We start from the raw sequence: 52,003 nt of genomic DNA, 5'->3' as shown, positions 1-52,003 counted from the left end.
ACTATCAAGGGTTGTATCTTGGGAAATATAGACTCTATCCCACCAATTGGCTCCTGCCGTTGCCGTGGTACTACTATTTAATACTGTCCAAGACAGAGTTACTCTTTCATCGGCAGCTACCGATGTTACCGGATTCCCATCACCATCAGTGACTTGCGCTGCTGATACTTCTAGGTTAGGTGTAATAACATTGAAGGGAACGATTAATGTATTGTCATCATTATCAGTTTTTCCCAATAGCATTTTTTACCCCAACCTCGCTTCTCGCATAAATAGAATACAGATGACTCTAACATGAATTTAAATTAAAGCATCATCTTTACAGAATCTTTACTAACCTAGTCCTTAATCTTCACATAATCTTTAAACTGAAGTCCCCCCGTTCAGGGGTACTGCAGGGACATAAACCCCTACGATCCAAGTGTTTTAGCAATTTAGCACCGGGTAAAACCGGGGTCTTCTGTACTTAGGGTGCTAAATTGTTAGTTTGATTAGTCCGAACATTGAATAGTAAGAGCTTTAGGCATTTCTTCCCATATTTCAAGTCGTTTTAATGGAATCAGGCGCTACAGTCCTTATTTGGTAAGCGTTATAAACTCTGAAAGCTGATAGTTTAGCACACTAAGTCTGGAAGAACCCGACGCCATCGTGAGGAGAGCGAAGCGTAACGCACCATTCATAATGCATCATTGCTCAAGACATTGGTGGGTTACGGCGGATACTTTATTGAAGGGTTATTGTCTTGATTAAACCCCCGCCTAACCCACCCTACTGGCTAGACCGTTTGCTAGCACAAGTCCATCAATAGACAATCCTCAAAACCAGAGCCAGATATACTCTGCTAGGTTTGTCCGGGTCTTCCGTAGAAAGAAACAATAGTTAAAAAGCTACAGTTGCGGCTAAGGTAATCTAAGCCCTTAACGGTAGCATGGTGTGTTAATACAGCCCTTCCCCCTGTAAATGGACTATCAACCTAAGGCTGGTTAATGCTGCGGCTTCCCTCTCTTAAAAAACAGGTTGCAATACCTCCACCTGCTTCAACTCCAAGCCTTGCTCAAATATCTGATCAATCGGTAACATTTGATCCTCATCTGTCATAAACTTATGGTCTTTTGTCGCCCGAATCGTAGCACCATCCTCTAACAGATATTCAAACACCTCTTGTTCACCGCGATTATGCCATTGTGCAATGGGTTGCGTGTAAACATAACCATTCTCATCCACACTATAAACCGTACACTCAATCTGCTTTTCGACAATTTCCCCAATCGCCACAGCACCATATTCAACCGTGAGAATCTGTGTATCATAACTCAAGCAGTATTCAGCAAATAGGATCATCTGCTCGAATAACTCTTCCGCAATCCGTTTTGCTACACCATTTTTTGCCGCCCCATCGATAAAAATCTCTCGATGTTTCTCCATTTCTGCCACTTTCTTTTTACCCATACAGTTATGAGCAATAAAATCATTGGCAATCAAGTTATGGGTCTGGGAAATACTTAAGTCGAAAACCTCCTCTTGACCAACATATTCAATCGAGACAATTTCATCCCAGAATACATCGGATTCCGCAATTGCCATCAGTGCTTTATCCTGCAAAGCCGTGGCAAAATTCTGGACTCGATAAGGACTCTTTGTCGAAAGATGACCATCACCTATTAGATAAGCAGTTAGCTTAATTTGAGCATCTGATATATCACTCTCGGTAGTCAGTGGTAATATCTTAGCTAGTCCAATCCGACTACCAACCTTAAACTGATCCAGAGGCTGCCATCCTAATAGTGAATAGAAACGATGATCCGCTGTCGCTTTAATTTTACGATTGGTTTTCGTGATGATTTCCCAAACATCTCGCACGCCGTTCGGGTGAATTTCACTAATCGGTTGCTGAGTAATCTTTTGCGTTACCTGATCCAGAGACAACACCTCTCGTCCCAACCAATACTCAGGTTTGGATGCAATGTCTTTGAGAGACACTAAACGCCCCGTTTCTGCATCAATAATCTCCGTTGAACCACTCAGACATCGGCGTAGCAAATCCGCTTGACCCAGGGAATACCCCGCCAAATCCTGAGCCATTTTCATGATCTGCTCTTGATAACAAAGCGTCCCATAAGTTTCTTTTAAAATTGGCTCTAATAGCGGATGTTGATACTCAACCTTTTCTTTTCCATGTTTCCGATTAATAAACTTAGGAATCAGACCTGCATCCAAAGGTCCCGGACGATACAATGCCAAAATCGAAGAAATATCTTCGATACTCGACGGTTTCAACTCCCGCACCACCTGGCGCATCCCCGACGATTCTAATTGAAAAATTCCCTCTAACTCGCCCTTCTCTAAAACCGTATAAGTCTGTTTTATGTCATCAGGTATTTTCTTGATTTCCCCTTTTGCCACAATCTCAAACGCCTTACGTTCATCCAGGGGTAACTGATCCAGATCTAACGTTATATTTTGATGTTGGCGAATCAATTCCGCCGTTTTCTGAATCGTGGTTAAATTTTTCAGACCTAGAAAATCCATTTTCAAGAGTCCGAGGGATTCTAAGTCCTCCATAAAATACTGAGTAATCACCGCTCCCTCATTATTCACCTGCAAGGGAACAATTTCATCTAAGGGTTCGGACGAAATTACCACCCCCGCCGCGTGAACGCCAAAGGTTTTATTAGTACCCTCAATCCGGATTGCCATATCCAGCCAGCGCTGCACTTCGGGGTTATTTAAGTAAGCATCTCTAAACTCTGGTGTAGGCGTTTTCTCAGAAATCATTACCTTTAACTTAGTGGGTTTTCCCCGTGAAACCGGAATCATTTTTGCCATCCGATCTGATTCCCCATAGGGAATATTCAAAACCCTGGCGACATCTTTTAATACTGCCTTTGATGTCATCCGGTTAAATGTAATAATTTGTGCCACCCGATCTGCCCCATATTTGTGGGTGACATATTCAATGACCTCATCCCGGCGTTCAATACAGAAATCTGTATCAATATCAGGCATAGATTTTCGTTCCGGATTGAGAAAGCGCTCAAATAAAAGCCCATGATGCACCGGATCAATATTAGTAATTTTCAGAGAATAGGCAACTAAAGAACCCGCCGCCGAACCTCGTCCTGGACCGACAGGAATCTTCTGATCTCTGGCATATTTAATATAATCCCATACGACTAAAAAGTAGGTGGAAAATCCCATCTGCTGCATCATTTTCAGCTCATATTCCAGCCGTTCTTTATAGACGAGATCGATGTCACTGCGAGAACGACATCCCATGCGCTCCAATAATCCATCCCAAGTAACTTCTTCTAAGTAACTATCAGCACTGTGACCTTTGGGAACGGGATAATTGGGGATGCGTGGTTCCCCCATAATGTCGTAGCGTTTGACCTTATCCGCGACTTCTAATGTATTCGCGATCGCCTCTTGGATCACCTCATCGGGCAAATGATCCCGAAATAGCTGTGCCATCTCCTCGGCGGACTTGAGATACTCGGTTCCGGAGTAGCGCATCCGCTTCTCTTCTGAAATTAATTTCCCTATTTGAATGCAGAGTAAGGCGTCGTGGGCTTCGACATCGTAACAGGAGATAAAATGAGAATCATTGGTGGCGACGATTTTAATCTCTAACTCACGGGCAATTTTCACAATTTCTACGTTAACAATCCGGTCTTCAATTGACCCATGATCTTGAATTTCTAGATAATAATCGTCACCAAAAACCTCTTTATACCATTGGGCAAGCTCTCGTGCCTTTTGCACGTCACCCTTGAGAATCGCTTGGGGGACTTCTCCGCCCAAACAACCACTGGTGACGATTAATCCATCACGGTACTGTTGGAGGAATTCTTTATTAATACAAGGACGCTGAAAAATTCCTGTTCCTTGGATTCCTTTCAGATGAGAAATTGTCGTCAGTTTAACTAAATTTTTATAGCCTTGGGTATTTTTCGCCAAGACAACTTGATGGTATTTGCGCTGTTTCTTCTTCGTCTTATCTTGAATATCCCCATTAATCACATACATCTCATTGCCGATAATCGGCTTAATCCCTTTCCCCCGACAGACTTTAATCAACTCGATCGCGCCATACATTACCCCATGATCCGTCAGTGCGATCGCACTCATTCCTAATTCCACCGCCCGATCCACCAGTTGCGGTAGCTGGGACGCGCCATCAAGTAAGCTGTAGTCACTGTGAATATGTAGACCGACGAAGGACATAGGACAAAGAGAGATAAGGATTCCGTTAAGGGGTGCGATCGCTCACATCCATGGTAAGCTGACGGGTCTAATAGCATTCCCGATGCATCCAGATTGACCCTGGCTACCCCACATATAAGGATACATCATCCAACTACACCCTATATGTAGTCACACCCCCCGTAGGCTTGGTACGGGCTTGGTAACCAAGCCCCTACGGTTTAGGCGATCGCACTCGATAGATCTTGCCAGCGCTGATGCCACAATTGCTGCATTTTTTGCATAATCTCAGGTAAATCCTGAAACTCCTGACTTTGTTGATTGATTTCCCCGACTAATCCCTGAAGTCGGTTAAAATCTCGGCAACAGTAGAGTACCCGTTTCCAAGCCCCATACCAATCCTGTCCGGCTTGCTGATGGGTACGAATGGGTTTGAGGCGTTCTTCCTCGTTTCTCAGGGATTCAGCCTGTTGCGCCCACGCCTGACGCCAGGGTTGCACGGCTTCTGGTTGCTCATGCTGATCATACCAGTCACGTTCACGGCGGAAGATTTCCCCTAATTCATCCAACTGGGAACGAGAGGTACAGCGCCCAATCGCGGCTAATCCCGCCTCAATCCAAAGGGGCAAGTTGCGATAACTGACAAAGATAGCACGGGATTCCACTAGCTTGACCCAGATTTGGTGATGCCAGCATTCGACGCGATCGATTTGCTGGAGGGGAATGTTAAGAAATGTAGCGACTTGATGGCGTACTTCGTCCAGAGAAAATTGGCGAGGATCAATTATTCCAGCCGTGATTAAGTTCCGAGACATGGTAAATCACTCCTAATTTGGGCATGAGCGGTAGCGTTGGCTTGATTTAGGACAGTTGATGTTGGATTTCTGGCAATCTCGGCTTTTTTGCCTGGAAAAACGCCCAAATCCTCAACCCTAAATCAATTGACCCAAAATCTTAGCCACCCCGCACAAGTTGCCATAAGAAGTCGGAGTGGCTAGAGGAGTGTTACTATTTCTTCTAGCTTCCAGACTGGTCTGGTCAGTTTGGGGGTTAGCTGCTCAGAGCTGCGGTAACAGCTTTGAGTGGCGCTAAGAGTTTTCGGTTTAATTTGGATTATCTTAGCACATTGAAGGATGGATACTCCAGCGTCAAGGCTTTGTTACAAAAGCTACCTGTAGGGGCACGGCATTGCCGTGCCCCTACTATATGTATATGTGGCTCTTCAAAAAGTCTGGCGATTGCCTTCGGCAGTGCGCGAGAGCCTACAATAGGAAGAGTCGTGAGGAATTGAGCTTTAGCGCTTCTGGCACTAAAGTGCCTACTACAAACCCATCTTCCCCATCTCGTCTATCGTCCCTGTTTAGACGAGGCGATCGCAAGAATACCATACACGGCGATTCCTTGCTGGCGTAACACTTCTGTGGCAGAACGGGCGGTTGCGCCTGTGGTGTAAATATCGTCTAAAATCAGTACGGGTGAATGATGTGAACGTTTGCCAAAGCACTTACCCACAGCAAACGCTTCCGTAAGATTTTGCGATCGCTCTTTTGCAGATAAGCCAAATTGGGCTTCAGTTTCCCGAACCCGTTCTAAACCGTGGGGCTGATACTGATACCCTGTAAATTGACAAAAACTCTTGGCAAGGAGTTCAGCTTGATTAAATCCCCGTTGTTGGCGTTTGCTGGGGTGAATCGGAATCGGAATCACCGTTAACTTTTTCCTCTGCTGCGCCGCCGTCGATTTTAGCCACGCCTCCCCCAACCAGAATCCCAAAGGACGGGCTAACTGGGGATGATTCTCATATTTTAGCGCCGCGATCGCCCGTTTAAGAGTATCGCCATAATGTCCCCAGACAAAGACGGGTAAATCCCCTTGCCAAAATTGACTCGGATGCTTCAGTTGACAGCGCTGTAACTGACGCTGACAGTATTGACACAATTCAGCATCCGTGGCGCGATCGCATAATGGACAGTTTGATTTTAGGAATAAAGACAGTATGCTATTCGTTAACTGTCCGATTCCTCGTTTCATTGCGTCTTGTCTGGCGATGACCTTCAGAGTCTAATTATACTTTAATTTTCCTTCTAGCGTTCCCAAAGTCCTTAAGCGACATCTAATAAAAACATCGACAAAAACGCCAAATACAACAAAAGAGCAAGTAAAACGACAATAAAGGGGGGTGTAAAAATCACCGGAAAACTCGCTTCTTCCAAAAGGTTAGGCAAAAAACCTTGATAGCATATCGTATCTCCACAAGTTCCATAGTTGAAGAGAATTACAAACGTTTGTAATCCAATTATCTTGGGCAAAAAACTTCCTTTAATTTTTACCTTGGTTCGCCTTTTGGCTGTTCTAGCCGTCGCACTAAAAAACAAAAAGATTGTAGTTGTGGTGTAAAACAATCCGGCAAACGCAATGTAGAAGAAAATTGACATCCATCCGCCCGATGTTATAAAAAAGAGGGGGATGCTAATTAACGCATAAATCAGGTAAACACTAAAGACCAGCCAAATATTGGTTGTAATCATTGAAGTTATAACCCTTACCGATTTACAAACAGGTTTATTCCAGCATCTATAAAAATTAGAGCTGGATGCAAACAGGTAGAAGCTGAAGCCTGGTTTAATAATTATTTGTACAAGATGAAATACTTGTTTTTTTCTTCAACAGAGTGATTACAATCGTTTAACTCATTAGATCTTGCACCATTAGATCCTCGTTCGTTTGCTAGTCTTCCACTCCCAATACTTCGTCAAGTTAGGGGGCTTTATGTTTATACCTACTCATAAACGAATGATTATCCGGAATCACCAGTCGGGGTGCATGGGGGCGGAGGTGCTAAGGTGCGCGGGTGCAGCAGAGGAGATGGGAGACAAAATTTCTATTGCATAAGACACACCGAGCGTGTTACTGAGCGAAGCGTTCGACTGAACTTCGACAGGCTCAGTTGCCGCGCTCACGCCGAAGTCCTGTCGAAGGGTCGAGGTGTTGCCTATTGCCTATTGCCTATTGCCTATTGCCTATTGCCTATTGCCTATTGCCTATTCCCTGTTCCCTGTTCTCTTTAAATTGATACTTCCTCAATATCAGTCAAATTGGGTAATAAATTATCTTGGCTAACCGCACTTTCCCCAGTTCGCTGACAGCGCACCGCAAAGCTACAGTTACCGCATTTACCCGTTGATATGGGAACTTGGGGAAACGGGATATGATCATTTTGATAGCGGTGTAACCATCCGGATAGCCGAGTCAGCAACTCAGTTAAATCCGCTCTCGTTTTCTCATGTTGTACTCTATCATAGGCAAACGTAAGACATTGGGGACGGGGTTGAGATTTAACAAACCAGTACGTCATAGAAATTTGCTCAGGCAAATAATCACTGGTTTGAAGCAAAACATATCGGTATAAACGAGTTTGCCAGTCTTTGGCTAACCGATGACGATTTGTCGGTAGAGGATACGTTTTCCAGTCGAGAATTTGGGCGCTTTTTTCGTCTTCAATAAATAAGTCGTAAATAACCGTTAGTAAGTAGCCTTGCATCGTTACCGTGCGACAATGTTCAGCATCCCGAAAGGTTTGAGCATGACGGGCAAATACCTCTGGTGCTGCATCCATGAGCGCCGTAACCCAATGATTGAGTTGGGGATTATCCTTCAGCAACGAGTCTATCGGTAATCCGAGTTCTCGTTGTTGCATCAACAGGTGAAAGTAACTTCCCCATGTCAGACGTTCTTGTTGATCCGGTGAAACAGGACTTCCGAACTGATCTACATAGATATGTTGAAATTTACGCGGACAGGTTTCTAACAGATTGAGTTGTCCTTGGGATAAGCGAGTTAGGGAAACCGCTGTACTTTGAGCATTCATGGTTTGCTAAGGACAAATACACTATCTTTATTCCCTCGTCCAATCCGCAGATTTTCGTCGAGATAGGTAATCTCCAACCAGCCCCGTTGCTCTCGACTTTCAATATTAAAATCAAGCGCCTTAAATTTCTTACCCGTTTCAATTTGCTGGATAAAGTTAGTCGGAGATTTATAGTCAATTAAGCGTTTTAATCCGACAACCGACCGATCAAAATTGACATTAACGCGGCGTTGGGAAACGGGTTCAAACCGCGCTCCTACACTGATAATTCCCTCTAAGTAAGGCAAACTGGAAACCTCGGCAATGTTATAAATTTTAGCGTCGGCGGTGCGAACACATTGGTAAATTTGACCCAATTGCCACAAGGGAAACCGACCCAGGTTTAACAAATCGCTACTGGTTGTGTAGAGTAATCGCCAGTTCCCTTCCAGCAACTCCTGCGCTTCCAGTGGACGTGGCGTAGGGTTGCGGTCTTCTAATTGGGCAACGGCTGCCAAAATCGCTGTTTTTTCAGTGTCCGTTGCCAATAACCCCCGATTTTTTCCCGCGATCGCTTCTAATAACGTGGCTTTGCTAACCATCTGTAGTCCTGACAATCCACCGTTAAATATGGTATCATTTTTATCAACTTACTGAAATTTATTATGTATAATCCTTCTTTGCGTGAAGAATCTCGTGAGCAACTGGCTCCAGTCATTTCCGTTCCCCGTGAAACCTCAGTTTTAGAGTGGTTAGAATCAACGAATCGTCTGCTGGCGCGTGATCCGAGCGAGAAGGAGAGCGGTGATGATGAAGAGGAAATCACTGAATTGATGGGTGCTGATGATAATGACTATGATGACGAGGAAGATGATGATCTAGATGAAGATTAACGGACGGGCATAGAATAGGAGCAACTGGGGCGCTAGGGCGCGATCGCTTAATTCACAGCCCGCGCCCTGATCCACAAAGCCAGCACCATCAAGAAGGCTAACCCCATGACTCCCGCGATCGGGTTACTATCTACTCCGGTTATCCAAGGAGACACTTGACCCGAATACTGCACCAGTTGTCCCACATTAATTATGTAATAGCCCCAAACTAACCCCGCATGTAACCCAATGGGTAAACCCAAACGCCCTTGTCCTCGTTTTGCCCAAACTAAAGTTAATCCCAACAGCACTAATCCTGGAAATCCTGGTAACGTGCGAATAATTTCTCCGAGGGGTTTGAGAAAATGCAGTGTGGCAAAAATTAGCGCATCTGCCCAAAGAGATAGTTTATGAGAATAGTCTCGCTCCAACTCATCTAATAACCAACCCCGAAAGACTAACTCCTCAGCCAAGCCAATACCCAAAGCGCTAACCAATCCTTCTAAAATAATCCGCCCCAATTGTTCTGGAGGAGGTTGAAACGTTAGCCATCCTAATCCCCCCTCTAACGCAAACAAACTTAAGGTAAATAATAAACCAATACTTAATCCATTGAGCCAGTCTATTCCATTGCGCCGAGAGATGTATAACCCATACTGCTTTAACAGTTGAGGTTCTCCATAAACAAAGCGTCCCCAAACTTGTAGTAGCCCTAAAAATTCCCCAAACAATAACGCCATCGTTAGAATAGTGACGAGGTTTGAGTCATCAAGCAAAAGGTAGATTGGCGCAGCTAAGGGTAACCAAAATAGTCCTAGGGTAAAAACAAACAAACCCAGCCGCACAGGTGCTGGGTATTGAGCTAATTTCGGGAGGTTTTGTCTTAAAATGTTCAGGACTTACGTCTCCCTATTCATCCGGTTCAATCGTACTGGTTAAGCCGTGATTCTTCAACGTTTCACAATAGAACTCTGCATGTTCCAAAGCGCAGGTGATGACTAGAGCAATTCCTGAGTTGTGGGCTTCCATCATAATATTGACCGCTTGCGGCTGAGTCAAACTTGGCACCGTCTGTATCAAGGCTTGCACCACATATTCCATCGGGTTGAAATCATCATTGTGGAGCAAAACACGATAGCGAGGTGCGGGTTTCCGAACAGTTGATGTTGAACGCTTTTCAATTGTTTCCACAGACAAGGCTAGAATCTCCCTCTCGTTCAAGTGTTTACAAAAAAATAGTTGCCGGGGTACGGTTCCCCATTTTAGCTTTTTCTTTATATTACTCAACAATTATGATCGCCATCACCCGATTTGGCGAGTAGAGATAGCCGAATCTTGACTCAATCCCACAATCCTAATAGTCTTAATGTGTGATTAAATAACGTAAAGTGACATATAGTTTATCGTTTAAACTCAAGTTCTCCCAATGCCTCGCTCTTTTTATAAAGCTTTTTCTCTCAAAAATAGGAGTGCTTATCTAACAACTTTTGAAACAAGTTGTCGGAAGCCCAAAAAGATGTATTCTGAAGGCTTTGAACAGCAACAGGTAGATCGATCAATTTCATCGTTGCTGCTTGATCTAGAATTCCTAAGATACCCGTAATGGCAAACCCTCTTTCTGTCGCGGTACGCCTTGCTTTCATATCATCAAGTAACAGTAAATCTGCGTTGATTTCTTGGGCTAGAATAATAGCGGCTCGTTCTCCGGGATCGAGTAGATCAAGAATTGTATCCGAAGGTTGGTTGACAGGCTGGATTTTGAGCCAATCAGGTGGAGTGGCAATCCAATTTTGGACAGGTGAGGGCGCAGATGCATCAGACAATTCGCGGTAAACGGTTTTGGGAATAATGATTTGTTGAAATAATTCGGGCAAAAGATGGATGTAACCAATCAAGATGAGGTAGTTGATTGGGGAGGTATTGGAGACAATAATCATTCTTGGGATAAAACATTGCGAATCGCTTGTGAATCCTGCTCTAGGTCGTCTTCCGTGTAAGGCAAGTAGGCTTTTTCACGCTTTAGAAATTCATAAGTTTCCCACCGGGATGAGAAGTTGAGCATCTGGCGCACTTGGGCGGCTCCAATGTGTCCTTGGCGATAGTTATCAGCCACGATAAGTTCTAAAATTCGGTGGGAAATGTTGGCAGGTTGTAGTTGTAGTTGATTGGCGATGTTGTCAGGAAGTTCGATCGTGATTTGCATGATTGCTTCTCCTTAACTTACAAGAGAGTCTTTTCTATAATAGGCTGGTTATCCGGTATAATGTCTAGATGATTAAACTTGGCGGGTATATTCATCCCAGCTACCAGAAATCTCTGAATGCCGCTATGAGTTACAGCGTGGGGTAATTATTGAAATGCCAAAACGTTGACTCAATCCCACAATTATCATAGTCTTGATGTATAACTAAAGAACGTAAAATAATGCATTCCCTGGCGTTCAACTACAATTCAGAAACCATAGGTGGCTCCTTCATTTTATATGCAGACTGCTTCGACTGGTTGGCACAGATACCGGAAAATAGCATTCATGGAGTCGTAACTGATCCACCTTATGGTGTAAAAGAATATGACATTGAGCAAATTAAGAAAAGAAGCAATGGTAAAGGAGGAATTTGGAGAATTCCACCGTCTTATGATGGACATCAACGTTCACCTTTGCCACGATTTACCGCACTGACTCAGAAGGAACGAACCACATTGAAATGTTTCTTTATTGAGTGGTCAAAATTAGTCGTGCGGGTATTACGTCCTGGGAGTCATGTCTTTGTTGCCAGTAATGCTTTTCTGTCTCAATTAGTTTTTTCGGCACTCGTTGAAGGTGGGTTAGAATTTCGCGGTGAATTAATTCGTTTAGTGAGAACACTGCGCGGCGGCGATCGCCCGAAAAATGCTGAACAGGAATTTCCTCATGTATCATCTATGCCCAGAGGATGTTATGAGCCGTGGGGAATTCTGCGAAAACCTATCCCATCAGGAATGAAAGTGAGTGACTGTTTGCGAGAATTTCAAACGGGAGGCTTACGACGAACACCGGACGGAAATCCATTTAATGATGTTATTTTTAGTGAACGGACTCCGCGTCAAGAACGGGAGATTGCGAATCACCCTAGTTTAAAACCCCAGTCGTTTTTACGCCAAGTTGTTCATGCTGTTTTACCCTTAGGCGAAGGTATTTTAATTGATCCCTTTATGGGTTCAGGTTCGACAGTCGCCGCCGCCGAAGCTGTAGGCGTTTGCTGTATCGGAATTGAGCGATATGCAGAGTATTACCAGATGAGTCGCACCACCATTCCTCAGTTAGCGACGTTGAAAAAATCGACGGAGAATGTTGATGTGCAACTATCCACTGATTCTCAACAACACCAGCAGTTAACGCTTGGGTAATTCTGGGTATCCGCACGAAAAACGGGAAAATACTACTGGGAAAGTAATTGAAGTCCTATTTAAATTATTCTCTTAGCAAAGCTCGACAACCGACTTGGAGAAAATGTATATCAGCCGCTACCGCATTTATCATTCTCAATAATTTTGGTGTGCTGTAAATGGTTGAGAGGTATCAAGTTAATTCGTAGCGCGATAGAGTAGTTAGCATTGGTGTCAACTTAAGCTGAAAGCCCATAGTTAGCAAGTGCCCAGAAGTCGTTTTGTCGCCTCGTTTCTAACTGTGAGACGGGAAGGAGCTGCTAATAGCGAGGGGAGCCGTTTCAGCCAAAAGCTAGACACAAGAAGCAGTAAAGGTTTTTGCTTAAGTTGACACAAATGACCGACCTGCGTCAGGAAAACTTAGCCAATAACAGTAAAATCAGCCTCACTCAAGAGGTTAGCGTTCACTCCCTTGAGAATTACTAACGTCTCATCTTCAAAACCAATGAGCGTATTTTGTCCATCTTGAGTAATCGATAACTGACTAAAACTGAGACCATCGGCTAAACCAATTAAATCTTTACCATCTTGGAAGTCAACAATTGTATCCGTGCCCTCATTAAGGGCTAAAACAAAGATATCGCTACCGCTACCGCCAGAGAAGTCATCCCCAGTTAGGGTATCGTTACCGATACCGCCGCGTAGGATGTCATCCCCATCATCTCCCCAGATTTGGTCATCCCCGGCTTCACCAAAGAGTTGGTCGTTACCACCTTTACCACCAATGCGATCATTACCCTCGCCGCCGAAAATGATATCATCGCCACCAATATCAACTTGGGGGGAGCGTTGATTCAAGTCACCGCGCAATATATCATCCCCATCACCGCCGAAGATGGTATCATTCCCCAGATTGCCAGCAATGGTGTCATTACCGCCGAATCCGTTGATGCGATCGCTCCCTGGCGTACCATTGATGGTATCGTCAAGATTGGTTCCATCAAGGTTAACCATGCCAAACACCACATAGCTGGAACCCGAACGACTGCCATTATTATCGGCATCCCTTGCGCCAATAATCAGGTCATCAATGCCATCACCATTAATATCTCCCGCACCGCTCACTGAATTGCCAGAGACGTCACCTGCTGCAGCGCCATCAAGACGGAAGCCATTACTGCCATCCAAGCTAGAGAGATTAAGTGTAGGGCTAAAGTCATCCTGGCTACCAAACACCACATAGCTGGAGCCAGAAGAACGACCGTTATTATCAGCACTAAAAGCACCAATAATCAGGTCATCAATGCCATCCCCATCAATATCCCCTGCACCGCTGACCGAGGAGCCGGAGACATCACCTGCGACACCATCAAGGCGGAAGCCATTGCTGCCATCCAAGCTAGAGAGGTTAAGCGTGGAGCTAAAACCATCCCGACTGCCAAACACTACATAGCTAGAGCCAGAACTAATTCCGTTATTCCTGGCACCAGGAGCGCCAATAATCAGGTCATCAATGCCATCCCCATTGATATCCCCCGCACTACTTACTGAAGTGCCGGAGCTATCAATTATTGCTGCGCCATCAATTCGGAAGCCATTACTACCATCCAAGCTAGAGAGGTCAAGCGTAGGGCTAAAGTCATCCTGGCTACCAAACACCACATAGCTGGAGCCGGAACGACCGCCGTTATTGTCAGCATCCCTTGCACCAATAATCAGGTCATCAATGCCATCCCCATTGATATCCCCCGCACTGCTCACTGAACGACCAGAGACGTCACCTGCAACGCCATCAAGACGGAAGCCATTACTACCATCCAAGCTAGAAAGGTTGAGCGTGGCGCTAAAGCTATCTCGGCTGCCAAATACCACATAGCTGGAGCCAGAACCAATGCCGTTATTGTCGGCACCAATTGCACCAATAATCAGATCCTCAATGCCATCCCCATTAATATCTCCCGCACCGCTCACAGAAAAACTGGAATAGTCTCGTTGGGCTGCGCCATCAATTCGGAAGCCATTACTACCATCCAAGCTAGAAAGGTTGAGCGTGGCGCTAAAGCTATCTCGGCTGCCAAATACCACATAGCTGGAGCCAGAACCAATGCCGTTATTGTCAGCAAAATATGCGCCAATAATTAGGTCATCAATGCCATCGCCATTAATATCTCCTGCACTGCTAACCGAATTGCCCGATCGGTCACCTGTTGTTTCGCCATCGAGACGGAAACCATTACCACCATCTAAGCTTAAAAGGTTAAGGGTGGAGCTAAATCCATCCTGGCTGCCAAACACCACATAACTGGAGCCAGAATTACGGTTGTTATTGAAGAAACCTATTGCGCCAATAATCAGGTCATCGATGTCGTCGCCATTGATATCTCCTGCACTGCTCACTGAATGACCTGAGATGTTATTTGCTGCTACGCCATCGAGACGGAAACCATTACTGCCATCGAGGCTTGAAAGTTGAAGAACTGGAGCAAATGTCATATGTTATAATTCCTTGTCTGTGTAGTCCTGATATTGACGTACTGGATGTGGGCTTAAGGGTCAACTATTGACTCCAAGCCGGATCGAACTCATCAGCTATATTTGAGGTTAGCTTTTTCCGAAATTCTCCTGCCCGATCTAGCAAAACAATTTCAAAATTTCCCGGACTATCTTCAGTCGCAATTGCAATAGTAGTACCATCAGGTGACCAAGCCGGACGGCTAATTATATCTACTTTTACTCGTCCGGCTTCGTTACTAATCCGCTTCAGAAGAGTTCCGTCTGGTTTCATTTGATAAAGTTCAGCAAAACTCTAGCTTAGGTATCTAAACCCAACTTACATGAGTACCATTCTCCAAGTTAACTTGCTTTTTAGTCAGGGACTACATACCGATAGATCTCAAGCTTTGTTTTGACATCTGCCTATATTACTGTTGTCAGATTAAGATTGTCAATTTTGAGTCATAAGGGTAATGAATAGGTCAGTTAAAGTCCATCGCTGACCGAATAGGGCAATTGGGGCGTTAAAACTAACGGAACATACCAGCTCTTTCCTAGACCCACAAAGTCTTATAACAAAATGCGTAAATTAGAATCGACCTCTAACCGTGTTAGTTCGTGCAGTTGCTACAGCAATCTCAACAGGTTTTAGATTTAGCACAGCATAAACCTCATCATCTCTATTGAAGATGCTATCATCTTCATCCAAGACATTGCTGGGTACGTTAAAGGTCAGACGAAAGGACTTAGGATTCATGCCATCCGGACTAATTGGATTGTCCAGTAGTCCATCGGGATCAAACAAATTAGCTGGAATCCGATCATCACGCCTTCTGTCGCTACCTCGTAAAGAGGCTTCAAGATTGAATTGTGGGTTTAAGGCAAGCTCATTGCCAGTCCAAACAATTTCACCCGTGATAGTCCCATTTGCCCGGTCTCCAGTTCTAGTGATTACCAACCTCGCATTTCGGATTTCAGCCATAAACTCTTCCTCCTACAGTTTATCTACCTTTCATACCAAATCCGCTTTGGGAACTCCCTTTTGCCACGGCGATTAAAATCGCAAAACCACACAAACAAAGTCTGCCGACGCTTCGGCAAGCTTCGCTAACGCAGACTGGGTTATAACGGGGATGGCTCACCCAGATTTGGTATTAGGTGAGAAATCACCCCTGCTTTGTCGTAATACTACATTTGTAATACAAAAAACTTTTTTTGTCCAGAGTACGGTTTAACCACAGGATGCAAAGCTCACGCGATCGCATTTCCGGTTGTGTGTGTGACACTTGTTGGGTGACAACCGTAATCAGCGACTCTAAGTCATAGCTGCCTGGAACACTTACGCTATATTAAGATTAGTTAACGTTACTTAACATTATCGAGAACCATGCAGGCGACCCCCGTTGCAGCAACGGCTACTATTCCTGGCATCTATTGGCAGTGGCGAGGACAGTCGATTTACTACGTCAAAGCGGGTGAGAGGCGATCGCAACACCCCCCTCTGTTACTGATCCACGGATTTGGTGCATCGACGGATCACTGGCGCAAGAATATGGCTGAACTCCAACAAGACTTTGAAGTTTGGGCAATTGACTTATTGGGGTTTGGACGATCTGCTAAACCAGACTGGCAATATAGTGGGGAGTTGTGGCGCGATCAGTTGCATGATTTTATCACCCAGGTGATTGGTCAGCCTGTAGTATTGGCAGGGAACTCCTTAGGCGGCTATTGTGCGCTGTGTGTTGCGGCGCAACGTCCGGATACGGCTGCGGGGGTGGTGTTGCTCAATAGTGCCGGTCCGTTTACCGAGACGAAAGTTCCAGAGTCATCGAATTCAGGGCAAAAGGGATTCAAGAACCTGACGCGATCGCTCTTATTGCAACCTTGGGCGAGTTTCCTTCTGTTTCAGTACCTGCGGCGACGGGCGATCATTCGCAGAACCCTCAAGCAAGTCTATTTAGATCACAGCGCCATTACTGACCAACTGGTAGATGATATCTATCGTCCCTCGTGCGATCGCGGAGCGCATAAAGTCTTCGCCTCTGTCTTCAAATCGCCCCAAGGGGAAAAAATCGATGTACTACTTTCCCAATTACGCTGTCCCCTATTACTCTTGTGGGGAGAAGGTGATCCCTGGATGAATGCCAAAGAACGGGGAGCAAAGTTTCGTCAGTATTATCCCCAACTTACAGAATACTATCTCCAAGCCGGTCATTGTCCCCATGATGAGGTTCCCGACCAAGTGAATGAACTACTACGGTCATGGGTAATTAAAAATTGTTAACGATTCGGACTTTTTTGTACCAAAAGTGCGGCGGCGGGTCGCAATACTCTCCCTTTAGCGAAACTTGGTTATCCGGTTGATGCGGTTGAGTTAGCGCCAGTCTTTGCGAATCAATTACAAACCATTGTCCAAGGATCTAATTTACCTGTCAGGGTAATTCTTGGTGATATTTTCAGTCGCGAAGTCAGTCACTCAACAAGTTTCCCAAGCTAAATGGTCTTGTCTGTTTACCCGCCAAGAATTAGCCAAAGCGATGGAACGCTTGCCGATAGAATTAGTGTCCGATGAATCTGTGTTAGAGTACGAACGCGAACATTTACCCGAAATAGCTTGGCCCCCCACCAGTTAGTTTATTAATTGGTGTTTGGGGTACAATGTGTTTCCCTTAAACCAGGGAAGACCGCCGTTAGAGTTGCGTTGGATTCTCTGTAGACGGTTATAGTGATTGGTCATTGGTTATTCGTCAAAAAACAGTAAATTTACATTCAATACTTATTAAGCAATGAAAAATCTCTGAAGCCAAAATTGACCACAAAAGCAACATTCAAATTTTCCATCGACTTAACCAGAGAGGGGATATCTCCCATCGGTTTTGATTCGTAGTGATTGAATAAAATAGCCATGCGTTTTTCCAAGTCGGGGCGAATTTCGGATGGAGACAACAAAACCAGTTTAAGCAACAAAACTGTCATTTGTAGCGAACCCAGATTAACGACTAAATCATCAAACCAATAATGTTCTGGTTTTTCTGGACTTTCGACGATGAGTAAATTAAACAACTGGCTGCATGTTTTCTTGATCAGGAACTTGTCCAGTTTATTCTGATTATATTCAGTTAGCGTATTAGCCAGGTGTTTATTTAACAATCCATAAAAGTAATGTTGTCCATAGCTCGGGTCAATTGATGCAATGATATACTGATATAAATTGTCTTTAAACAGAGAATACGAAGGTGTTTTCAATGTGCGGTGTAGAAAATTTTGTGCCTCACAGTAGGCATAGGAATTCTTGGCTTTTCCGCCAAACTGCCGCAGTGCCAGATGCAATTCTTCATCATCCAATAGGGTAGGATTTTTTACCAATGGCTTCCTCATTCTAGTAGGAGATACGCTTCCCTTGACTAGATAGGTTGCATACTGCCACAGTTCATCTTCCAACTGTTGCTGTTTTTCCGCTTGCAGTTTTTGGATGGTTTGCTGAGCTTCCTCGGAACAGTCTTGACTCAATAGACAATAGGAAAATAAGAATGGATATCGCCCAATTAACTCAGCTAATTTCTTCCGTTCCCATTTAGAAGAGTTTTCTGTAGATGTTGGCTCATCCACCACTACCCTGAGACGTTCTAAGGCTCGATATTCTTCTGAATTGATAAAGGTTTGTACGAGTTGTCGCAAACGGCTAGTGGTGGGCTGGTGGCTAATTTGGAACAGATCTAGCAACTTGTTGATCGCTACATGTTCTTTAGGCGTCATTTGCCAACGGTTCACCAGAATGTGACAGCAGCGATAAATGATATATTTAAACTCTTTATCCGCTCGTCTAGAGGCGGTAATTCTGTAGAGTATATCTAAAATTTTTTGGTCTGAATAGTCGATTCCATGGATAAACAACTGATGAAAACGCTCAATCATTTGCTCCGGAGATTCCCGTTTTAAGCAGTCTATTAAGTGTTTGTAGAGACGTTCGGCTAGGGTGTCTAAGTTAAGCTCTCCCTCGTGATTTTGTTTCGCGAAGGAAACAGGTTGAGGTAGACTAGGAAGAATCTGCTGCACCCACTGTTCACTAAAGACAGACTGGTAAATCGGGTTATAAACTTGTAGTTGACTATTCTGCTTGACCACTAATCCAGTCAACCGCAATTCCATTTGGGGACGACTGTCATTCGCCGTAATTTGTCCATCTTGTAAAATTTGCTGGTAGATATAAATAATTTCCGGATGACGCTGCCCACATTTGAGCAAGCGATTGCGGATCGTTCTTAAATGTTCGGGTTCATCAAAGGCTTCCCAATTTTCAATGACTTGGGTTTGAATCAGGTGTTCAATCCAAGCTGAGACTTTAGCTTTACCATTTAGTCCCAGAAAAATTTTTTTGAATGGATTAGCTTGCCAGGTTTCCCTAGTTTTAGGAGAATGTCTTTGTTTCTCAATAGAGTGACTGACTAATTTACACAGTTTTTGGGTGAGAAACGGTTGACCCCCTGTCCAGGCTAAAATTTCTTGGAGAATTATATCGGGATGACTAACGTTTCCGGCAAATCCCTCGGCTAAGGGTTGAATATCTTTGAGCTGAAACCCCGAAAGTTCAATTGCCTGACCAATATTAAATGGGGTGCAGTATTTATCTTGAATCAGATCAGATGGTGTAGCGACGCCAAGCAGAGCAAAGGTGAGGCGTTGATAGTTAGGATTAGTGGCTCGCTGATTGTAGCATGATTTGATCGCGGCGAAAAAGTCATCCACCGGAAATTTTAAGCGGAGAACGTTATCGATTTCATCGAAAAAGATGACTAAGTTTTGCGGGATTGCTTGAAGTAATACCTCATCAAAAAATGTGCCAAACCGTTGTACGATCGAGAGATGCTTGCGCGTAGACCACCAAGCTTCCAGTTCACTGGCATCCATGAGATCAAAGCTGCCAGCCAAGGTGTAGACAATACCCGCATACCACTGTTCTAGGGTAATATTTTGGCATCCGATCGCGGTCAGATCAACGGCAGCGCAGGCAATCCCCACCTGCTTCAGGCGCTGCATCGTGCGAACCCGTAGGCTAGACTTCCCCATCTGGCGGGAGTTGAGGACATAACAGAACTCGCCAGCTTTCAGTGCTTCATAGAGTTGATTGTCAGCTTGTCGAACCACGTAGGTAGGAGCATCAATAGGGAGACACCCCCCAACTTGATACTCGTAGGCTGAGTTTTCCATGGCAATAATGGGACGCACCTGAGGTTTAGGTAAAAATACGGGATTTCCCTCTGACAGGATTGTATCCTAGATTGTTATATTTCCCAGAACTGAGACTCTTATGCACAAAATGCCAGCGCCTATTTCAATCGCCCGTCATTCACGGAGTTAACATCGTTCGGCTGTAAATCCATGATCAACGTGATACATTAGCTTCATCGAATCTTCATCGAACAACCAGGATTTTGGCGTTATTGTGAAGATTGCATGAAGATGGATCTATCTGGCAACAGAAAAGAAATCGTAGGGGCGCACAGACATGCATTGGTGTCAACTTAAGCTCAACCCCTCTCCCCCAGCCCCTCTCCCACGCCGGGGAGAGGGGAGCAAGAGAATCAGATTCCCCTTCTCCCATGCAACAAAAGCGAAGCATCCGCTGTCCTCCCCCCTCCTCGTAGTCATCATGGTGCGTTACGGCGACATTTACATTAACCGACTCATGATTACCCACAATTACGCCTAACGCACCCTACAGAAATATGGAACTGATGTGAGTCATGGCTTAGGAAACAATGAAGTCATTATTTATAATGATGACGCCTTGTGACTAAAGACTCGGAAATATAAACTGACAAAAAACTCTTTAATCGGAAATGCCAAAAACGTTAGCGGATTAATCGTAACGATAATATTCCGGACATCTCGCACCGCTAAATTAACAATTTGTTTTGCCACCCAATCCGCCGACATAACACCAATGGGATTCAAATTACTCTTAAATGGTCCTAAAATCAGTTTGCGGATTACACAAGGCGCATCGAGACGGCGTAATGTGACGAAATCCCCTAATGCCCGTTTGCTTAATTCATACAGAGGACTGACAGCGGGACTGACTTCGGCTTCTGAGGTATTCACCCAGACTTCCTTGCGGGCAATATCTTGATTGGTGCGAACCGTCTGCAAAAATAATTCTAATAACCGCCAACTGGAGAATGTATTCACCTCATAAGATTTGGCGATCGCGTCAGCGGTTCTTTCTCCATGAACGTTAATTCCATGATTGAGAATCAATATATCAACGGATTCTAACTCAGCCGCAATCTCAGATTCCTGTCCCACTTGCCAGGTTATCGTTTTCACCGATAGCGGTTCACCCGCTGCGGTTAAAATAATTGGGTCTGACTTCGAGGTTAACCCGATCACTTTAGCCCCGCGCTGGTGCAACTGATACAATAGCGATCGCCCTAATGTGCCAGACGCCCCAGTAACCGCTACCGTTTTACCTTTCAGGGATAGCGCAGTACCCATAAGTTTATCGACGAAGGTCAATGTGCCACAATAATACGCCTTTTGGTTATCAAAGTGATGTCGCCAATGATAGGGGCGATTGACTGTCCAGTTTGAGGGGGGAGTCAAGAATTGTCCAGGACGATGGGTTAAGTCGGTTAGTTCATCCGCACCAGCGAGTCCACTCCCTCGCGCGATCGCACTTCCTAAAAAGCTTACCGTATAAAGGACACCCGCCAACGCCGCCCAATGGGGTTCACTCCAGATATAGGCGACTCCCCACAGCCCTAGGCTAAACAGCAACATCACCAGGGATTCGGGTAAATCATTGTACCAATGGGCTTGGCGATAAATTTGCTCACTAGCCGGGGTTAAATCCGGCTTGAACACCCGATGGTGCCAAACGTGCAACCGATATAACGGTGTCCAATGATGGGACAAGACGTGATAGAAGTCGCGGATTAGTTCCACCCAGAGAACAGAACCCAGTCCCCATGCTGCTGTACTCAGAAACGATATCACCATACAAACCCTATATCCTCACCCATGCAGAACCAGCAAACGCTAAAATACTAAAGCATACTCCTCAAAGTATAAAAAAATTAACGAAATACGATACAATTAGATACAATTTGCGTGGGTGGAGAAATCAAGGAGCGTATGCCAGAGAACTCCTGGACAGAGAATAATCATAGCAGTGAGCTTGATCCCCTTAGCTCTCTGCTGTCTGAGTGGTCTGAAGATGATTTTGAGAGCGACTTTTTCTTTCAGGGACTCGAAGGGCGACGACGCAAAGCGGCGTTGGCGCTAACCCTGATTTGGGGTGGGACGATCACTCTGCATCTACTGTCCTGGGGGTATTGGTTAGTCTTTGGTTTAACCGCACTGTTAGGGATTCAGGCGATCCGGGTATTAGTGGCGCGACCCATACGAGTGCCGAAACTGCTACAGGGGGAGAATCCGGCTGATTTTCCGTTTGTGTCTTTACTGGTGGCTGCCAAAAATGAAGAGGCGGTAATTCAGAACTTGGTGAGGATGCTGTGTAACTTAGATTATCCCCAGGAACGCTGCGAACTCTGGGTAATTAATGATCACAGTACGGATAAAACCCCCATCCTTTTAGATCAACTGGCGGCAGAATACGATCAGTTAAATGTATTTCATCGCGATGCTAACGCCACAGGCGGTAAATCGGGGGCATTAAATCAAGTATTACCCTTGATCAAAGGAGACGTTATTGGTGTCTTTGATGCCGATGCTCATGTCACTCAAGATCTACTGCGGCGAGTGTTGCCCATCTTTAACCAGTCGAGAGTTGGGGCGGTACAAGTGCGAAAAGCGATCGCGAATGGGCGTCTGAATTTCTGGACAAAAGGACAGATGGCAGAAATGGCACTAGATAGCTATTTCCAAAACCAACGAACTGCCATTGGTGGGATTGGTGAACTCCGGGGAAATGGTCAGTTTGTGCGTCGTGCGGCATTAGAACGCTGTGGCGGCTGGAATGAGCAAACGATTACCGATGATCTGGATTTAACCATACGTCTGCACCTGGATCGATGGGATATTCGTTTCCTAGAATTCCCGGCGGTGGATGAAGAAGGTGTGATTAGCACCCTCTCCCTCTGGCATCAGCGGAGTCGTTGGGCAGAGGGGGGATATCAGCGTTATTTAGACTACTGGCGTTTGATTGCTAGTAATCGTCTGGGTTTGAGCAAAACCATCGATTTATTCTCATTTTTAATTATTCAGTACCTATTGCCAACGGCGGCTATACCGGATTGTTTAATGGCGCTGCTTCGTAGTCGTTTACCTCTGTATAGTCCGATTACTGGATTAGCGCTTACGCTGTCGTTTATTGCCATGTTTACGGGATTGCGTCGGATTCAACGGGATCAACCCTTGACAATCGGCAGTTTATTTCTCAATGTTTTGCAAACAGTGCGCGGTGTTCTTTATATGATGCATTGGATGGTGGTAATGTCAGCTACAACCGCTCGCATGTCCGTGCGTCCCAAGCGATTGAAATGGGTGAAAACGGTGCATCAGGGGACAGGGAAGGAAAGTTTTGAGTTTTGATTAACCCTTCGGCTTCGCTTAGGGTCAAAATAATTGGATCAGCTAATGTAGGGCTTGCTGAATAAGTCAGAGAAAAATAACCGATGGACTAACTCGGCGGGTTCTTAGCCCGTTCTCATGATGGCGAACCGGGGGTTAAAACTATTTGGCAAGGTCTGCGACGACTCCATGACATTGCCCAGAAAGAGGCTTTTACTCTCCCCCAAAACTACTGCTTTTGTCAAGGGAATTCAGGTTAAGAAAGATGTGAGTAATGCATAGCTCTTGTAGGGGGGCACCAGAGGATGCTTCGCTTTTATTGCACGGGGATGCGAGGGGGATCGACAATGTACCGCATAGCAGAGCAAACTGCTGTATCTGTCAATTAGGCAGAGGTTGTACGGGACAATCCTTTGAACAATACACTTCGACAAAACGAATCGTTGCCGTATCCTTATACTCCTTCGTCTGGTTAAATTCCTTTTGGGGTGAGGGATAGACCCCAGCCAAGCTATCATTATTCGCTGCACCAAGCCGAAATGTCATGTCAGGAGACGGGTGTTGGGCAAACTTGACATATTCCCGCGACTCGTTAACGGTGCTATAGGTAAGAGTCGCTTCTCCGTAAACCTCTTCTGCTTGCTCGAGGGGGGTTCCGGGTCCAACACCCTCAGCCGTTTGATAATTGGGATTGTCTGTAACTAGCGCCTCAATGATATCGTCGTCACTCATCGGTATTCCCGCCGGATACAAGATGTAGTATTGCGGTTTACCCTCTTGAACGATCGCGATCGCATCAAAATCGACCATAAACGGTGACGTCACCTGAAACTCAGCTTGATTTCCCAGCAATTCTTTCAGTTCACCCAGCGTCATCCCCACTTGCGCCACTCCAATCCCCTTTGCAGATATCCGTTGGGTTTGAGCCGATTGAGTTGATTTAGACGGATCAATCGTAGGACTTTCGCTGGGTGAGGTGTCAGGGGATGATGGCTGCGCCGATGGTGCATCTGGAGAAGACACAGGTGATGTATCTGTCGGGTTTGGAGGGTTGTTCTCGCAACTGACGAGTAGACAACAAACAAACATGATCAGAGGGATTTTCAGTTGGCGCATGATTAATTCAACCCGTTTTAACTCCAATGGCACGCTCCAGTCAGCATTGTGAAATCGCCGTAACCCTTGATATACCGTAGGGTGGGCATTGCCCACCAGCTTTAAGCCAATGCCATTCGTTTTAAATCTTGCACCATCCTGAGAAAACCTCGCTTTCAGCGATGGGAGTATCAATCAGGCTTCTTCCCGAATAATCGAACACCTATCCCCACAGTACCGAATACCAGCAAACCTAACACCGAACCCGGTTCCGGAACAGTAGCGGCTACAGCGCGATCGGCTTGAATTAACCCGAAACCACTGTCAAAGTCAAAACCAGGACTCTCCATATCCAGAGCAGTTGTTTCCAATATACGATAAATTTCACTTGGACTCATATCCGGCGCAGCGTCCAACATTAAAGCCGCCACAGCCGCCGCATGGGGAGCCGCCGCCGACGTACCAAAGAAGTTGGGAAACCCATCACCTTCGGGATCTCTAGGATCTAAGAAAGCAGGTGGGAAAAAAGTTGTATTCGTTCCATCAGCCGCAATAATCTCTGGCTTCAAGCGAATCTCCGGATTTGCCAAGCGATTACCCGCCGTATCAAACAGAATCGGCGTGGGTCCTGCTGAGGAAAATGGCTCCAATAAAGCTGGATCAACACCAAATTCGGGTGTATCTTGATAAAACGCCGCGCCAACAGCTTCTGCTCCCCTAGCATTAGGATGTCCAAATACCGTTCCACTGGCAGTATCGTACTCGTTCAGCGTACCCTCGCCAAACAAGATATACTTCATCAATCCAGGATCTAAACCCTCTACCTTTGATATCGCTAAGTTAAACGTATCGGTTCCTAATGAGCCATCATTGAAGAACGAGAAAAATTCAACCGCATCATTCCCCACATTTTGATTAACACTGCTTGCCAATATATTCGTTCCTGACTGATCAAACAGGAAAATATCCAGATCGTTAAGAGAACCTGCACCACCGCTCACCGAAAAGAACGGGGAATCCCACTGGAACGAGATGCCAAATCCGCTATTCTCAGGAATCGTCAAACTTTGGAAAATATCAACGCCTGCACCTGAATCAAAATCATGAAATTCACCGCCGACTAACTCCTCAAACAGATTACTGCCATTAAACGCACTTTCATAAGACTGTCGAGCATCATTACCCGCCGCCGAGAAATAGGAAACACCCTGATCAACGACAGTATCAATGGCTTGAGCAATGACTCCATCTTGGAACATTGGTTCAGTGGGGTAAAAGATGTCATCGACAATAATATCCGCACCCGCATCGGCGAGTGCCAGAATCCCTTGGGCAAAATCGGTTTCATTAAACGCCGCCGTGTGAAATGCCAAATCCGCACCCGGAGCCACATCATGAATCAGTTGCATCATGGCACGACCTTCATCGATACCAAAGATATCACCTAAACTCCCATCATTGGGTAAATCTTTGAGCACCTGAATACCCGATGGCAAATCTCCATTCGCCACATCCTCGGCGGCTGTACCAGAAAAATTAAAGCTATCCGATAAAACTCCAATCGTCACCCCGGTTCCATCTACACCAAACTGCTCACGCGCTATATCTGCACGTAAGGCGACATTAGCCTGACTGGTTGTTTTGCCGACATTGGTTATCGGTTTATAGGCTGGTTTAGCAAATTTTAAGCTTTCTAACTGCGCCACAGACGCGAGAGCATCAATCGGCAGCATCCCTGACACAAAGGAGCCAAATATCGAAGCATTTTGCAATCCTAATCCTTGTAAATCAGACAAGAGAGAATTGACGTCACTCGCGGCAACAGCATCAATGACTACGTTATTATTGTAGGTCTGCAATGAAAATGAGGCATTCTGCCCAGAATAATTGCCTCCATTAACAGCCATTGGCGCTAAATCAAACATTAGCTTACTCAGGGAGCCTTGTTTAATGGCGCTTGTTTCAATAGCGTTTCCTCCACTATTGAATGTGATTGCCTCGGCTCTATTGGGTAAATAGCTAATCGTTGCCGTGGCAATGATTGTAACTGATGCAGCGGTTTGAGCGAGACGTTTCATTTTTTCGTCCTGCCAATGAAATTATTATTTATCTATTTCTAGAATAAATCGTTTTAAAGTCAATATGTTATACATCTCTTTTACTTCATCAAAAATTTATTTTTTTACATCAATATAAATCCTTATTTACATGAAGATTTTGTAAAGAAAAAGGAGGTGCATGATGGCAGATTTCTCATTCAAGTGTTATAATGTGTTAGTTATTTAAAAATTCCAGAGAAAACGTTACTGGTTGTTACTATGCCTCTCAGTAATAGGCAAGCATTTTAATATTGATTCCTGCTTCAGCCATTTTCTATAAGATAAAGTTATGAATTTGGCTCGATTGAGTCCAGGGGTTATTTTTACATACGCTTTATAAAGGCGTGGGAAGGATGTAGAGACGTGCCATGGCGCGTCTGAGGAGCAAGAGGAGGCGATTGAAATCGCGGCTACACAAACAAAGTCCGCCTGCGCGGACTAGGTTATAACGGGGGTAGCTAACCCGGATTTGGTATTAGGGTAACGCCAATACAATTTGGCTTGACCTTGAATGGTGCAAGATATGGGTTAAAAGCTAAAGGTGGTGCGGATAGCCCCGATTACAATGTCTTCATTATCATTATCGTGATCAGGCGCCGTGAGCCAGATGATTCCCGGTGTAATGGCAATGTTATCAGTTAGCTGATACTGATAAAATGCCTCAATGTGCAGCGAGGTATCCTCATCCTCGGTATCGATTCCTGGAATATTAACGCTAGAATCAGTAACTTTCGGTTCCATCCCCACCAAAATCCCGGCAACATTTCCTTCTTTGCCTAAATCGGGGAAAGCTAAACTAACTGCCCAATTCCAAATATCCAAGTCACCGCGATCAATTTGTCCCCCCAGTGTCGAAAGGGTTGTGGTTTGGGTGTAGCCTAGCCAACCGCCAAGGGCAAAGCGATCGCTTAACTGCCATGATAGTTCTACACCATAAGAATTGCTAGACGTGGGGACAGCATTACCGATCGCGTCTTCGGTAAAGCTGCGAAAATTGCTTAGCTGACTTCCAGTATCGGTGTCTCGATTGTAGGCGTGAATATAGGTTAACCCAATATTCAGTCTATCGCTGGGCTTAAACAGGATCTGGGCAAGCGCCCCATAAGGACCATTGAATATGCCAGTATCGTCTCCAGGATCAGCCGCCTCACTCGCTAAATAGCCTGCACTGAGTTCTAGCTTGTCACCGAATGCGTGATTAATCCCGATACCTGCACCATCCAGATAATAATAGATGGAATGCCTTGTCCCAAAGCGAGACAGCGCCCCACTACCCCCATCGCCATCCAGGAAAGGATTAACCGTGCTGGCAAAGTCATCGGATGCACCCGCATTAGCATCAAGGACAACACGGGTGTTTTCACCAAGGGGAAAATCATAGAGTAACGCATCAATCACGACATCACTATCCGTTGCACCCGCAAAGAAAAGATCGCCTTCAGGTGTAATTGTCTGTTCGGTTAGAGAACCTAAACCTTCAGCTTGTAGTCGGGTTCTGAGTACATCTTCCCCAGTGAAACTGGTATTTAATTCCAGACGGGTACGATGACCAAAAATGGTTACATTATCGATATCATCTCCATTGGCATCCTCTCCCGCCGCTATACCGGCTAAACCAAAGATGACTTCGCCCGATAGTTTGGTGGTTGTGGAAAACTGATTATCCTCTAAAAACGCGACTCGTCCTTCTAAATTATCCACCCGCGCTCCTAGGGTGGCGAGTTCGGCTTCAAATTCCTGAATCAACCGTTGCAAGGTTTCCAAGTCACCCCCGTCAACACCGTTAGTCCCCGCAATCAACCGTTCGATTTGCTGCAAACAGGCATTTAACCCGGCGGCAAATTCATAACGAGTCATAGCACGGTTCCCCCGGTAGGTGCCATCGGGATATCCCGCAATACAACCATAGCGTTCAACGAGCGATCGCAAGGCTTCATACGCCCAGTCTCCTGGCGATACATCCCGTAACTGAGAGACATTAGTCACTTGATCTAAAGCGTTCGGCTCGTTGCTGTAGTGGTTAATTTGTTCCAAAATCTTATCGCTGGAATCGCCGCTATTATCAGGAATTTGGGCGATCGGTGTTAGTGGAGCAAAGGTTTCGTTGTCTGGATTGGCTGGAACGGCTATGGATGCTTGTGTTTGAGGCGAATCCACTTCTGTTGCGATCGCATCAACCCCCACCCCAAATAGTGCCACCAAAATTGTCGGGCTAACCACCCCACAGTTCCACAGTAGACTTGGTTGTTTCATATCCTCACACCTATGACCTAATAGTTGGGAATTGATTTTCCCTGGACTTAATCAAAATAATGATTTTCATTATTAAAACAAAGCGGTATTCCGTCAATCCCCGTACCGGGGACATGACCAGTTTCTTGGCAACAAAAGGGGCCACCCTTGCCGTACCGCCTCCAAGCAGACCGCATGAAGGGTAAGCTGGCAATCGAGCAGTTCAACGTTTTCATCCCTCGCTTGTTTTTGACTAATCTTTAAAATTGACGAATCTTTGAATTCAATCGTTTGATGACACTGAAGACATACAAGATGATGGTGGTGCTTTAAACCCGAATAATTTAACTCATAATGCTTATGTCCTTCTGCTAGTTCCAGTTCTCGCAGTACACCGATGCGAACCATTAATTTAACCGTTCGGTATACGGTGGATAGGCTAACATTTTTTCCTTTCTCCTCTAACCAATCATGCAATTCTTCAACACTCAGATGCTCACCGGGGGGAAGTTCTTGAAAGAGTTGCAGAATGGTTTCTCTCTGGGGAGTCATCCGTAAATTTCTCCGGTTGAGGGCTAATTTGAGAGAGTTTGCTGTTAAGACTTCACGCATTGGTCATTAGTCATTGGTCATTTGTCATGCTCACAAGAGCGAGAAGCAAGCTACGTCATTTGTAAGGGCTGGAGCTATTTCCCTAACTTAATTAGGATGGGGACGAGGAGATGGTTTGACTGGTTTTTTGAATAGTTTGAATGAGGGTGGATACCTCCTCTGGTGTCATAACTGGCGTTGCTGGAGGAGTTGCACTGGGTACGGCGTTCTGGAGTTCGTTCAGGCTTGATTCTAGGGTTTGAGCCGCATCGGGATGTTCCTGACTCACTTGCTCGGCAATGTCTTGATAAAGGGTGTTGGCATAGAGGATAAATCCCCGTGAGTCTTGGTATTCAATCGTCTCCACGATTTTGTCATTGGCGATCGCGGCGTTATATTCTTCCTCGACGGTACTGAGCATTTGGCTAATGACACGGAGGATAAAATCAGGTGACTGACGCTCAGAAATGGGTAATGCCTCAATTGCCTGATCAATCCCTTGCATCGCCGCTTTATATTCTGTGTTTATCTCCGGCGCATTGGGTTTAGATTTAACAAAGTCATGCAATATGTTCAGTGTGGGTTTAAAGTCTTCGACATTGCGTTGGGATAACTGAGTTTCTACATCTGCATAGAGTTCTTCAATCGGGTGACCAATATGGGGTTCGGCTTGGTCTGGTTTTCCTTGATCTAGGAGTTCCTTTGCTATCAAGAGATGCCCTTTCATTAAGCCTAACGTGGTCATATAGTCAATATCCTGCGGCTGATCCGTGGCGGTGGAGGGTGACGCCGTAGTTTGGCTAGTCGTTGCGGGTGAACCGTTAGCCTCTGGCGTTGTCGGAGTAGAGGTTTGTGGGTTGCCACAGCTTGTCAGGGCAATTAGAGTCGCGGCTGCACCCGTGAGGGATAGAAAACGAACTGATGACATTGTTAATAATTTTTTGCAATAACTGGGTGGACGGTTCTTAGTCTACAGCTATTGATAGTCTTTTGCAATAAACAAGAAAAAAATAATGTTCGATCAGGAGGGGATCACCTTAAACATACCCGTACAGCCATTTTCCGCGATCGCATCTCGGTGGGAATGGAACGTATACTTACCAGGATAGGGGACAGATCCCCGACTTCTCCAAGAAGTCGGGGATCTTGCGGAGAGACTGTACCTCATCAGTTAAAGCGTAAGTAAATGTACTGGACATCTCCGAAAAAGAAGCTGAAAGCCTTACGCTGTCTAGGTCGAAATCTCATTTCTGGAGAGGTCTACTGAATAATAGCTTGACGATTTAACGATGCTTGCGTGAGTAAAACGGGAGAGTTGTTGAATTCATCACCAGAGCTGCTATCGTCAAGCATCTTCGATCTGCTAGCCTGAACTGATGAGTTCAGTACCGAAGGCAAACTAGATTAGTCAGATGTTGGAGGTGCTAACGGGTCAGATGGAGCTACATCAGGAGAGGCCGGAAGGGGAACTATAACTTCCTCAGAAGAACCTCGTGTAGATCCAGGAGCATCTATGATCTCATCTGAAACCAATTCCCACTGGTTGTTTTGCAGATTAAATGTAAAACGGTGCTTAACTATCTCTTCACTCTGCTCAGGTGAACCTTCAGCCATAATAGATAGATCATAAAAGAGAGATGTGTATTCTACTGCATCTAAGACAGCTACATCTTTCTCAACACTAAAGTTTGTCACCTCTAACCTAGTCTGAAAGTCCCTAAATCCTACCTTACGTCCTCTCAAAAAGCTGTGTAGCCCTTGCTTCCTTTCTATACGCCTTTGAATATTAGCTGCACGAGTCCTAACTGCATTTGGATTTCGCCTTATTGCAGAATCAGGATCACCGTTGACTAAAATGTCGTTTTCTAAACGAAGTGTAGATTCAGCAATACTAGTGAGTTCTTTTTCCAGATCTCCTGAATTTGGTCTATTCGGGTTGTTCTGACTTGGTGTATTGGGGTTGTTCTGAGCTGTAAAAGAACTCGGTGTTACAAGCAATAATACAGACAAAGCTGTTCCTATAGAAATTAACTGCTTCACAAACCTCAGTCCTTACTATTCTAGCCAGCTCTGATACTATAGCAATCCTAAATAGGTTTTAACAACTGGAGTTTAGGATAAGCACATCTTGATATTCAACTATTGATATTTATAGCAATAAAATATAAAAAAAACGATCGCTCACAAAGGAATCACCTTAAACATACCCATACAGCCATTTTCGGCGATCGCATCTTGGTGAGGATGGAACATATACTCACCGGGGTAGGGGTAGGAAAATTCCAAGATATGCCGTTCAGCCGTCCCCAGGGTAATTACATCCGTTTCCAGGGTGGGGGTGAGGGTGCGCCCGGTGGGATAAACCTGGAACAGATTGGCATGAATGTGAAACGTCGCCGCTGCATCGAATTCAATCATATTTAGCAGATACAGGCGAACGAGTTGGTTTTGATAAATAGGGATGGGATGGTCTAAATAGTAGTCAGGAATGCCATTAAAGGCGTAGAGTTCATTCTGATTATCGTTGTTAATGTCATATCCGCCCATAACCAGAACCATCTCATCAGCGGGAGGACGTTTTTGGCGAGGATCTACAATGAACATGCCATAAAGTCCTTTGCTGATATGGCGGGTCACAGGGGCAATGTGGCAGTGATAAAGATGAACACCAGAGGGTTTAGCCTCGAATTCATAAATGGTTTGCTTACCGTGGCGTATCGGTTTTACCCCATCCATTTCCGATGGGTGAGTACCATGAAAGTGCATACTGTGGGAATGTCCGCCTTGATTGCGGAAAATAACCCGGATGCGATCGCCCTCGGTGGCGCGGAGGGTGGGTCCGGGAACGCGATCGTTAAAGTTCCAACTTACGAAGGAAACCGCGCTATTCAGTTGGAGAGTAGAATTTTTAGCAACAATCTCAAATTCGCGAATTGTGCGTCCATTTTCCTGTTTAATTGTGCCAGAGTCAAAGTCTCGCAACACGGACATGGGGTTAAACTGATCCGGTGTTGTCTCTGGAAGCTCAGGAATGCGTACTCTAGAGGTGGAACGTCGTATCCAGGTTTGTCCTGCGATCGCGGCACTCGTCACTCCAGCGCCGATTAATCCCCACTTCAGTATCTGGCGGCGAGTCCATGGTTTCATGCTTGATCCTAGATGTGGATTTTTCATTAGTGACAGTTCGTGGCAGTCATTAATTGATAATAATTCTTTTCTAGCAAGTTAATCAAGGGAGTGTGTTCACCGTACTCTTACCTATACCGGATTAGGGATTGGAGAAGAGAGGATTGGGAAAATAAGCTGTTCGGCATTTAAACCTTAATATCAATAATGGCGTAATCCTTGACGTAGTGTGAGCATCTTGCTCACTATATTGAGCATCTTGCTCGCTACTAATACCCAATTTAAATGCATGACAGCTTAGCTGTTCAGTTATTTCTATCTTCTTGCAGTAGCGAGAAGGTTTTTTACACTACAAAATTTAGGTTTTGACAATTCGCTTGAGCGCTAATAGATTCAATGTTTTAACCTTGCCAAAGACAAAAAACTGATAACCGCAGAATAAACTTAAAATTGATAAAGCCACTAATCCGACAACCTTCGTTAGCACAAAAAGCTGATGGGTCATTATCGCGATTGCCACGCCAGCCGCAATCAAAACCCAACCTAAATGACGTTTACTTCCACCATAATTTACAGTTAGCACTCCCAAAATCTCTACAATAACAAAAGGAAGAGCGAAGTGTGAAAACCAAAGACTAGAACTAAGAAATGCTAATCCGGCTAGAATTAACCCTGTACCCGTTAACTTGGTAACAAAGGTTTCCTGTTCGCTAAGATTTTCCGGATTAGGGATCACAGCAAGATTGCTGGCATCTTCAAAGATAAATGTGACTAAGCTATCTTTCCCTAATTCTATTTTGTCGCCCGGATTGAGAAGGTGTCGATTGGTGGGGGTGAGACGCATACCGTTTAAGTATGTACCATTGGAACTGCCAATGTCTTCGATAAAATAGTGGTCTCCCTCAAGGGAAATAGTGGCATGGTTTCGAGATACAATGTAGGAATTGGGGAAATTGGACACATCAATCTCCGGTTGTATGCTGCCCTCAGCCTTACCAATGTGAATCACCGAACGGTTGGGCGGTAACTCCAGCGGGGTGTTGGTTTGAACGTGGAAGAGTTTTGCCTGTTGTCCCGGTTGTATTTGTGTATTTTTCATAACGTTTGCGTGGAGATAGGTTCCTGAAAGACGGAGAAGACGATGGGAACGTGCTGCCGGATTTCCCAATAAAACAAGTTAGCTCTGATACTTATTATGTTCGATCAATCGGAAATTGAAACGGTTTATCCTCAAGTCGATTGTTAAGATATTCTAATTTATTATGCTAGTCCAACTCAGCCGCCAAGAACTCAAGTTCTTGGCTTATAGCTTAAGTCGGTTTTAACCGACTACAATTCTTGTTCAGAGGTAGGTTGGGTCGAGGAACGAGAGCAACATAAGCTAGTACTCTGTTGGGTTGAGCGAAGTCGAAACCCAACCTACTCACAGATCGCTATCTTAAAAGGTGTGTTTTAGCTTGGGTGGATAGGTAACAAATATAGCTTGACCTATCCAATAGCCTTTCATCTGATCAAATGTTAGGATTTGACGCCCGTAAAGCGGATTCCCCACGGTTACCGTTTGCGCTTTGGCATCAACCGATAATAGGGCGATGGCATGGTTAAATATTACGCCATCTACAGGTTCTTTGACGGTCAGTACAGCCGGTTGATCCGCCGCAATTAAATCATCAATTGTTAAACCCCATTGATAGTTCGGCGCTAAACCCAGCTTTTCCATTGCCCGAATTGTACTTAATGAGTAAGTCCCTTTTCGCGTCGTATGGGTGAGTTTAACCACATCTCGTTCTGATAAATTCGGATCTAATCCCACTAATCGGGCTAGTGTGGCGATACTGGCTGGGGCGCAAGTGTGAGATGTGGTTTGGAGAACAACTCCTTCAATGACTAACGCTTCACTGGCTATCCCAGTTATGGGTAATGTGTAATACAGAATAATCACCAACGGTAGCATCATTCCCACGACGACTCCCAGCAGCAGACGTAACTGTCGGCGAGAACGTTGTTCGGACAACTCAATTGATACGACTAGCCCTAAGGTTAAGCATCCCAACGCCAGGATAATGGGCTTATGATAAGCACCGAGATATAAGCGAACAATTAAGGGTAGAAAGCGGTAAACATTGAACTGTACACCGAGAATAATAACCGTTGCAGTTGTCGCGATCGCGAGAAATATGCGATTAATCTTGCGGCGGTAATTCTTTGGGTTGTTAGAGAGAGTGATTTGGGCGGCTAAACGATTTCCTACAATTGCACCGCTACTGAGAGGAATCAGGCAAAACAGGGTAATAAATAGGATGAGATAGTGCGATCGCATTGCCCAAAGGGTTAGGGAAACCCCTAGGATATAAGCAGCGAGGAGAACTTTAAGCAATGTGATGGGTGGTTTAAGCGGAAGTTTTAATAGACTGTTCATCGTTGTTTTGACAACAGCAGCTTTGATTGTTTTGAACGCAAAAATTGGAAGTGTTTCAACCTTTGGATTTCTTGCCCACTCTCCGTTACATTAGTACATAATGGGGCAATATTTGAGTGGGATACCTATAGGAATTAACCCGAATTAGTCAGGCTGAGAATCCCGACTTGTGGGGATTCTAACTCCCAACTCAAATAGGATGGCTATAGGGCGCGATCGCACTCACCAAAGAAAGCTGCTGTATGGGTAGTAAATCCGTGGCGAGTGGAGGCTACTGCAGTATATCTCTAGCCGAGTTGGGCTTATGCAGGTTCGTAGTAAGGGCTTGACGCTTAGATTCTGTTGGGTTGAGCGAAGTCGAAACCCAACCTACAATGATATGAGTGTCTCATGTCCGCGCCTACCGGAATAAGGGCGGGTTTTGTTGTTCATTTATCGGTGGGGAGGGCGGGTTTTGTTGTTCATTTATCGGTGGGGAGGGCGGGTTTTGTTGTTCATTTATCAGTGACAAGGTAAGTTAGTGGCTAAACCCGCCCCTACAATTGACCCTTCACTGCGTTCGGGGGTATGCTGATGAATTATTGATTATTAATTATGACTGATGACTTTTCAATTGTAGTCCGACTACTTATTGTAGTAATGCAAAAGCAGACTACCCGCTTTATCTAAGGTTTCGCCAAAAGTAATAATTCCTTCTTCATGTCCCGCCATTACCAGAATCTTTTTTGCCATCAGATTCTCTTGGTCAAATAATCGCAGAATTTCTCGTGCCATTTCCGGAGTGCCGTAGGGACAATCTTGGGCGGTGGTGGGCACTTGGTTGATTAACTGCTGCCACAGAGGGAGATTGTGAACGTGAATAATTGCGTTAATTGTCGGATTTGCCGCATAGAGAGTGGCATGAGTTAACGCTTCCGATGAGGCTTGGATAGGTCCTGTACAGGTTAAGGAATTCTGGTCTAAATCAAAATCGGTGACAATAGTATAGTGATGTTCTGTTAATCGGGGAAGACTGCCTGTTTTTGTGCCAGAGATGATAAACTCACCAGAGGGCGTATAACGAATACTGAGATTACCAAAACCAATCCCATTTTCATACATACCGATTAGATGCAATTGATAGAGCTTATCGCGCCATTGATTAATTTCGGCAATCTGTTTATAGGGAAGTGGTTTTGTCTCAATCCAATGGCATTGATACTTAACGTAACCTTCATCGATCATAGTCTTTTATTCCTATCGTTATTGGTAATGAAGAGGGAACAGGGGAAGGGGAACGGGGAACAGGGAATAGGGAAGAGTGACAAAGGACAAAGAACGAATGACCAAACTGCGGTAGTCTAGAGTAGGTGACTCTTTATATTTGTTTGACGCGATCGCTCTATGTCCTCTACTGTTACCAGTCCGGCTCGCACGATTCGTATCGGTTCCCGCAAAAGCCAATTGGCTTTGGTACAAACCTATTGGGTACAGGAACAACTACACAAACACTACCCGGATCGGGACTTTGAAGTCCAGACCATGAGTACCCACGGGGATAAAATATTGGATGTGGCACTCTCCAAGATTGGTGATAAGGGACTCTTTACCAAGGAATTGGAAGTAGGGATGCTGAATCAGGAGATTGATTTAGCGGTGCATTCCCTCAAGGATTTGCCCACCGCGTTACCAGAAGGATTAGTCTTGGGGTGTGTGACGGAACGCGAAAACCCCGCTGACGCATTGGTGGTTCACGCCAAGCACCAAGGTAAGCAACTGGATACGCTTCCCGAAGGTGCGGTAATTGGCACCTCATCCCTGCGGCGTTTGGCACAATTGCGCTACCATTTCCCCCATTTCACATTTAAAGATATTCGCGGAAATCTGAATACCCGACTCGGAAAACTGGATGCTGGAGAGTTTGACGCTTTGATTTTAGCCGCCGCTGGGTTAAAACGATTGGATATGAGCGATCGCATCCACCAAGTTATACCCTCGGAGATTTCCCTTCATGCCGTTGGACAAGGGGCGTTGGGCATAGAATGTCGGGGGGATGATCCAGAAATCTTGGATGTACTCAAAGCCATTGAACATTCCCCAACCGCACAACGGTGTTATGCAGAACGGGCATTTTTACGGGAACTCGAAGGCGGTTGTCAAGTCCCCATTGGCGTAAATACAGAGATCAAGGGAAATAATCTAATTCTCACGGGTATGGTTGCCCGTTTAGATGGGACAAGCTTAATTAAAGATACCGTGACTGGAGAGGCGACTGAGGCGGAAGCCTTAGGGGTTGAACTGGCTCAACTATTACGTCAGCAAGGGGCGCAAGAGATATTAGACGAAATCTTCGCTCAAATTCAGCGATAAGGTAGGGGCGCACCGACGTGCATTGGTGTCAAATTAAGACTTTGTATGACTAGCGCCCAAAGTTTAGATCCCCCTAAATCCCCCTTCAAAAGGGGGACTTTGATTAGATTCAATTTAGACGTCGGTTAATTTCCTCTATGTCGCGCTCTCCCCTAAACTTTTAGTTTCTGACTATAAATGTTAAGGTTGTGTATCAGAGGCGATCGCGACGACGAAAGACAAACAGATTGCCTGTTGCACCTCGCCCTACCCGAATTTCTGGATCGAGGTAGGAGGTTGTCCATAAAGCCTGATTGCGGAAGAATTCCCAGACGGGGATTTTCAGTTCTGGAAGGCTCCAGTTTTTCAGATTAAAGGGTTTGGTTGCTTGCAGGGAGAATGCATTAAAGGTAACATTAGCGGTGCGATCGGGAGTGTCCCACGTCCAAACGCCATCAGCCTGTAACCGCCACTCTCCTAGCAGAGGTAAGTCCAGAAATGCGCCATTAGAGGCAAAGATTTTATGGGTATCGCCTGCAAGTAATTTCTGCCACACCCGTTTGATTGTTAGGGTTCCCCCCAAATCTGGAATTGATGCCAGTTGGCGGGTGACAACGGTTCCTCTTGAGGCGTAAATCAATTCCCAGTTACCCAATAGAGAGGGGAGAGAATCGGGGTGGAGTGGGTTGGGGATAGGATTGATGCTTTCTAGCTGGTATACAATTTCATTGATTGGCTCTCCATTTGCGGGAAATAGGGCTTGCTGTAGCCCTAACGCTTCTATTCGTTCCAGGAGTTGTATTTTTGTTGATGACATTTCGGCTAATCTAAGTAGCTATTAGCAATAGCGCCAAAATTGATATTTTTTAAACTAATATATCCATCTAGGTACTCTGGCTCAACTTCCTTGATGATCTCAGAATCATTTTGGTAGGAAGGTATCCAGAAATTACTCTTAATCTCTAAATTCTTTAAAATATCATTGCCACCAAGAAATTGCTGCAATAGATATTCATAGACAAATTGTTTTCTGATACTTTCTTTTTTAAGATGACGGCGATTCTTAACATCGCGACAGTAGGCTAGGGATAAGTATTTTATGTCAATCACTTTTAAGGAGCATACTGTGCGGTAAAAATTTGTAATTTTATCAATAAAATTTGTAAATTCATCAATTAATTCTTGTGTTGTTAATTTTCTTAGCCCACGTCTAAACAAGGAGTTATCAAATACATTGTCTTTATTAAAACCAAACTCATCCAATAAAAATTTCTCAAATTTACCTGGAGTAAAGATAGCTTTATTTAAAGCCACGTAAAAAACGTGATTTAGCCTAAATATCGTATCTAGCGATTTGAAACTTAACTGTTTAAGATCTATTTCCCAAAAGGAATAAAAATTGCTAGGCAATTGATTATTGATAATGAGTTGATTATTTTGATTCCTATAAACTTTTCCTAACTCTTCAAAAGTATGTTTATTTAAAGGCTGACCTTCATAAGCTATTTTCAAATCAACTTCAGCAAAATCATGTGACTCGAATTTAGTTGTATAGCCATAGTCATTCCATGTCTTCCCATTATATGATTGTTTTCTCAAGAAAATAGTATTTTTTTCTCTCCACCTAAATTCGTTGAAACCAGTAGAAAATATAACCGCATCTGGTACTAATCGCCTACCATTAATACTAAAGACATTAGCTAGAGCCAATATCTTGGTATTACTATTAACTAATGACACTACATCATTAGAGATAAATCTGGTATCTAAGTGCAAAATATATTCGGGTGATACTGTCTTTGCTAAGTACGTCAGGCACATGGACTCCCAAACGCTATAAAAATTATTTATTCCCCAAATTTCTCCTTCATCAGCTTGGGATAGCTTCCCATACAAAAATAACTCAATGGCATCGAAAAAATACCAGTAATCTGTATCTTTAAGGGCAGTGTTTCTATCAATTAATTCCAGTGTATCTTTAAGACTATCAACCGTTTGACTACTATACTCATCATGAAATAAGCCAGCCTCGGCATTAATATACTTGTGTTTAAACCGTTCGGCTAAAGCAGCAACTTCACCGCTAACCGATTCATGCAACTGCTGCTTAACCTCTACCAGGATATAGCAGTACATACCAACGATATCAGTGGACTGGTAATGTATCATCTGCCGGGGTAATGTCATATCATCAATATATGCTGCGCCATTATCCAGATACACCGCACGGTGTAGAAATGAATGCAGTTTGCTGTAGTCTATTTTCTCAGATTTTCCCAACCTATCAGCCAAAGACAATATTTTAAGCTCATCATAAGCGTTGAGAATAGAACCAATCAGATCTAACTTCGAGTAAAAAATATTCTCTTCTATCTCAACATCAGGTAAGCTGATTTGCTGAATACTTCCCTGATTTCTGATTACACCATCCCTATCCTGAGTTTTGATATCAGCTTTAAGATAATCTTTCTGGAGGCAAATTAATTTAAAATGATTCAATATCCTATAAAACTGAAAAAATAAGTCTCGCTTGCTATCGTAAGTAGTAAACAAGCTTGGATCAAATCCTTTAGGCAAACAGAAGATTAGCTGGGACTTGCGTCTTTCTATACCTACAAACGAATAGGTTTCATTAACCTCTAATTGCAGTTCTTGAAAATCTATCATTATTCAAAACTCATTTTCAGACTTTAAAGCAGGTATCCTATCATGCATATCTTCCATAAACTCTTTTGCATAAATCACAAAATCGGCATAAGTAGTTAAGCTTATGTCAAATGATTCTGTGAAAAGTTGTACTAAAGGTCTTTTGTCTCTGGCAAATACACTATCCCACAAATAGAACATGACTTTATCTTTTACTTGATCTAGCGAAACTTTTCCATCATGAGGCTTAATAAACCACCAACCCATTTGTTTATCTTCTACTCTTCTAATACTTTGATGATGAGATTTGATAAACTCATTGATGCCTACAATACATCTATACCACTCTATATGCTCATCATTATCTAGTTCCAAAGTTGCTTGTAATATTATAGCTGGTACGTTTTTATTTGTTATGTCAGCCTGACTAGGAGCATTCACATACTCCCAATCCCAACGCCTCTTAAAAGCACTGTCTAGATAGTAAATTGACTCATCAGAGGTATTGATGGTAGCAAGAATGGATAAATTAGGAGGAAGGCTAATTTTATAATCCTTTAAATTTCGGGACTGCCAAAAAGAATTTTTTGAATTGGTTTGACTGAATTTCCCATAATCTCCAAATAAGGTTCTGAAAAAAGAAATTAGCCGTCTGTCTAATCTTTCCCTAGAACCAAAACCGCCGTTACGCTACTCCATAAAATGCTTCGCTAGTATCGGCAGAGCCGCGATAGCCCACCTCTAGTAACTTCGACTCAAGATGTCCTTGTCGATTCTAGCCCAAAAAAAAGCTAGAGTAACAAGGTCAGCAGGTATTAAATTAGACAAATGGGGACACTGTATGTTGTCGGGACGCCAATTGGCAACCTAGAAGATATGACCTTCCGGGCGATACGCATCTTACAAACCGTCGATCTTATCGCCGCCGAAGATACCCGCCATACGGGAAAACTATTGCAGCATTTTCAAATTAAAACCCCTCAAATCAGTTACCACCAGCACAATCGCCAGCAGCGCCTACCTGAATTGCTGAATCAGTTAACCACAGGAAAAACTATCGCCCTGGTTACCGATGCGGGAATGCCGAGTATATCTGACCCCGGTTATGAACTCGTCCAGGGGGCAATAGAAGCAGGAATTACAGTGATCCCCATCCCCGGTGCTACGGCTGGAATTACTGCCCTCAGCGCCTCTGGACTCCCCACAGATCGATTTGTGTTTGAAGGCTTTTTACCCGCGAGTGGACAAGAACGCCAACAACGGTTAGAGGTGTTAGCGGCTGAATCGAGAACGTTAATTTTTTACGAATCGCCCTACCGTCTCCAGCAAACCCTACAAGATTTCGTCACTATCTTTAGTCCCTCTCGTCCAATCGTCCTAGCGCGGGAATTAACTAAGTTACACGAACAGTTCTGGCGAGGCACCATTGAAGAGGCGATCGCATATTACACTGACCACGAACCCAAAGGTGAATTTACCCTCATCCTTGCTGGCGCACCTGCTGAAACCCCCGTCCTCTCGGAAGCCGCCCTCAAAGCCGAACTCAGTCAACTAATTAATCAAGGACTTTCGCGATCGCAAGCCGCCCGTCAATTATCTCACCTCACCAATCTGCCGCGACGCCACCTTTACCAAATGGCACTATCGTTAACCGAGATCCCGTAGGGGCGGGTTTAGGGATTCAATGAACAGACACACTTTAAACCAGACAACGAAACCCGCCCTCTTCTTGGCGCTGAATTAAGGCTGGTGGGTTTCGACTTCGCTCAACCCACCCTCCGGTATATCAGACGAAGGACAAATGACGAATGACGAATGACATAAGACAAATAACTGAAAAAGACCATCAACTTGACAGATGGTCTTTTATGTGCTACAAATTTTGTTGTCGTTTTTGGAGGAAATCTGCTGCCCGTTCCCAAGCGCACAGCTTAAGATTTCTTTATATTTTTATCGTAACAGAGAATACGTTTTTTATCAAAATTTACATTCTTAACCAGAGATATCTGCCATCCGATAGTGTTCAGCCTGTTGAGGACGCCCCCACACGATCCGTTCTCGCTTGTAAATCGCCATTCCCGGTTTAGCCCCCTTGGGCTTATAAACATACTTCGGCTCAGTATACACCACAGGCACCACATCACTCTGACGACCTCGACTATAATGGGCAGCTAAGTCAGCCGCAAACTGGAGATCTGCCTCATCCGCAACAGCCCCCGGATCTAAGCGTAATAAGACATGACTCCCAGCAATCTCCTGGGTATGAAACCACAAGTCATAATCCCCAGCCGTGCGAAATGTGAGCTGGTCATTTTGGCGATTGTTACGACCAATTAACAATTCAAACCCACTGGGCGTGCGGTATCGGTACGGTTCAGATGCTTCGGTGACATCCCGACTGCGTTGATCTCGAACATCCAAATACCCTTGCCCAATCAACTCCTCGCGGATTTCCTGTAACGCTTGCAAGTCTTCTGGCGTCGTATAGCGATCAATCTGAATTAAAGATGCCTCAACCTGTTCCAAATACTCAACTTCCCCTTGCACCTCTTGCAGTAACGGTACAACCGCCAGACGCGCCCGTTTCAGCTTTTGATGACGTTTATAGAGGGCTTGAGCGTTTTGTACGGCATTTTTGTCAGAATCGAGGGAAATCGTCAACGGTTGATTGGTTTCAAAATCCAGAACCGTGATCTGGTTCATTCCCGGTTGCCAATCTTGCAGATGTGCCATCAATAAGTCAGCTTGTTGACGATACTCATCCGCCTGTTCCGATTGCTGTAACCGTTGTTCAAAGCCTAACGCCTTGGAGCGCGATCGCCCTAAAAAATTGTTGACTTTCTGAGTCAGTTGGTTATGCAGTCGGCTAAACTCTTGTCGATTCAGTTGATCTGTATAGTAATGATGCAGTAAAACCTGGATATTTGGAGCAGGTTTAATCACACCCCAACCCAGCACATTATATCCATCCTCTGTCCAACCCGGTTTGATTGTGTAGGGGCGGGTTTGACTATTATCGTTTGTTGTCACCCCGATGTGACTAAACCCGCCCCCATCTTCCCCAACCAGGGCGGGTTTAGTTAAGTGATCAGTTTTCTCCAAGACGTTATCTGTAAAACCCGCCCCTACAACTTGACCCCACTTCTCCAGCGCCCATAGCCATTCTTGCCAGCGCTGAAATAACCGTTGCCAATCTTCTGTCTTTAACGTTTCCGTGGATTGGTTGGGATCTAAATCAGCCGCTTGGATCATAGAACGTACCAAAGCTGGACTTAATCCCCGATAACTTTTAAGTAACTGCCGTTTTAACGCTCCGGGAACTAAGCTAACTCGTTCTTGCCAACGCTCCTGGGACTCACTTAAACTGGGTAAATCCCCCAACAATGCTGGCGGATGTTCGTAAGGCTGACCCGTTTGAATCGGACGGACACTCGATTGCTGAGAACTCACCTGATGGGCGGCGGTGACAATGATATTTTTATCATCTGTAAGGATAACGTTACTATATTTACCCATAATTTCTACATACAGATGCCAGAGAATCGGATCTCCGGGGCGTCGGGCAAATTGCAAGTCTAATACTCGCTCCCAAGGGGCAATAAACTGAATTCCGACTAGCGCCAACCCATTTAACTGATGTCGCAGTTGATCACTAAACGTAAACGTATCCGGTAGGCGAGGCGGCGGATCAGCCAAGCAAATTCGGGCGGCTTGGGGATGCCAAGCCAGCGTCAGCCATCCTCTACCCTGAAGCGTTCGTAAGCATAGAGCAATAGTAAAGCGATCGCGCTGATAAACCTTTTCCAGTCGTCCTGGTATCCAACCCGCTTGTAACTCTGCACAAGCGGCTGTCAAGGTCGTAAAGTCAACCTGTTGCATGTCTTCGTGATGGGGTGTAACGGTGTCTCGTATAAATTGGTGTCCGTTGTCCTCTGACTATCTACTCAATAGCCGATGACAAGTAAGCCGCATTTATGGCAAGCAAATCTACTCTTTTTTTAGCGTCAACCCGAAAATTCAGGTTTTCTGTGCAATTTAACCTTGTAAGCCTAAATTTTTGTAGATAACATTGAAATCAAATCCCTCGTAATCGCTCCTCAAGCGGCTTTTGCCGTTATTTTTTCATGGACATTCAACTGATCAATATCGGTTTTGGTAACATTGTTTCGGCAAACCGTGTCGTGGCAATCGTTTCTCCAGAGTCTGCTCCTATTAAGCGTATCATTACAGATGCTCGCGATCGCGGACAACTGGTTGATGCAACGTATGGGCGGCGCACTCGAGCTGTCATTATTACCGATTCTAGCCATGTCATTTTATCAGCGATTCAGCCAGAAACGGTTGCTCATCGCTTTGTCATTGGCAAAGATGGGGCAACCAGTACCAATTAACTCGACAAGAAACCGATGATCAAACCAGGCAGACTGATTGTAGTGACTGGTCCAAGTGGCGTGGGGAAAGGAACTCTAGTCCGTTTACTCTTGACTAGACATCCGCAACTGTACCTATCGATTTCCACCACTACCCGTCAACCCCGCCCTCATGAAGTGGAGGGACAACATTATTATTTTGTCAGTCAGGATACGTTTCAGCAGATGGTCAGCGCCAATGAGTTATTGGAATGGGCAGAGTATGCGGGAAATTATTATGGTACACCCCGCAAACCCGTAGAACAGCATATTCAACGGAGTGAGTCTGTCCTGCTAGAAATTGAACTAGAGGGAGCAAGGCAAATTCAACAAACCTTTCCCACCGCCTTGCGTATCTTTATTCTGCCTCCCAATGTTGCGGAACTCGAACAGCGTCTTCGGGGGCGGGGTCAGGATAGTGAGGAGGCGATCGCGCGACGCCTAGAACGAGCCAAAGCTGAAATCGAGGCGGCGGATGAATTTGATGTACAAATTGTTAATGACAACCTGGAAGAGGCACTATCGAAGCTAGAAGCAGCTATTTTTTGAGGGGCGGAGTAAATGGGAAGATGAGGGAGATGGGGAACACCTCGACTTACTTCGGACTTCGGCGTGAGCGCTCAGTCGAACGCTTCGCTCAGTAACACGCTCGGTGTGTCAGATGGGGAAGATAGGGAAGATGGTGTAGGGGCGGGTTTCACTACTATCGTTGGAAAGGTGCGTTACGCTACCCTTCGGGAACGCTTCGCGAACGCTAACGCACCCTACACCCGCCCCGACTTTACGTAGCTTGCTTCTCAAGGGAGCGAGTATGACGAAGGACGAATGACGAAGGACGAATGACAAATGACGAATGACAAATAACAATGCCAGTATAGAAGAACCAATATCAGGGGCATCACGATAATCTCTCACCATTGAAAACCGCAGGTAAGCATGCAGACTCAATTAAATACCCCTGTACTCGAACAATTGATTGATTCACTTCAATCCAGTTATTCGGTGGAAGAGGCATGTACAACTATTGAACCCTTAGTCCAACAGCTTTTTCCCGATGAAATTGGGGCGATTTTTGTCATGAACTCCTCAAAAAACTTACTGGAGGCGATCGCGACTTGGGGTTCTATCCCGTTGACAAGCGATTCGGTCTTTTCGCCCCACGAATGCCTAGCATTACGACGCGGACAGGCTAATTTGGTGGACGATACCCAGTATTGTTTAAACTGCCAGCATATTCGCGCTAATTCTCCCGCCGTGGAAACTTTTTGTGTTCCCATGATTGCCCATGGAGACACGGTGGGTTTGTTGTCTGTCAGTTCACTTCAACGGGGGCGAATTGCCCAAACTCGACAATTAGCAGAAAGGGTAGCGAAGCATATTGGCTTGGCATTAGCGAACTTAAAACTGCGAGAAACGCTGAAAACCCAGACGTTTCGAGATCCGCTGACGAAACTTTATAACCGACGTTACCTGGAAGAATGCTTTGAACGAGAAATCCGTAAGTCTCAACGTCAACCCAAGCCTATTGGGGTAATCTTATTGGAAATTGATGAGATGGAACAGTTAAACCAGCGATTTGGCAAATCTGTAGCTGATTTGCTGTTGCGCGAGATTGGGTTGTTATTACCCAGCCAAGTTCGGGCGTCTGATATTGCCTGTCGTTACGGTGGTCAACAATTTCTCTTACTTTTACCAGAAGCCGCGTTAGCTGTCACCCAACGACGCGCTGAACAACTGCGACAGAGTATTCAGCAACTCAGCTTAGACTATCGCGGTCAATCCCTGGGTTCTCTGACCATTTCTGCGGGGATAGCCAGTTTTGCTGAACATGGTAAGACGGCAAAGGAAGTGCTACAAGCGGCTCATATCGCCCTGAATTTAGCAATTACTGGAGGGCGCGATCGCATTGTCACAGCATCCTGATTACCTTGCTCAATTCAAAAGTTATATTGTAGGGGCGGGTTTAGCCATTTATAAAACTCGGTTAATCATAACGTATCAACAAAACCCGCCCTTATTCACCGTCTTCCCCCGCTTCCCCCGCTCCCCCAGCTCCCCCAGCTTCCCCCGCTCCCCCAGCTCCCCCAGCTTCCCCCGCTTCCCCAGCTTCCCCAGCTCCCCCAGCTCCCCCAGCTTCCCCTACTCTCCTGCTCCCCTGCTTCTGGGATAACATGATCGCACAATGGTTAAAGCCGCTACTCCTAAGGTTACCAGCACCATACCCACGACTTGAGGAACTGTTAATGGACTTTGAATCAGAATCCAAGCCAAGAGTGCGGTTAAAATCGGTAACGTAGCCCCCAAAACAGAAGCGCTAGCTGCACCGCTTCTGGCAATTCCTATGGTGTTGCAGACATAACTAATTAGAGTAACACCGCCTAAAACCAGACCACTAATCACTAGATTTGAACTTAAACTCGGCGCAAATACTACACCCCACGATGCTGGGAAAGATATCATTACACCCAAGGCAGAAAATATCAGAACGATGGCTAAGTTCAGCAACAGAATTGGCATCGGATGAAACTGTTTTGCCAAGTTTTGCATTAGCATTAAATGCAGGGCAAAGGCAATCGCCGCCCCTGATGCCAGGGTAACGCCTAATTGTGACAGTTCTCCGCTACCACTGGGTAGAGTCGTTAGCACAAACCCGGCAATTACCATCGCGAAGGGAATGAAATGACTCCATCGATTAAAGCGATCGCTTAAGAGTAATAGCACGATGGGATAGATAAAGAAAATAATCACAGCCACACCGGGCGCAATGATTCCTAATCCCCAATACAGCAATACTTTGGATAAGAATAGGAAAAACCCGCTACAGAAGAGAGTACCGAATAAACCCCAATTGCGCGATTGCAGAACCTGTTGAATATCTCGCCACACCCCCCGATAAAATCCCCGACTCAAGATTGCCATCAGAGGTACAACTACCAACATCCGCGACCATAGTACCAGTAAGGTATTTCCTAACGTCGGCATCCAAAAACCACCCACTGGTTCTGGGAATCCCGCAATCGCTATGGCATTAAAAATAATATTGACAAAAACGTTTTCAAATGCTAGAGCTAGCAACGATAATAACACCAGCACTAACCCAACCAGCCGTTTCCCCGTGGATTGTTTTGGCGGACCTTTTTGAAGCTGGGTAGGTGGAACAACAGGTAAAGGTGATTCAGCAGGGGATCTGACGATTTCGCCCTGATTGGAACGAGGAGAAGATCCATCCTGATCCGGCGCTGTTAACGTTAGAGGATTAGGGGCGGCGGGAGGAAGTTGAGAACGGGGTTCAAAGGTAGAGGATGGGGGAGGAATTTCAGCTTTGAGTCGATTCACCAGTGTCTCTAGAATCACCTCGGCTTGTTCCTGGAGACTGTACATCTGGCTCAACTGTTGAGACATTGAGCTTTGATAGCTATTCAGATCCTGTTGCAGGGTTCTAAATGTAGTTCTCAGCGTGTTATCTAAGGAAGCCACTAATTCCTGGATAGTTTGCTGATGATTTCCCACCGTCTGATCAACGGATAGTCTTTCTGAGGATTGGGCAAGTTGTTGGAGTTGCTGGCTGAGTAAATCTTGCAATTGGTTGGCAAAGGCTGGGGCAATCTCAGACGTCAGTGCTGGCGGTTGAGTCAAGTGCTGCTGTCGTTGATTGTGCAGCGTTTTAATTTCCTCGCTTAACTGGGCTTTCTCTTGTTGTAGCTGTTCAATCTCCTGAGTAAACTGGGTCATGAGACTGTGACGCAATGTCTCTATGCCCTCAATACTCTCGGTCATGGATTGCAAGAGATCGGCAGCTTGTTGTTCTCGATTCTCCCCGTTGTCCAGTTGATTGTCTAGTTGCCCCATTTCCAATACCACTCGGTTAGTCTATGCCTTGCAGTAATAAGTTCACTGCTTTGAGTCGGATGTTGAATTTTAGCATAATCGGCGAGAAACCTCACGGTCGAATCTTTGATTGACCGTGAGATGAATCGCTAGTTGGAGGAAACTTGTTTCCCTGCTTGCTCAATTTTTGTTACTGATTGATAGGTAGGGTAACAGTAACGGTTGTGCCGATGCCGACTTCACTCTCAATTTGGATTTGACCGCCATGTAAGTCCACATATTTTTTGACAATGGCGAGTCCTAATCCAGTGCCACCAATAGTACTAATATTACTTCCCCGATAAAACGATTCAAATAATCGGGATTGGTCTATGGACGGAATGCCAATTCCTTCATCTTGAATCTGGACGGTTACCTTATCTGAGTGACAGCCTAACTGGAAAGTAATCGTGCCTCCTTTGGGGGAATATTTGACAGCATTGGAGAGCAAGTGATTTAATGATTTCCGTAACATAGCCTCGTCGAATAACCCTTTGATGGGAGATTCTGCAATAAACACCTTGAGGGTATATCGCGGATCTAGATTACTTTGGAATTCCTCAATTAGGTCATGACATAAATCTGCCACCTCCAGGGAAATAGGATTAAACTTCAGTTGTCCGGCTTCCGATTGACCAATCAGAATCACATCATTTAGGAGTTGGGTAATATGTTCAACACACAAGCCAATTTTTTGGAAATGTTTTAGCTTTTTGTCCTCAGTTAATTTTTTATCGTAGAGTTTCAATAATTCGCTAGAGGATTGAATCGTGGTTAGGGGAGTCCGGAATTCATGGGAAATGGTGGTAATGATGTGAGATTTCAATTCACCCAGTTCTTTCTCTTTCTCTAAGGCTTGGCGAATCATCGTCTCGCTGCGCTGGCGTTCAATTATTTCCGTTTCTAGCCGGATTTTTTCTTTTTCTAATGCAGCGGCATAGATCCGTTCTGTGATATCATGCAAAATACCAGAAAGACCCGTAAATTTACCGTTAGTAACCTGTGAGGCATGGGCATGAATTTCTAGCCAACGAGTTGCTCCGGTTTTGGTGACGTATCGAATCTCTCGTTGAAAACCAACGTTTGCCCCAGTTAGGATAGATTGCCATAATTCTTTCTGGAGTTGGCAATCGTCAGGATGAACATACTCAAGAAAAGGCGTTCCTAAGGTTTCTTCTAGAGTAAACCCCATCAGCTTTGTCCAAGCTGGACTGAGAAATTCCCAGTTACCATTGGGGTCAATTTGAAAAATAACTTCTTTAACATTTTCTACGACGGATCGATATTGTTGTTCGCTGCGTCGCAGTGCTTTTTCTGCCCAACTTGCGGCGAGGAGACGACGAATACGTTGGAGTAAGACGGGGACATGTAAGGGTTTAGTCACATAATCGATCGCGCCAGCAGCAAATGCTGAATCAATGGACTTTTGATCCTCAAGCCCGGTAATCATTAGCACCGGGATACCCAGCAACGCGCGATCGCTCTTTTGTTCGGGAGTCTGTGTAAAGGTTTGTAGTTTTTGGCAACAGATGAAACCATCCATCACTGGCATCAACGCATCCAACAGCACCATATCCGGCTGGTACTGCTGATACGCCGCTAAACATTTCTCCCCATTTTCTGCCTCGATCACCTGATATCCCTCTTTTTCCAGCAGTTGACGTAACATCACTCGTGTGAAGCGATCGTCATCAGCAACGAGGATCACTGGCGATTTTTGAGGATCATTCCCTGTTGCGGTTAACATCCTTGGACTCCTATTTAGCACACAGACAAATCTGGACTCAGTATTCCCAAGGATGGTGAACCGATAACATTAGGGTAGATGGGGAAGATGAGGGAGAGTGGGTAGGGGCGGGTTTCACTACTATCTTTTTGGTTACACCCAGATGTAACTAAACCCGCCCCGACTTTACAAATGACGAAAGATAACTAACCCTTAATAATCGCTTCACCGCGTTGGTAAAGTTCACGGGCATAATCTGTCCACATTCCTTGTCCCCAATAGCGAAAACAACTGGTCTCCAGTAACAACGTATACAATAACGCTTGCTGATAATCACTTCGCTGCGTCACTGATGGATCTTGCTGCACTAAGGGGTCATACTTCAGATGAAACGCCGCACTGAGTTGATTCATGGGTTCTAAGACATTTTCATAGCCTTTCACCCAACTTAAATCATTTGTCCATGATGCCCCATCAACATGGAATTGATGATCGGTGGCTGTTAAGTCTGCGATCGCACTCGCGACGGCATCAGGTGTAATATTATCTAGATCGACTCGTTGCCAAATTTTATGTTGACCAACGGCTTGACAAGGAGGATACTCTTCTGGATTAACACCTGCTGCTTCTAGTAATTCTAAATACTCCGTCCCATTCATCGGCACGACACCCGTTTTTCCGCCGCCTTGGTCACGGATTTCATGGTAAATGCGAAACAAATCACGGGGATATTCGTTCATCATTACTCCCCCATTTTCGCCATCAGCAATTTGGGTGACTAAGGAGGGAATCGAATGATTGCCAATTGACTGCTTACCCCGCCCCTTTGCCTCAAAATAGGGCTGCATTTGTGCCACTAATTTGGTATCTGACCCTTGTGTTTTAACCAAAATTGTGATAAAAATTGTTTCACCCTGGGAATTGCGAGCCACTAAACGATTGGGGACATATTTCTGATCCTGCGATAATCCCGAACCATCCAGATTTTCCAGAGAATGTTCCTGTACCATTAACCAGCGATAGCCACAGTCTTTCAGCGCTTTGATATATTCATACAAAGTATCAGGATGATTGGGTAAATGCATCTCTGGTGGCGAAAAGCCTTTCACCCGCTTTAAGGCATCGTACCCAAACATAGCGGCAAAATAATGTTGCCATGCCTGAATATGCAGTTTAATATCAGGAATTGGGGTAGAGGGAACAACCGCATGACTCCACATCGTTCCCAGCCATTCCACATAAGGCTGATAAGCGCGATCGCAGGTAATCCGCTTAAGATTATTCAGGATATCCTCCCGCCCCATTTGCTGGAATCCCCACAACAAATTCCCCGAATAATCCAGCATAATCCGAGGATTGCATCCCTCAGCTACCAGTTGAGGAATAAAATCACCCATACGACGATAACACCCGGCGAAGGGTTCGGCATTATGGTTATCTCCTTCCTGGGGATGTTCAAACATATATTGGAGATTGCTAATCAATTCACCATTCGCCCCTGCTGGAACCGTGGGTTGGTGCAGATGTAAGGCGCAAGCGAATCCTGAAGTGATATCCTCGAGGCGGAGATTGGTTGTCGGTAAAAATACAGGTTCGTCTTGTTGTACCACCGCCCGAATATTGTCTTCCCACCCGCAAATATTGGGTAATCCTTCTCGTAATTCCGCTAAAGCGGGTTGATTCGGGGTTGAGGTTACTGCACTCATGATCCTTTCCTCGATGATTGTGCTATTGCTAGCATACACAATTCGTCATTCGTCATTCGTCATTCGTTTATGTCATTTGTCATTTGTTCTTGGTAAGGGTTTGAGGATTATTGATACAAGTTAATATATTTAGGGTGAATGGCACGCTCAATAAGCAGTTTTGGCTTACCGAAATCCTTAATTTATCATAGGGTTAGTTTCGACTTGGCTCAACCCACTATCATACCAGTAGTGCGTTTAGCGAAGCCATGCCGCAGGCTTTGCATCTTGCTCGCTACTAATACCCAATTTAAATGCATGACAGCTTACCAGTCAGTGACATTCTATTTAGGTTTATTTCCAACAACTTACTTACGAATCAGGCAGAGGGTAGTAAGGTAGAGATTAATCAGCTAGTTTCTGTGGTGACATATCCAGAAATCGACGAATCAGGTTGACTATCTCCA

Annotated in this window: 45 protein-coding genes (1 of these 45 running past the window's edge); 10 read left to right on the top strand and 35 right to left on the bottom strand. The window is 45.0% G+C overall.

Annotation, left to right across the window (positions count from 1 at the left end; translation table 11 throughout):
* The 7 genes from RH949_RS24485 to RH949_RS24455 form a co-directional block, all read right to left on the bottom strand.
* Nucleotides 1–243: hypothetical protein (locus RH949_RS24485; protein WP_446356809.1), on the bottom strand; the 243-nt coding region annotated here is incomplete at its 3' end.
* Between the two features lie 762 nt (nucleotides 244–1,005).
* On the bottom strand, nucleotides 1,006–4,224 hold the full coding sequence (gene dnaE, locus RH949_RS24480; RefSeq protein WP_446356807.1) for a DNA polymerase III subunit alpha: 3,219 nt from the start codon (nucleotides 4,222–4,224) through the stop codon (nucleotides 1,006–1,008).
* Nucleotides 4,225–4,424: 200 nt separating this feature from the next.
* A complete protein-coding gene (locus RH949_RS24475) occupies nucleotides 4,425–5,018 on the bottom strand; it encodes a hypothetical protein (protein ID WP_006105399.1) in 594 nt (197 codons plus the stop codon).
* Nucleotides 5,019–5,550: 532 nt separating this feature from the next.
* The gene (locus RH949_RS24470; protein ID WP_446356804.1) at nucleotides 5,551–6,234 is read right to left on the bottom strand and encodes a ComF family protein; all 684 of its coding nucleotides are present in this window, start codon (nucleotides 6,232–6,234) and stop codon (nucleotides 5,551–5,553) included.
* 71 nt (nucleotides 6,235–6,305) lie between these two features.
* Entirely contained in the window at nucleotides 6,306–6,731 is a 426-nt protein-coding gene (locus tag RH949_RS24465) for a hypothetical protein (protein WP_006102682.1), read from the bottom strand.
* A gap of 536 nt (nucleotides 6,732–7,267) precedes the next feature.
* On the bottom strand, nucleotides 7,268–8,071 hold the full coding sequence (locus RH949_RS24460; protein ID WP_446356802.1) for a PD-(D/E)XK nuclease family protein: 804 nt from the start codon (nucleotides 8,069–8,071) through the stop codon (nucleotides 7,268–7,270).
* A complete protein-coding gene (locus tag RH949_RS24455; RefSeq protein ID WP_446356800.1) occupies nucleotides 8,068–8,652 on the bottom strand; it encodes a PAP/fibrillin family protein in 585 nt (194 codons plus the stop codon). The genes RH949_RS24460 and RH949_RS24455 overlap by 4 nt, the downstream gene beginning before the upstream one ends.
* Before the next feature lie 63 nt (nucleotides 8,653–8,715).
* Between RH949_RS24455 and RH949_RS24450 the strand changes: the two genes are divergently transcribed.
* Nucleotides 8,716–8,943 (top strand): DUF3134 domain-containing protein, encoded by a 228-nt coding sequence (locus tag RH949_RS24450; RefSeq protein ID WP_044208548.1) that lies wholly within the window; start codon nucleotides 8,716–8,718, stop codon nucleotides 8,941–8,943.
* A 47-nt stretch (nucleotides 8,944–8,990) separates the two neighbouring features.
* Here RH949_RS24450 and RH949_RS24445 read toward each other — a convergent pair whose 3' ends face one another.
* The 4 genes from RH949_RS24445 to RH949_RS24430 form a co-directional block, all read right to left on the bottom strand.
* Nucleotides 8,991–9,767, bottom strand: a complete 777-nt coding sequence (locus RH949_RS24445) for a CPBP family intramembrane glutamic endopeptidase (protein WP_006102636.1) — start codon at nucleotides 9,765–9,767, stop codon at nucleotides 8,991–8,993.
* Nucleotides 9,768–9,831: 64 nt separating this feature from the next.
* A complete protein-coding gene (gene clpS, locus RH949_RS24440; protein WP_044208648.1) occupies nucleotides 9,832–10,119 on the bottom strand; it encodes an ATP-dependent Clp protease adapter ClpS in 288 nt (95 codons plus the stop codon).
* 260 nt (nucleotides 10,120–10,379) lie between these two features.
* On the bottom strand, nucleotides 10,380–10,859 hold the full coding sequence (locus RH949_RS24435) for a DUF3368 domain-containing protein (protein ID WP_006102595.1): 480 nt from the start codon (nucleotides 10,857–10,859) through the stop codon (nucleotides 10,380–10,382).
* Nucleotides 10,856–11,125, bottom strand: coding sequence for a UPF0175 family protein (locus RH949_RS24430; protein ID WP_446356796.1), 270 nt, complete (start codon nucleotides 11,123–11,125; stop codon nucleotides 10,856–10,858). The genes RH949_RS24435 and RH949_RS24430 overlap by 4 nt, the downstream gene beginning before the upstream one ends.
* Before the next feature lie 221 nt (nucleotides 11,126–11,346).
* Between RH949_RS24430 and RH949_RS24425 the strand changes: the two genes are divergently transcribed.
* The gene (locus RH949_RS24425) at nucleotides 11,347–12,309 is read left to right on the top strand and encodes a DNA-methyltransferase (protein WP_446356794.1); all 963 of its coding nucleotides are present in this window, start codon (nucleotides 11,347–11,349) and stop codon (nucleotides 12,307–12,309) included.
* 399 nt (nucleotides 12,310–12,708) lie between these two features.
* Here the strand turns inward: RH949_RS24425 and RH949_RS24420 are convergent, their stop codons facing one another.
* The 3 genes from RH949_RS24420 to RH949_RS24410 form a co-directional block, all read right to left on the bottom strand.
* Entirely contained in the window at nucleotides 12,709–14,781 is a 2,073-nt protein-coding gene (locus tag RH949_RS24420; protein ID WP_446356792.1) for a hypothetical protein, read from the bottom strand.
* Nucleotides 14,782–14,845: 64 nt separating this feature from the next.
* A complete protein-coding gene (locus RH949_RS24415; protein WP_446356790.1) occupies nucleotides 14,846–15,073 on the bottom strand; it encodes a TolB family protein in 228 nt (75 codons plus the stop codon).
* Between the two features lie 297 nt (nucleotides 15,074–15,370).
* Entirely contained in the window at nucleotides 15,371–15,763 is a 393-nt protein-coding gene (locus RH949_RS24410; protein WP_446356788.1) for a hypothetical protein, read from the bottom strand.
* 405 nt (nucleotides 15,764–16,168) lie between these two features.
* On the opposite strand from RH949_RS24410, the gene RH949_RS24405 reads away from it, so the two are divergent.
* Both RH949_RS24405 and RH949_RS24400 read left to right on the top strand, forming a co-directional pair.
* On the top strand, nucleotides 16,169–17,065 hold the full coding sequence (locus RH949_RS24405; RefSeq protein WP_446356786.1) for an alpha/beta fold hydrolase: 897 nt from the start codon (nucleotides 16,169–16,171) through the stop codon (nucleotides 17,063–17,065).
* 163 nt (nucleotides 17,066–17,228) lie between these two features.
* Nucleotides 17,229–17,414, top strand: coding sequence for a hypothetical protein (locus RH949_RS24400; RefSeq protein WP_006102685.1), 186 nt, complete (start codon nucleotides 17,229–17,231; stop codon nucleotides 17,412–17,414).
* A 136-nt stretch (nucleotides 17,415–17,550) separates the two neighbouring features.
* Here RH949_RS24400 and RH949_RS24395 read toward each other — a convergent pair whose 3' ends face one another.
* Together RH949_RS24395 and RH949_RS24390 are read right to left on the bottom strand one after the other, a co-directional pair.
* Nucleotides 17,551–20,007, bottom strand: coding sequence for an AAA-like domain-containing protein (locus RH949_RS24395; RefSeq protein WP_006102662.1), 2,457 nt, complete (start codon nucleotides 20,005–20,007; stop codon nucleotides 17,551–17,553).
* Between the two features lie 546 nt (nucleotides 20,008–20,553).
* Nucleotides 20,554–21,780, bottom strand: a complete 1,227-nt coding sequence (locus RH949_RS24390) for a bifunctional sterol desaturase/short chain dehydrogenase (protein ID WP_446356784.1) — start codon at nucleotides 21,778–21,780, stop codon at nucleotides 20,554–20,556.
* A 135-nt stretch (nucleotides 21,781–21,915) separates the two neighbouring features.
* Between RH949_RS24390 and RH949_RS24385 the strand changes: the two genes are divergently transcribed.
* Nucleotides 21,916–23,334, top strand: coding sequence for a glycosyltransferase (locus RH949_RS24385; protein ID WP_006102601.1), 1,419 nt, complete (start codon nucleotides 21,916–21,918; stop codon nucleotides 23,332–23,334).
* Nucleotides 23,335–23,694: 360 nt separating this feature from the next.
* Here RH949_RS24385 and RH949_RS24380 read toward each other — a convergent pair whose 3' ends face one another.
* The 10 genes from RH949_RS24380 to RH949_RS24335 all read right to left on the bottom strand — a co-directional run bounded on the left by RH949_RS24380 (nucleotide 23,695) and on the right by RH949_RS24335 (nucleotide 36,099).
* Nucleotides 23,695–24,603 carry a hypothetical protein gene (locus tag RH949_RS24380; protein ID WP_446356781.1) on the bottom strand — a complete coding sequence of 303 codons (909 nt, stop codon included), beginning with the start codon at nucleotides 24,601–24,603 and terminating at the stop codon, nucleotides 23,695–23,697.
* The gene (locus tag RH949_RS24375; protein ID WP_446356779.1) at nucleotides 24,600–26,486 is read right to left on the bottom strand and encodes a S8 family peptidase; all 1,887 of its coding nucleotides are present in this window, start codon (nucleotides 26,484–26,486) and stop codon (nucleotides 24,600–24,602) included. The genes RH949_RS24380 and RH949_RS24375 overlap by 4 nt, the downstream gene beginning before the upstream one ends.
* A 549-nt stretch (nucleotides 26,487–27,035) precedes the next feature.
* A complete protein-coding gene (locus tag RH949_RS24370) occupies nucleotides 27,036–28,760 on the bottom strand; it encodes an iron uptake porin (RefSeq protein WP_446356777.1) in 1,725 nt (574 codons plus the stop codon).
* A gap of 93 nt (nucleotides 28,761–28,853) precedes the next feature.
* Complete coding sequence (locus RH949_RS24365) at nucleotides 28,854–29,351, bottom strand: transcriptional repressor (RefSeq protein ID WP_446356775.1); 498 nt, start codon at nucleotides 29,349–29,351, stop codon at nucleotides 28,854–28,856.
* A gap of 91 nt (nucleotides 29,352–29,442) precedes the next feature.
* Nucleotides 29,443–30,258 carry a hypothetical protein gene (locus RH949_RS24360; RefSeq protein ID WP_446356773.1) on the bottom strand — a complete coding sequence of 272 codons (816 nt, stop codon included), beginning with the start codon at nucleotides 30,256–30,258 and terminating at the stop codon, nucleotides 29,443–29,445.
* A 476-nt stretch (nucleotides 30,259–30,734) separates the two neighbouring features.
* Nucleotides 30,735–31,370 (bottom strand): hypothetical protein, encoded by a 636-nt coding sequence (locus RH949_RS24355; RefSeq protein ID WP_006102672.1) that lies wholly within the window; start codon nucleotides 31,368–31,370, stop codon nucleotides 30,735–30,737.
* 141 nt (nucleotides 31,371–31,511) lie between these two features.
* Nucleotides 31,512–32,477, bottom strand: coding sequence for a multicopper oxidase domain-containing protein (locus RH949_RS24350; RefSeq protein ID WP_446356770.1), 966 nt, complete (start codon nucleotides 32,475–32,477; stop codon nucleotides 31,512–31,514).
* Nucleotides 32,478–32,814: 337 nt separating this feature from the next.
* Complete coding sequence (locus RH949_RS24345; RefSeq protein ID WP_006102580.1) at nucleotides 32,815–33,555, bottom strand: FHA domain-containing protein; 741 nt, start codon at nucleotides 33,553–33,555, stop codon at nucleotides 32,815–32,817.
* A 339-nt stretch (nucleotides 33,556–33,894) separates the two neighbouring features.
* Nucleotides 33,895–34,875: a cysteine peptidase family C39 domain-containing protein gene (locus tag RH949_RS24340; protein WP_446356768.1), complete on the bottom strand. Its 981-nt coding sequence runs from the start codon at nucleotides 34,873–34,875 to the stop codon at nucleotides 33,895–33,897.
* 624 nt (nucleotides 34,876–35,499) lie between these two features.
* A complete protein-coding gene (locus tag RH949_RS24335) occupies nucleotides 35,500–36,099 on the bottom strand; it encodes a class II aldolase/adducin family protein (protein WP_006102639.1) in 600 nt (199 codons plus the stop codon).
* A gap of 159 nt (nucleotides 36,100–36,258) precedes the next feature.
* Between RH949_RS24335 and hemC the strand changes: the two genes are divergently transcribed.
* Nucleotides 36,259–37,224 carry a hydroxymethylbilane synthase gene (hemC, locus tag RH949_RS24330; protein WP_446356765.1) on the top strand — a complete coding sequence of 322 codons (966 nt, stop codon included), beginning with the start codon at nucleotides 36,259–36,261 and terminating at the stop codon, nucleotides 37,222–37,224.
* A 193-nt stretch (nucleotides 37,225–37,417) separates the two neighbouring features.
* Here hemC and RH949_RS24325 read toward each other — a convergent pair whose 3' ends face one another.
* From RH949_RS24325 to RH949_RS24315, 3 genes are read right to left on the bottom strand one after another with little or no spacing between them, the layout of a single operon-like run.
* Nucleotides 37,418–38,020 (bottom strand): PAP/fibrillin family protein, encoded by a 603-nt coding sequence (locus RH949_RS24325; protein WP_446356763.1) that lies wholly within the window; start codon nucleotides 38,018–38,020, stop codon nucleotides 37,418–37,420.
* A gap of 5 nt (nucleotides 38,021–38,025) precedes the next feature.
* The gene (locus tag RH949_RS24320; protein WP_446356761.1) at nucleotides 38,026–39,870 is read right to left on the bottom strand and encodes a hypothetical protein; all 1,845 of its coding nucleotides are present in this window, start codon (nucleotides 39,868–39,870) and stop codon (nucleotides 38,026–38,028) included.
* Between the two features lie 3 nt (nucleotides 39,871–39,873).
* Nucleotides 39,874–40,290 carry a hypothetical protein gene (locus RH949_RS24315; RefSeq protein ID WP_446356759.1) on the bottom strand — a complete coding sequence of 139 codons (417 nt, stop codon included), beginning with the start codon at nucleotides 40,288–40,290 and terminating at the stop codon, nucleotides 39,874–39,876.
* Nucleotides 40,291–40,677: 387 nt separating this feature from the next.
* Here RH949_RS24315 and rsmI point away from each other — a divergent pair, with 387 nt between their 5' ends.
* On the top strand, nucleotides 40,678–41,514 hold the full coding sequence (rsmI, locus tag RH949_RS24310) for a 16S rRNA (cytidine(1402)-2'-O)-methyltransferase (RefSeq protein ID WP_446356757.1): 837 nt from the start codon (nucleotides 40,678–40,680) through the stop codon (nucleotides 41,512–41,514).
* Nucleotides 41,515–41,841: 327 nt separating this feature from the next.
* Here the strand turns inward: rsmI and RH949_RS24305 are convergent, their stop codons facing one another.
* Entirely contained in the window at nucleotides 41,842–43,728 is a 1,887-nt protein-coding gene (locus RH949_RS24305; RefSeq protein ID WP_446356755.1) for an Rqc2 family fibronectin-binding protein, read from the bottom strand.
* A gap of 245 nt (nucleotides 43,729–43,973) precedes the next feature.
* Here RH949_RS24305 and remA point away from each other — a divergent pair, with 245 nt between their 5' ends.
* The 3 genes from remA to RH949_RS24290 all read left to right on the top strand — a co-directional run bounded on the left by remA (nucleotide 43,974) and on the right by RH949_RS24290 (nucleotide 46,181).
* Complete coding sequence (gene remA / locus RH949_RS24300) at nucleotides 43,974–44,240, top strand: extracellular matrix/biofilm regulator RemA (RefSeq protein WP_006102648.1); 267 nt, start codon at nucleotides 43,974–43,976, stop codon at nucleotides 44,238–44,240.
* Nucleotides 44,241–44,255: 15 nt separating this feature from the next.
* Nucleotides 44,256–44,807 (top strand): guanylate kinase, encoded by a 552-nt coding sequence (gene gmk / locus RH949_RS24295; RefSeq protein ID WP_446356753.1) that lies wholly within the window; start codon nucleotides 44,256–44,258, stop codon nucleotides 44,805–44,807.
* 387 nt (nucleotides 44,808–45,194) lie between these two features.
* Nucleotides 45,195–46,181, top strand: coding sequence for a GGDEF domain-containing protein (locus RH949_RS24290; protein WP_006102714.1), 987 nt, complete (start codon nucleotides 45,195–45,197; stop codon nucleotides 46,179–46,181).
* Between the two features lie 91 nt (nucleotides 46,182–46,272).
* Here RH949_RS24290 and RH949_RS24285 read toward each other — a convergent pair whose 3' ends face one another.
* The 5 genes from RH949_RS24285 to RH949_RS24265 form a co-directional block, all read right to left on the bottom strand.
* Nucleotides 46,273–46,431: a hypothetical protein gene (locus RH949_RS24285; RefSeq protein WP_446356750.1), complete on the bottom strand. Its 159-nt coding sequence runs from the start codon at nucleotides 46,429–46,431 to the stop codon at nucleotides 46,273–46,275.
* Nucleotides 46,398–48,107, bottom strand: coding sequence for an EamA family transporter (locus tag RH949_RS24280; RefSeq protein WP_446356748.1), 1,710 nt, complete (start codon nucleotides 48,105–48,107; stop codon nucleotides 46,398–46,400). Before RH949_RS24280 ends, RH949_RS24285 begins: the two co-directional genes overlap by 34 nt.
* Before the next feature lie 169 nt (nucleotides 48,108–48,276).
* A complete protein-coding gene (locus RH949_RS24275; RefSeq protein ID WP_446356746.1) occupies nucleotides 48,277–49,872 on the bottom strand; it encodes a hybrid sensor histidine kinase/response regulator in 1,596 nt (531 codons plus the stop codon).
* Nucleotides 49,873–50,057: 185 nt separating this feature from the next.
* Nucleotides 50,058–51,557 carry a glycosyl hydrolase family 57 gene (locus tag RH949_RS24270; RefSeq protein WP_446356744.1) on the bottom strand — a complete coding sequence of 500 codons (1,500 nt, stop codon included), beginning with the start codon at nucleotides 51,555–51,557 and terminating at the stop codon, nucleotides 50,058–50,060.
* Between the two features lie 384 nt (nucleotides 51,558–51,941).
* Nucleotides 51,942–52,003: the final stretch of a hypothetical protein gene (locus RH949_RS24265; protein WP_446356742.1), read on the bottom strand. The gene runs 439 nt beyond the window's last position; the window shows 62 of its 501 coding nt (coding positions 440–501); its start codon lies beyond the right edge, outside the window — the gene reads right to left on this strand; it ends in the stop codon at nucleotides 51,942–51,944.

Origin of the sequence: Coleofasciculus sp. A1-SPW-01, assembly GCF_040217205.1 — a bacterium.
Classification (GTDB): domain Bacteria; phylum Cyanobacteriota; class Cyanobacteriia; order Cyanobacteriales; family Coleofasciculaceae; genus Coleofasciculus; species Coleofasciculus chthonoplastes_A.
The sequence above is the reverse complement of the archived record's forward strand: the minus strand, read 5'-3'. Positions and strand labels throughout refer to the sequence as shown.

Excerpts from the sequence above, each read along its gene's own strand:
- dnaE (WP_446356807.1), bottom strand. The coding sequence starts at position 4,224 with ATGTCCTTCGTCGGTCTACATATTCACAGTGACTACAGCTTACTTGAT.
- RH949_RS24475 (WP_006105399.1), bottom strand. The coding sequence starts at position 5,018 with ATGTCTCGGAACTTAATCACGGCTGGAATAATTGATCCTCGCCAATTT.
- RH949_RS24470 (WP_446356804.1), bottom strand. The coding sequence starts at position 6,234 with ATGAAACGAGGAATCGGACAGTTAACGAATAGCATACTGTCTTTATTC.
- RH949_RS24465 (WP_006102682.1), bottom strand. The coding sequence starts at position 6,731 with ATGATTACAACCAATATTTGGCTGGTCTTTAGTGTTTACCTGATTTAT.
- RH949_RS24460 (WP_446356802.1), bottom strand. The coding sequence starts at position 8,071 with ATGAATGCTCAAAGTACAGCGGTTTCCCTAACTCGCTTATCCCAAGGA.
- RH949_RS24455 (WP_446356800.1), bottom strand. The coding sequence starts at position 8,652 with ATGGTTAGCAAAGCCACGTTATTAGAAGCGATCGCGGGAAAAAATCGG.
- RH949_RS24450 (WP_044208548.1), top strand. The coding sequence starts at position 8,716 with ATGTATAATCCTTCTTTGCGTGAAGAATCTCGTGAGCAACTGGCTCCA.
- RH949_RS24435 (WP_006102595.1), bottom strand. The coding sequence starts at position 10,859 with ATGATTATTGTCTCCAATACCTCCCCAATCAACTACCTCATCTTGATT.
- RH949_RS24430 (WP_446356796.1), bottom strand. The coding sequence starts at position 11,125 with ATGCAAATCACGATCGAACTTCCTGACAACATCGCCAATCAACTACAA.
- RH949_RS24425 (WP_446356794.1), top strand. The coding sequence starts at position 11,347 with ATGCATTCCCTGGCGTTCAACTACAATTCAGAAACCATAGGTGGCTCC.
- RH949_RS24420 (WP_446356792.1), bottom strand. The coding sequence starts at position 14,781 with ATGACATTTGCTCCAGTTCTTCAACTTTCAAGCCTCGATGGCAGTAAT.
- RH949_RS24415 (WP_446356790.1), bottom strand. The coding sequence starts at position 15,073 with ATGAAACCAGACGGAACTCTTCTGAAGCGGATTAGTAACGAAGCCGGA.
- RH949_RS24410 (WP_446356788.1), bottom strand. The coding sequence starts at position 15,763 with ATGGCTGAAATCCGAAATGCGAGGTTGGTAATCACTAGAACTGGAGAC.
- RH949_RS24405 (WP_446356786.1), top strand. The coding sequence starts at position 16,169 with ATGCAGGCGACCCCCGTTGCAGCAACGGCTACTATTCCTGGCATCTAT.
- RH949_RS24390 (WP_446356784.1), bottom strand. The coding sequence starts at position 21,780 with ATGGTGATATCGTTTCTGAGTACAGCAGCATGGGGACTGGGTTCTGTT.
- RH949_RS24385 (WP_006102601.1), top strand. The coding sequence starts at position 21,916 with ATGCCAGAGAACTCCTGGACAGAGAATAATCATAGCAGTGAGCTTGAT.
- RH949_RS24375 (WP_446356779.1), bottom strand. The coding sequence starts at position 26,486 with ATGAAACGTCTCGCTCAAACCGCTGCATCAGTTACAATCATTGCCACG.
- RH949_RS24370 (WP_446356777.1), bottom strand. The coding sequence starts at position 28,760 with ATGAAACAACCAAGTCTACTGTGGAACTGTGGGGTGGTTAGCCCGACA.
- RH949_RS24365 (WP_446356775.1), bottom strand. The coding sequence starts at position 29,351 with ATGCGTGAAGTCTTAACAGCAAACTCTCTCAAATTAGCCCTCAACCGG.
- RH949_RS24360 (WP_446356773.1), bottom strand. The coding sequence starts at position 30,258 with ATGTCATCAGTTCGTTTTCTATCCCTCACGGGTGCAGCCGCGACTCTA.
- RH949_RS24350 (WP_446356770.1), bottom strand. The coding sequence starts at position 32,477 with ATGAAACCATGGACTCGCCGCCAGATACTGAAGTGGGGATTAATCGGC.
- RH949_RS24345 (WP_006102580.1), bottom strand. The coding sequence starts at position 33,555 with ATGAAAAATACACAAATACAACCGGGACAACAGGCAAAACTCTTCCAC.
- RH949_RS24340 (WP_446356768.1), bottom strand. The coding sequence starts at position 34,875 with ATGAACAGTCTATTAAAACTTCCGCTTAAACCACCCATCACATTGCTT.
- RH949_RS24335 (WP_006102639.1), bottom strand. The coding sequence starts at position 36,099 with ATGATCGATGAAGGTTACGTTAAGTATCAATGCCATTGGATTGAGACA.
- hemC (WP_446356765.1), top strand. The coding sequence starts at position 36,259 with ATGTCCTCTACTGTTACCAGTCCGGCTCGCACGATTCGTATCGGTTCC.
- RH949_RS24325 (WP_446356763.1), bottom strand. The coding sequence starts at position 38,020 with ATGTCATCAACAAAAATACAACTCCTGGAACGAATAGAAGCGTTAGGG.
- RH949_RS24320 (WP_446356761.1), bottom strand. The coding sequence starts at position 39,870 with ATGATAGATTTTCAAGAACTGCAATTAGAGGTTAATGAAACCTATTCG.
- rsmI (WP_446356757.1), top strand. The coding sequence starts at position 40,678 with ATGGGGACACTGTATGTTGTCGGGACGCCAATTGGCAACCTAGAAGAT.
- RH949_RS24305 (WP_446356755.1), bottom strand. The coding sequence starts at position 43,728 with ATGCAACAGGTTGACTTTACGACCTTGACAGCCGCTTGTGCAGAGTTA.
- remA (WP_006102648.1), top strand. The coding sequence starts at position 43,974 with ATGGACATTCAACTGATCAATATCGGTTTTGGTAACATTGTTTCGGCA.
- gmk (WP_446356753.1), top strand. The coding sequence starts at position 44,256 with ATGATCAAACCAGGCAGACTGATTGTAGTGACTGGTCCAAGTGGCGTG.
- RH949_RS24290 (WP_006102714.1), top strand. The coding sequence starts at position 45,195 with ATGCAGACTCAATTAAATACCCCTGTACTCGAACAATTGATTGATTCA.
- RH949_RS24285 (WP_446356750.1), bottom strand. The coding sequence starts at position 46,431 with ATGTTATCCCAGAAGCAGGGGAGCAGGAGAGTAGGGGAAGCTGGGGGA.
- RH949_RS24280 (WP_446356748.1), bottom strand. The coding sequence starts at position 48,107 with ATGGGGCAACTAGACAATCAACTGGACAACGGGGAGAATCGAGAACAA.
- RH949_RS24275 (WP_446356746.1), bottom strand. The coding sequence starts at position 49,872 with ATGTTAACCGCAACAGGGAATGATCCTCAAAAATCGCCAGTGATCCTC.
- RH949_RS24270 (WP_446356744.1), bottom strand. The coding sequence starts at position 51,557 with ATGAGTGCAGTAACCTCAACCCCGAATCAACCCGCTTTAGCGGAATTA.